This is a genomic window from Lactobacillus taiwanensis, from assembly GCF_017894345.1.
GTDB classification, from domain to species: Bacteria; Bacillota; Bacilli; order Lactobacillales; family Lactobacillaceae; genus Lactobacillus; species Lactobacillus taiwanensis.
Genome location: NZ_CP059276.1, coordinates 865,070 through 921,019, shown reverse-complemented (window position 1 = coordinate 921,019; position 55,950 = coordinate 865,070). Strand labels below are relative to the sequence as shown.

66 protein-coding genes and 6 pseudogenes (2 of these 72 only partly in view) are annotated in these 55,950 nt (G+C 33.0%); 17 read left to right on the top strand and 55 right to left on the bottom strand.

Translation table 11 applies throughout. From position 1 onward, the window contains the following. From H1A07_RS04450 to H1A07_RS04420, 7 genes are all read right to left on the bottom strand, one after another. On the bottom strand, positions 1 to 451 hold the 5' portion of the coding sequence (locus H1A07_RS04450; RefSeq protein ID WP_210145461.1) for a histidine phosphatase family protein. It extends 146 nt beyond the left edge of the window; only the first 451 of its 597 coding nucleotides appear in the window; its start codon is at positions 449 to 451; its stop codon lies beyond the left edge, outside the window. Beyond that, positions 451 to 900 (bottom strand): ASCH domain-containing protein, encoded by a 450-nt coding sequence (locus tag H1A07_RS04445; protein ID WP_094502823.1) that lies wholly within the window; start codon positions 898 to 900, stop codon positions 451 to 453. Before H1A07_RS04445 ends, H1A07_RS04450 begins: the two co-directional genes overlap by 1 nt. Positions 901 to 1,061: 161 nt before the next feature. After that, on the bottom strand, positions 1,062 to 1,826 hold the full coding sequence (locus H1A07_RS04440; RefSeq protein WP_210145460.1) for a nucleoside phosphorylase: 765 nt from the start codon (positions 1,824 to 1,826) through the stop codon (positions 1,062 to 1,064). Between the two features lie 29 nt (positions 1,827 to 1,855). Next, positions 1,856 to 2,617, bottom strand: a complete 762-nt coding sequence (locus H1A07_RS04435) for a nucleoside phosphorylase (protein WP_210145459.1) — start codon at positions 2,615 to 2,617, stop codon at positions 1,856 to 1,858. A 19-nt stretch (positions 2,618 to 2,636) separates the two neighbouring features. Then, positions 2,637 to 3,101 (bottom strand): NUDIX hydrolase, encoded by a 465-nt coding sequence (locus tag H1A07_RS04430; protein WP_210145458.1) that lies wholly within the window; start codon positions 3,099 to 3,101, stop codon positions 2,637 to 2,639. Between the two features lie 2 nt (positions 3,102 to 3,103). Then, positions 3,104 to 3,919 carry a phosphotransferase gene (locus H1A07_RS04425; protein WP_210145457.1) on the bottom strand — a complete coding sequence of 272 codons (816 nt, stop codon included), beginning with the start codon at positions 3,917 to 3,919 and terminating at the stop codon, positions 3,104 to 3,106. Positions 3,920 to 3,921: 2 nt separating this feature from the next. Then, positions 3,922 to 4,422, bottom strand: a complete 501-nt coding sequence (locus H1A07_RS04420; RefSeq protein ID WP_210145456.1) for a kinase — start codon at positions 4,420 to 4,422, stop codon at positions 3,922 to 3,924. An 84-nt stretch (positions 4,423 to 4,506) separates the two neighbouring features. Here H1A07_RS04420 and H1A07_RS04415 point away from each other — a divergent pair, with 84 nt between their 5' ends. After that, positions 4,507 to 4,776 (top strand): RelB, encoded by a 270-nt coding sequence (locus tag H1A07_RS04415; RefSeq protein WP_210145455.1) that lies wholly within the window; start codon positions 4,507 to 4,509, stop codon positions 4,774 to 4,776. Positions 4,777 to 4,846: 70 nt separating this feature from the next. Next, positions 4,847 to 5,119 carry a type II toxin-antitoxin system YafQ family toxin gene (locus H1A07_RS04410; RefSeq protein ID WP_210145495.1) on the top strand — a complete coding sequence of 91 codons (273 nt, stop codon included), beginning with the start codon at positions 4,847 to 4,849 and terminating at the stop codon, positions 5,117 to 5,119. A 46-nt stretch (positions 5,120 to 5,165) separates the two neighbouring features. Here H1A07_RS04410 and H1A07_RS04405 read toward each other — a convergent pair whose 3' ends face one another. The 23 genes from H1A07_RS04405 to H1A07_RS04310 all read right to left on the bottom strand — a co-directional run bounded on the left by H1A07_RS04405 (position 5,166) and on the right by H1A07_RS04310 (position 19,361). Further along, entirely contained in the window at positions 5,166 to 5,879 is a 714-nt protein-coding gene (locus tag H1A07_RS04405) for a coenzyme F420-0:L-glutamate ligase (protein WP_210145454.1), read from the bottom strand. A 2-nt stretch (positions 5,880 to 5,881) separates the two neighbouring features. Further along, entirely contained in the window at positions 5,882 to 6,214 is a 333-nt protein-coding gene (locus H1A07_RS04400; RefSeq protein WP_275952023.1) for a cytidine deaminase family protein, read from the bottom strand. A gap of 52 nt (positions 6,215 to 6,266) precedes the next feature. Beyond that, entirely contained in the window at positions 6,267 to 6,947 is a 681-nt protein-coding gene (locus H1A07_RS04395) for an MFS transporter (protein WP_210145453.1), read from the bottom strand. Between the two features lie 39 nt (positions 6,948 to 6,986). Beyond that, positions 6,987 to 7,379, bottom strand: a complete 393-nt coding sequence (locus H1A07_RS04390) for an MFS transporter (protein WP_244974181.1) — start codon at positions 7,377 to 7,379, stop codon at positions 6,987 to 6,989. Between the two features lie 106 nt (positions 7,380 to 7,485). Then, complete coding sequence (locus H1A07_RS04385) at positions 7,486 to 8,268, bottom strand: alpha/beta hydrolase (RefSeq protein WP_210145452.1); 783 nt, start codon at positions 8,266 to 8,268, stop codon at positions 7,486 to 7,488. A gap of 12 nt (positions 8,269 to 8,280) precedes the next feature. Beyond that, positions 8,281 to 8,901, bottom strand: coding sequence for an NUDIX hydrolase N-terminal domain-containing protein (locus H1A07_RS04380; protein WP_210145494.1), 621 nt, complete (start codon positions 8,899 to 8,901; stop codon positions 8,281 to 8,283). 253 nt (positions 8,902 to 9,154) lie between these two features. Then, positions 9,155 to 9,637, bottom strand: a complete 483-nt coding sequence (locus tag H1A07_RS04375) for a GNAT family N-acetyltransferase (RefSeq protein ID WP_210145451.1) — start codon at positions 9,635 to 9,637, stop codon at positions 9,155 to 9,157. Continuing rightward, positions 9,628 to 10,173 (bottom strand): GNAT family N-acetyltransferase, encoded by a 546-nt coding sequence (locus H1A07_RS04370; RefSeq protein WP_210145493.1) that lies wholly within the window; start codon positions 10,171 to 10,173, stop codon positions 9,628 to 9,630. The genes H1A07_RS04375 and H1A07_RS04370 overlap by 10 nt, the downstream gene beginning before the upstream one ends. Positions 10,174 to 10,321: 148 nt before the next feature. After that, the gene (locus H1A07_RS04365) at positions 10,322 to 12,517 is read right to left on the bottom strand and encodes a phospholipase D family protein (protein WP_094499305.1); all 2,196 of its coding nucleotides are present in this window, start codon (positions 12,515 to 12,517) and stop codon (positions 10,322 to 10,324) included. Between the two features lie 115 nt (positions 12,518 to 12,632). Then, positions 12,633 to 13,751: a hypothetical protein gene (locus H1A07_RS04360; protein WP_210145450.1), complete on the bottom strand. Its 1,119-nt coding sequence runs from the start codon at positions 13,749 to 13,751 to the stop codon at positions 12,633 to 12,635. A 166-nt stretch (positions 13,752 to 13,917) separates the two neighbouring features. Beyond that, positions 13,918 to 14,088 carry a hypothetical protein gene (locus tag H1A07_RS10180; RefSeq protein ID WP_244974180.1) on the bottom strand — a complete coding sequence of 57 codons (171 nt, stop codon included), beginning with the start codon at positions 14,086 to 14,088 and terminating at the stop codon, positions 13,918 to 13,920. Then, positions 14,076 to 14,438, bottom strand: a complete 363-nt coding sequence (locus tag H1A07_RS10175; protein ID WP_244974179.1) for a Fic family protein — start codon at positions 14,436 to 14,438, stop codon at positions 14,076 to 14,078. Before H1A07_RS10175 ends, H1A07_RS10180 begins: the two co-directional genes overlap by 13 nt. Beyond that, positions 14,414 to 14,731, bottom strand: a complete 318-nt coding sequence (locus H1A07_RS10170) for a Fic family protein (protein WP_244974178.1) — start codon at positions 14,729 to 14,731, stop codon at positions 14,414 to 14,416. Before H1A07_RS10170 ends, H1A07_RS10175 begins: the two co-directional genes overlap by 25 nt. A 144-nt stretch (positions 14,732 to 14,875) precedes the next feature. Next, positions 14,876 to 15,664: a tyrosine-protein phosphatase gene (locus tag H1A07_RS04350; RefSeq protein ID WP_210145449.1), complete on the bottom strand. Its 789-nt coding sequence runs from the start codon at positions 15,662 to 15,664 to the stop codon at positions 14,876 to 14,878. A gap of 11 nt (positions 15,665 to 15,675) precedes the next feature. After that, positions 15,676 to 15,882, bottom strand: coding sequence for a DUF3923 family protein (locus tag H1A07_RS04345; RefSeq protein WP_210145448.1), 207 nt, complete (start codon positions 15,880 to 15,882; stop codon positions 15,676 to 15,678). 22 nt (positions 15,883 to 15,904) lie between these two features. After that, complete coding sequence (locus H1A07_RS04340) at positions 15,905 to 16,198, bottom strand: hypothetical protein (protein ID WP_244974177.1); 294 nt, start codon at positions 16,196 to 16,198, stop codon at positions 15,905 to 15,907. A gap of 34 nt (positions 16,199 to 16,232) precedes the next feature. Beyond that, a complete protein-coding gene (locus tag H1A07_RS04335; RefSeq protein ID WP_210145447.1) occupies positions 16,233 to 16,952 on the bottom strand; it encodes a hypothetical protein in 720 nt (239 codons plus the stop codon). Between the two features lie 6 nt (positions 16,953 to 16,958). Then, the gene (locus tag H1A07_RS04330) at positions 16,959 to 17,318 is read right to left on the bottom strand and encodes a DUF6176 family protein (protein WP_210145446.1); all 360 of its coding nucleotides are present in this window, start codon (positions 17,316 to 17,318) and stop codon (positions 16,959 to 16,961) included. Next, positions 17,311 to 17,613 carry a MazG-like family protein gene (locus H1A07_RS04325; RefSeq protein WP_210145445.1) on the bottom strand — a complete coding sequence of 101 codons (303 nt, stop codon included), beginning with the start codon at positions 17,611 to 17,613 and terminating at the stop codon, positions 17,311 to 17,313. Before H1A07_RS04325 ends, H1A07_RS04330 begins: the two co-directional genes overlap by 8 nt. A gap of 11 nt (positions 17,614 to 17,624) precedes the next feature. After that, the gene (locus H1A07_RS04320) at positions 17,625 to 18,161 is read right to left on the bottom strand and encodes a DUF2785 domain-containing protein (RefSeq protein WP_244974176.1); all 537 of its coding nucleotides are present in this window, start codon (positions 18,159 to 18,161) and stop codon (positions 17,625 to 17,627) included. A 99-nt stretch (positions 18,162 to 18,260) separates the two neighbouring features. Then, on the bottom strand, positions 18,261 to 18,434 hold the full coding sequence (locus tag H1A07_RS10165; RefSeq protein WP_244974175.1) for an RNA-binding protein: 174 nt from the start codon (positions 18,432 to 18,434) through the stop codon (positions 18,261 to 18,263). Between the two features lie 17 nt (positions 18,435 to 18,451). Further along, a complete protein-coding gene (locus tag H1A07_RS04315) occupies positions 18,452 to 18,913 on the bottom strand; it encodes an HIT family protein (protein ID WP_210145444.1) in 462 nt (153 codons plus the stop codon). A 52-nt stretch (positions 18,914 to 18,965) separates the two neighbouring features. Then, positions 18,966 to 19,361 (bottom strand): GNAT family N-acetyltransferase, encoded by a 396-nt coding sequence (locus tag H1A07_RS04310; protein ID WP_210145492.1) that lies wholly within the window; start codon positions 19,359 to 19,361, stop codon positions 18,966 to 18,968. Between the two features lie 155 nt (positions 19,362 to 19,516). Between H1A07_RS04310 and H1A07_RS04305 the strand changes: the two genes are divergently transcribed. From H1A07_RS04305 to H1A07_RS10535, 5 genes are all read left to right on the top strand, one after another. Then, entirely contained in the window at positions 19,517 to 19,972 is a 456-nt protein-coding gene (locus H1A07_RS04305; protein WP_210145443.1) for a hypothetical protein, read from the top strand. Further along, positions 19,969 to 20,526, top strand: a complete 558-nt coding sequence (locus tag H1A07_RS04300) for a GNAT family N-acetyltransferase (RefSeq protein ID WP_210145442.1) — start codon at positions 19,969 to 19,971, stop codon at positions 20,524 to 20,526. Before H1A07_RS04305 ends, H1A07_RS04300 begins: the two co-directional genes overlap by 4 nt. Then, on the top strand, positions 20,510 to 21,226 hold the full coding sequence (locus H1A07_RS04295) for a GNAT family acetyltransferase (protein WP_244974174.1): 717 nt from the start codon (positions 20,510 to 20,512) through the stop codon (positions 21,224 to 21,226). Before H1A07_RS04300 ends, H1A07_RS04295 begins: the two co-directional genes overlap by 17 nt. Positions 21,227 to 21,296: 70 nt before the next feature. Beyond that, on the top strand, positions 21,297 to 21,473 hold the full coding sequence (locus H1A07_RS10160; RefSeq protein ID WP_235499896.1) for an RpiB/LacA/LacB family sugar-phosphate isomerase: 177 nt from the start codon (positions 21,297 to 21,299) through the stop codon (positions 21,471 to 21,473). Then, positions 21,436 to 21,654 (top strand): RpiB/LacA/LacB family sugar-phosphate isomerase, encoded by a 219-nt coding sequence (locus H1A07_RS10535; protein ID WP_420889509.1) that lies wholly within the window; start codon positions 21,436 to 21,438, stop codon positions 21,652 to 21,654. The genes H1A07_RS10160 and H1A07_RS10535 overlap by 38 nt, the downstream gene beginning before the upstream one ends. Here H1A07_RS10535 and H1A07_RS10150 read toward each other — a convergent pair. The 6 genes and pseudogenes from H1A07_RS10150 to H1A07_RS04260 all read right to left on the bottom strand — a co-directional run. Then, positions 21,633 to 21,767: a hypothetical protein gene (locus H1A07_RS10150; RefSeq protein WP_420889508.1), complete on the bottom strand. Its 135-nt coding sequence runs from the start codon at positions 21,765 to 21,767 to the stop codon at positions 21,633 to 21,635. The two genes, H1A07_RS10535 and H1A07_RS10150, sit on opposite strands and share 22 nt — an antisense overlap. A gap of 7 nt (positions 21,768 to 21,774) precedes the next feature. Continuing rightward, positions 21,775 to 22,217, bottom strand: a pseudogene (locus H1A07_RS04280) (PTS sugar transporter subunit IIA). Between the two features lie 297 nt (positions 22,218 to 22,514). Continuing rightward, complete coding sequence (locus tag H1A07_RS04275; RefSeq protein WP_244974173.1) at positions 22,515 to 23,066, bottom strand: oxidoreductase; 552 nt, start codon at positions 23,064 to 23,066, stop codon at positions 22,515 to 22,517. A gap of 82 nt (positions 23,067 to 23,148) precedes the next feature. After that, positions 23,149 to 24,279, bottom strand: coding sequence for a glycerate kinase family protein (locus H1A07_RS04270; RefSeq protein ID WP_210145440.1), 1,131 nt, complete (start codon positions 24,277 to 24,279; stop codon positions 23,149 to 23,151). Positions 24,280 to 24,426: 147 nt separating this feature from the next. Continuing rightward, positions 24,427 to 25,071: a nitroreductase family protein gene (locus H1A07_RS04265; RefSeq protein WP_210145439.1), complete on the bottom strand. Its 645-nt coding sequence runs from the start codon at positions 25,069 to 25,071 to the stop codon at positions 24,427 to 24,429. 63 nt (positions 25,072 to 25,134) lie between these two features. Continuing rightward, positions 25,135 to 25,587, bottom strand: a pseudogene (locus H1A07_RS04260) (IS982 family transposase); the annotation flags it as partial. 36 nt (positions 25,588 to 25,623) lie between these two features. Here H1A07_RS04260 and H1A07_RS04255 point away from each other — a divergent pair. Then, positions 25,624 to 26,423, top strand: a pseudogene (locus tag H1A07_RS04255) (ACT domain-containing protein); the annotation flags it as partial. A gap of 59 nt (positions 26,424 to 26,482) precedes the next feature. On the opposite strand, the gene H1A07_RS04250 reads toward H1A07_RS04255, so the two are convergent. The 6 genes and pseudogenes from H1A07_RS04250 to H1A07_RS04225 form a co-directional block, all read right to left on the bottom strand. Next, positions 26,483 to 28,426 carry a M13 family metallopeptidase gene (locus tag H1A07_RS04250; RefSeq protein WP_210145438.1) on the bottom strand — a complete coding sequence of 648 codons (1,944 nt, stop codon included), beginning with the start codon at positions 28,424 to 28,426 and terminating at the stop codon, positions 26,483 to 26,485. Between the two features lie 148 nt (positions 28,427 to 28,574). Continuing rightward, positions 28,575 to 29,003 carry a prenylated flavin chaperone LpdD gene (gene lpdD, locus H1A07_RS04245; RefSeq protein WP_057719143.1) on the bottom strand — a complete coding sequence of 143 codons (429 nt, stop codon included), beginning with the start codon at positions 29,001 to 29,003 and terminating at the stop codon, positions 28,575 to 28,577. 2 nt (positions 29,004 to 29,005) lie between these two features. Further along, positions 29,006 to 29,569, bottom strand: coding sequence for a UbiX family flavin prenyltransferase (locus H1A07_RS04240; protein WP_210145437.1), 564 nt, complete (start codon positions 29,567 to 29,569; stop codon positions 29,006 to 29,008). Positions 29,570 to 29,581: 12 nt separating this feature from the next. Beyond that, positions 29,582 to 31,066: a UbiD family decarboxylase gene (locus tag H1A07_RS04235; protein WP_210145436.1), complete on the bottom strand. Its 1,485-nt coding sequence runs from the start codon at positions 31,064 to 31,066 to the stop codon at positions 29,582 to 29,584. Positions 31,067 to 31,200: 134 nt separating this feature from the next. Beyond that, a pseudogene (locus tag H1A07_RS04230) lies at positions 31,201 to 31,615 on the bottom strand (ABC transporter ATP-binding protein); the annotation flags it as partial. 78 nt (positions 31,616 to 31,693) lie between these two features. Then, positions 31,694 to 32,301, bottom strand: a pseudogene (locus H1A07_RS04225) (DNA alkylation repair protein). A gap of 128 nt (positions 32,302 to 32,429) precedes the next feature. Between H1A07_RS04225 and H1A07_RS04220 the strand changes: the two are divergent. The 3 genes from H1A07_RS04220 (at position 32,430) to H1A07_RS04210 (ending at position 36,931) form a co-directional block, all read left to right on the top strand. After that, positions 32,430 to 33,554: a glycosyltransferase gene (locus tag H1A07_RS04220; protein ID WP_210145435.1), complete on the top strand. Its 1,125-nt coding sequence runs from the start codon at positions 32,430 to 32,432 to the stop codon at positions 33,552 to 33,554. 67 nt (positions 33,555 to 33,621) lie between these two features. Further along, the gene (ppc, locus tag H1A07_RS04215) at positions 33,622 to 36,360 is read left to right on the top strand and encodes a phosphoenolpyruvate carboxylase (protein WP_210145434.1); all 2,739 of its coding nucleotides are present in this window, start codon (positions 33,622 to 33,624) and stop codon (positions 36,358 to 36,360) included. Between the two features lie 22 nt (positions 36,361 to 36,382). Next, on the top strand, positions 36,383 to 36,931 hold the full coding sequence (locus H1A07_RS04210; RefSeq protein WP_210145433.1) for a cysteine hydrolase family protein: 549 nt from the start codon (positions 36,383 to 36,385) through the stop codon (positions 36,929 to 36,931). 105 nt (positions 36,932 to 37,036) lie between these two features. Here H1A07_RS04210 and H1A07_RS04205 read toward each other — a convergent pair. The 7 genes and pseudogenes from H1A07_RS04205 to H1A07_RS04175 form a co-directional block, all read right to left on the bottom strand. Beyond that, positions 37,037 to 37,330: pseudogene (locus tag H1A07_RS04205) on the bottom strand (phosphoribosyltransferase family protein); the annotation flags it as partial. 32 nt (positions 37,331 to 37,362) lie between these two features. Further along, positions 37,363 to 40,551: a carbamoyl-phosphate synthase large subunit gene (carB, locus tag H1A07_RS04200; protein ID WP_210145431.1), complete on the bottom strand. Its 3,189-nt coding sequence runs from the start codon at positions 40,549 to 40,551 to the stop codon at positions 37,363 to 37,365. Beyond that, entirely contained in the window at positions 40,544 to 41,632 is a 1,089-nt protein-coding gene (locus H1A07_RS04195) for a carbamoyl phosphate synthase small subunit (protein WP_210145430.1), read from the bottom strand. Before H1A07_RS04195 ends, carB begins: the two co-directional genes overlap by 8 nt. Continuing rightward, positions 41,629 to 42,906 (bottom strand): dihydroorotase, encoded by a 1,278-nt coding sequence (locus H1A07_RS04190; protein WP_210145429.1) that lies wholly within the window; start codon positions 42,904 to 42,906, stop codon positions 41,629 to 41,631. The genes H1A07_RS04195 and H1A07_RS04190 overlap by 4 nt, the downstream gene beginning before the upstream one ends. Further along, positions 42,906 to 43,862: an aspartate carbamoyltransferase catalytic subunit gene (locus tag H1A07_RS04185; RefSeq protein WP_210145428.1), complete on the bottom strand. Its 957-nt coding sequence runs from the start codon at positions 43,860 to 43,862 to the stop codon at positions 42,906 to 42,908. Before H1A07_RS04185 ends, H1A07_RS04190 begins: the two co-directional genes overlap by 1 nt. A 147-nt stretch (positions 43,863 to 44,009) precedes the next feature. Then, positions 44,010 to 44,552: a bifunctional pyr operon transcriptional regulator/uracil phosphoribosyltransferase PyrR gene (gene pyrR, locus H1A07_RS04180; protein ID WP_210145427.1), complete on the bottom strand. Its 543-nt coding sequence runs from the start codon at positions 44,550 to 44,552 to the stop codon at positions 44,010 to 44,012. 170 nt (positions 44,553 to 44,722) lie between these two features. Then, a complete protein-coding gene (locus H1A07_RS04175) occupies positions 44,723 to 45,646 on the bottom strand; it encodes a dihydroorotate dehydrogenase (RefSeq protein WP_210145426.1) in 924 nt (307 codons plus the stop codon). 250 nt (positions 45,647 to 45,896) lie between these two features. On the opposite strand from H1A07_RS04175, the gene pyrF reads away from it, so the two are divergent. After that, positions 45,897 to 46,604: an orotidine-5'-phosphate decarboxylase gene (pyrF, locus tag H1A07_RS04170; protein WP_210145425.1), complete on the top strand. Its 708-nt coding sequence runs from the start codon at positions 45,897 to 45,899 to the stop codon at positions 46,602 to 46,604. A gap of 1 nt (position 46,605) precedes the next feature. After that, positions 46,606 to 47,244 (top strand): orotate phosphoribosyltransferase, encoded by a 639-nt coding sequence (gene pyrE / locus H1A07_RS04165; protein WP_210145424.1) that lies wholly within the window; start codon positions 46,606 to 46,608, stop codon positions 47,242 to 47,244. Positions 47,245 to 47,501: 257 nt separating this feature from the next. On the opposite strand, the gene H1A07_RS10470 is transcribed toward pyrE, so the two are convergent. Next, positions 47,502 to 47,669: a hypothetical protein gene (locus H1A07_RS10470; RefSeq protein ID WP_210145423.1), complete on the bottom strand. Its 168-nt coding sequence runs from the start codon at positions 47,667 to 47,669 to the stop codon at positions 47,502 to 47,504. Positions 47,670 to 48,524: 855 nt separating this feature from the next. Between H1A07_RS10470 and H1A07_RS04155 the strand changes: the two genes are divergently transcribed. Continuing rightward, the gene (locus H1A07_RS04155) at positions 48,525 to 50,120 is read left to right on the top strand and encodes an Mbeg1-like protein (protein WP_210145422.1); all 1,596 of its coding nucleotides are present in this window, start codon (positions 48,525 to 48,527) and stop codon (positions 50,118 to 50,120) included. A 63-nt stretch (positions 50,121 to 50,183) separates the two neighbouring features. Here H1A07_RS04155 and H1A07_RS04150 read toward each other — a convergent pair whose 3' ends face one another. Continuing rightward, a complete protein-coding gene (locus H1A07_RS04150; protein ID WP_210145421.1) occupies positions 50,184 to 50,996 on the bottom strand; it encodes a Cof-type HAD-IIB family hydrolase in 813 nt (270 codons plus the stop codon). A gap of 122 nt (positions 50,997 to 51,118) precedes the next feature. Here H1A07_RS04150 and H1A07_RS04145 point away from each other — a divergent pair, with 122 nt between their 5' ends. Continuing rightward, positions 51,119 to 51,445 carry a heavy metal-binding domain-containing protein gene (locus H1A07_RS04145; protein WP_057719126.1) on the top strand — a complete coding sequence of 109 codons (327 nt, stop codon included), beginning with the start codon at positions 51,119 to 51,121 and terminating at the stop codon, positions 51,443 to 51,445. A 35-nt stretch (positions 51,446 to 51,480) separates the two neighbouring features. Here the strand turns inward: H1A07_RS04145 and H1A07_RS04140 are convergent, their stop codons facing one another. From H1A07_RS04140 to H1A07_RS04130, 3 genes are read right to left on the bottom strand one after another with little or no spacing between them, the layout of a single operon-like run. Then, on the bottom strand, positions 51,481 to 52,869 hold the full coding sequence (locus H1A07_RS04140) for an RsmB/NOP family class I SAM-dependent RNA methyltransferase (protein WP_210145420.1): 1,389 nt from the start codon (positions 52,867 to 52,869) through the stop codon (positions 51,481 to 51,483). After that, the gene (locus H1A07_RS04135; RefSeq protein ID WP_210145419.1) at positions 52,869 to 53,846 is read right to left on the bottom strand and encodes a hypothetical protein; all 978 of its coding nucleotides are present in this window, start codon (positions 53,844 to 53,846) and stop codon (positions 52,869 to 52,871) included. Before H1A07_RS04135 ends, H1A07_RS04140 begins: the two co-directional genes overlap by 1 nt. Next, complete coding sequence (locus H1A07_RS04130; protein ID WP_094503171.1) at positions 53,846 to 54,574, bottom strand: SAM-dependent methyltransferase; 729 nt, start codon at positions 54,572 to 54,574, stop codon at positions 53,846 to 53,848. Before H1A07_RS04130 ends, H1A07_RS04135 begins: the two co-directional genes overlap by 1 nt. A 90-nt stretch (positions 54,575 to 54,664) precedes the next feature. Here H1A07_RS04130 and lepB point away from each other — a divergent pair, with 90 nt between their 5' ends. Then, a complete protein-coding gene (lepB, locus tag H1A07_RS04125) occupies positions 54,665 to 55,234 on the top strand; it encodes a signal peptidase I (RefSeq protein ID WP_094499273.1) in 570 nt (189 codons plus the stop codon). A 26-nt stretch (positions 55,235 to 55,260) separates the two neighbouring features. Continuing rightward, a complete protein-coding gene (locus tag H1A07_RS04120) occupies positions 55,261 to 55,446 on the top strand; it encodes an LBP_cg2779 family protein (protein WP_003648964.1) in 186 nt (61 codons plus the stop codon). A gap of 225 nt (positions 55,447 to 55,671) precedes the next feature. Here the strand turns inward: H1A07_RS04120 and H1A07_RS04115 are convergent, their stop codons facing one another. After that, on the bottom strand, positions 55,672 to 55,950 hold the final stretch of the coding sequence (locus H1A07_RS04115; protein WP_094498782.1) for an IS110 family RNA-guided transposase. 948 nt of this gene lie beyond the right edge of the window; only the last 279 of its 1,227 coding nucleotides appear in the window; its start codon lies beyond the right edge, outside the window — the gene reads right to left on this strand; it ends in the stop codon at positions 55,672 to 55,674.

Here is a 55,950-nt window from a genome sequence, read left to right as displayed (position 1 = left end):
TAATTGCTCCACCATGCGTAACAATTACGATTGTTTGATCATCAGAATTTTGGCTAAAAATTTCAGATAAAATAGATTCTATTCTCATTCTAAAATTTAATTTACTTTCTTGTCCATAACGTGAAGCATGAATTGGAAGCTCGACTTTCGGATACTTTTTATATGCTTCATCATATGGTAAACCCGCGCGAAGTCCATTATTAAATTCTTTTAGTTTATCTGTTTTTATTGCACTAAGACCAGTCAATTTTTCTAAATATTGTGCAGTTTGACACGCTCTTTTTAAGGAGCTTGTATAAATTTTATCTACATGATAATGTTTTGACACATATCTGCTCATTGCTTCAGCTTGTTTATGTCCACGTGGAGTTAAACTAAAGTCTGCCCATCCTTCACAAACTTTTAAAATATCTGCTTCACTTTCACCATGTCTGATAATTAAAAGCTTCATTATTCTACCTTCTCAAAAACTTCACACACCATTGGTGCTTGCGGATAAAATTCTTTCCCTATTTCCTTATATTCACGCGTAAAAAAATCATCATGAACTCTGCGCCAATATTCATAACTACGATCTCCTTCGCCTTCATGATAAGCATGTTCTTTCGAAATTAAATTATAAGGGATAATCTCTACACAGCACTCTCTAATTACGCAAACTGGCTGCTGGTTTCCATCTAAAATAATGCTCCATTCGCCTGCCTTAGGAACTGCTTCATCTTTACTATACAATTCATATGCTGAAGTAGTAGCCGTCTTAATGCCTTTATCTACCAAAGAAGCTAGTTCATTAGCATCTTTTTGTGTTGCTCCAAAAGCCCAAGCTTCAACAGGAGTTTCATAGTCTAAATTATGTTTTCGACAAAATTCATGCCAATATTGTTTTATTTGTTCACTCATTAAATCTACCAATAACCAATTAAATTTAGCTTTTGTATAGTATACATTATAATTTCCTGCTATATATCTAAATATTAACATGCAATTTGGAGATAACTCCAAATAATGACCAAAAAAAGTAAAAAGGTTTGGAGTTAACTCCAAACCTTTTTAACAAACTACTATTTGATCTTAGTCAGAACCTTAGATCCAATTTCTAAACCAAGGCTATGTGATTCACTGCCCCAATCACGTTCATCATAATTTTCCATATCAGCTAAGGTATCGGCGGTAAATAGGATTTGCGCAAAATCCACTTTTCTAAACTTCGCACATGCTGCCAACCCAGCGCATTCCATTTCAACAGTTGCTGCTCCTAGCCGACGAAATTGTGCTACTTTTTTAGGCGTTTCTCTAAAGAAACCATCAGTTGTCCAAGTAATGATCTCATCATATTTCAAACTTAATTCAGATAATACGCCTTCTACTTGATTCAAAAAATCACGATCTAAGTCAACAAACTGTCCTGGCTCCATGTAATGAAAAGATGTTCCTTCATCCCGGATCGCTCTTTTAACTAAAAGCATCTCATTTTCTGGTAAGTCATTCAAGGCACCGCAAGTACCAAACGTTAAAACTTTTTCTACACCATAAGTAATTAACCACTCAAGCAATTGTACAGCTGCTGGTGCTCCCAAGGGTGCCTGACATAAAGTGAAAAATTCATTGTCAATTTGAACTTCATAGATTTTTGGATTAAAAGAGCATGATTCAAATTCGCCTAAAGTGCGATGAAGATGTTGATCTAAAAACGTATTAATTTCTTTTTCTGGCACAAACGCGTAAAGCAATCTTGGATGAAAATGAAACGGTTCTTGATCGTGATTTGGTTCAAGAACAGCATGCGGATTTTTGTCAAAGTCTAAAATAAATGGTTGTTCGTTCATGGTTTCCTACTCCATCTTTAGTTGAAATATTATAAATTCACTAATACCTGAGATCCAATATTCAAGCCAGCGCTATATGAATCATGACCCCAGTTACGTTTATCATAGTTATCCATATCAGCCAAACTATCGGCAGTAAACAAAATTTGCGCAAAATTTATGTTTCTAAATTCTGCACAAGCAGCTAAAGCTGAGCACTCCATTTCGACAGTTTTTGCACCTAATTCTTTAGCTTGTAAAACTTGCTTGGGTGTTTCTCTAAAAAAGCCATCGGTTGTCCAAGTTATTCCTTCTTCATATTGAAGACCTAAATTTTCTATTTCATTTTCAACGCTTCGCACAAACTTTTCATTTAATGTAATCATTTTACTTGGTTTTTTGTAATAAAAGGATGTACCTTCTCCGCGAATCGCTCTTTGTGGAACAAATATCGTGTTTTCAGGCAGATCAGTCAGTGCCCCTGCATTTCCAACAGATAAAACTTGTTTAACTCCATAATTAATCAACCAATCCAAAAATTTAGTTGAAGCTGATGCTCCCACTGGGGCTTGACATAACGTAATTAGTTGATTATTGATTTCCACTTCATATACCTTAGGCCTAAACGAAACAGTTTTAAATTTGCCCAAAGTCTTATGAGAGTGTTTATCTAAAAAAGATTTAATTTCATCATCTGGAACAAATGCAAAAAGCAATTTTTCATGAAACTTATACTGTAAATTTTCGACTCCAGGTTCTATTACAGCTTGTTTATTTAAATCAATATCTAAAATAAATGGTTGTTCATTCATGTATACCCTCTCCCCCTCCTTAATCAATAAATGGATAGTCGCCATTAAAGTAATGATCAATAAAAAGCTGATGTTGCTTGTTAAAAATCTTGGGTAATTTATCTTTAGAAAAATATTTCAAGTCAAGAGTTTCAGAGCTGACTTTTTTTGATGTTTTTTCTACTAGTTCAACACTAAATTCAATAGTTACTGCCTGTGCTACATCTTGATTTGGATAATATTGGATAAAATTAGTTGAAAGGCCTAATAATGATTTAGTTCTTACTTTTAAGCCAGTTTCTTCTAAAAATTCTCGAATGCATGCTTCTTGGGCTGATTCTCCAAATTCTAAAGCACCACCAGGTAAGCCCCATGCATTAAAATCTGATCTTTTTTGAAGTAAGATTTCATTCTGATTATTAGTCAAAATTCCACCGGAAAAATTTAAAATAATTGGTTCATGACCAACTTTTTTGCGTAAAGTTTTAATGTAGTCTTGAGTCATTGCTAGTCCTCTATACTGGCGAGCATTCGCTCACCAACTTTTTTAAAAGCCAAATCTTCAATTTTCTCAGTATAATTAAATATTCCAATTGCTGTTGTGAAAATTAGATATTGTTTAGTCAAACTCAATAATTGATAGTCCAAGTTTTTAGTAGAATATCCTTTTAAAAATGAGTCAATTAAATCTGGATTCAATGAGAAATCTTGATAAAACAATTTGATAAAGTCTTGATATACGGGACCAAGACGTGCTTTTTCAAAATCAATTAAAGTCAACTTCCCACCGATATACTTATAATTTCTGATTCCTACATCCCCGTGTAAAACAAAACGTGAATTATTTTTCAGATCTTTTTGAATTTCATTTTTATGCGTCATAAATTTTTTTGCTACTTTATTTAACTGACTTCTATAGAAAGAATCTTGAAAAGTATCTATCTCTGACAGATAGTCATCAAATTGATTTCGTACAATCTTAATTTTAGGAAATGGTTTAATTTGCATATGAAACTTACCTAAAACTTGTCCCATTTTGAAAGCTAAATTTTGATCAATAATGGAGGAAATGTCTCTAGGTTCCACGTCTTTTAATACTAAAATATATTTATTATCAATTGAAAAAGTCGTTATCATTCGATCATTCATTTGTTTTGTAACTATTTCTTCTGTATAACATCCTTGCTCTTTAGTAAATTGTTTTACAAAAACCGATTCATGATACAAATTACTATACCCAATAAAAGTTTTATTAAGAGATTCATGATCGATTGACTTCAGATTACTTTGTAATTTTTGATTTAATTTTTCAATCAAAATCATTCTCAGTCTCCTGCTTGAATGTCATTCATTATAATTGAGATCTCATCAGCTAAATGTATCTGACTAGTAAAAGCATACTCTGGAATAAAGCTAATATAATCTTTTTCATTCCACCAGGAACGCATTTTTTCTTCACCAAAAGAATATTCATGCCGTGTTTGATGGCGTTTCATTGTTTCTTCAAATGGAATATCGAAATAATAAGCATAGATTTGATCGCCAAAAAGTTGTTGGGCTTTTTTGAATAAATCAGCATACCATTTTGCATTTAGGATTCCTTCTAAGATAGTGTAAGAGCAGTGATGATAACCATATTCAAGCAAATTTTCTAATAATGGCAAAGCAAATGTCTTTTCTCCGTCTTTAACATTCAGCATTTCTCTTCTAACTGTATCTTGCGGAATCAATAGTGTATTGTGTGGCAATCGATGGTGAATTTCTTTAGACAATGTAGTTTTGCCCCTGCCAGAGTTTCCACGAATTATAATTAGTTTTGATATCATTAGAATTTCCTTCACAATAATTAAATAATTTTGATATATTTAATAAATGTAATACAATGGTATTACAAATAAGGAGATGATTTTATGGATAATATGATAGTAAGAAACAGTAGTGCATCTACTCGCGTATCAAAATCTGTTAAAGATAAGGCCATAAAGAATTTAGCTAAACGAGGAATAACACTTTCAGAATTTCTAAGATTCGCAGTTGGAAAAGCTGCTGATGATGATATTGAGTTACTTAATTTTCTCGATACACCAGAAGCTTTACAAGGAAAATCTGAAGTAGAAAATGGCAATATTGAAAAAATAGGTTCTTTAGACGCTCTAGATAAATGGATGGATAACTTATGAAACAAGTAGAAGTCTATTTTTCTCCAACTTATAAAAAGAATTAGAAAAATTAAAAAAGAAAAACCATCCAATTAAATTAATTACCCAGTGTTTAAAAGCAATAATTGCTCAAGATAATAAAATTCTAAAGAAAATTAAGCACCATTCTCTGCAAGGAAATTGGAAGGGATTTAACGAATTTCATCCTGGACGTTTAAGTTCTAATAGTAATCTTAATTATGATCAATGGATTGTAATTTATACTTTTTCAAAAAACAAATTAATACTTACCTTAGTTTCTACAGGCAATCATGAGATTCTTACTAAACATAAGCCAAAGACACTATTAAATAATAAACTTTGAAGATCAATTTCAATTAGAAGTTGATCTTTTTATATATGATAAAAAATTAGTTCACTGCATCCCTAATTGTTGCAGTCTTGTCAAACATATAATCCATACCGTGAATTTTAACAATAGGCAGCCTTTTCCCTCTTTGCCTCATCAATAAGCCTGCAGAACCCGCTAACATATCACAGATAGTTTCAACATTAGTTTTATCTTCATACCGACTTTTTCTTAAGCCAGAAATACCATACACTCCAACTGCTACTTGAGTAGCACCTTTTTTATCAATTCTCCCATCACTATCGGTAATTATAATAGCTACTCTAACTTTTAATTGATCGAAAATATTATCACTAATTTTCTTTGCAATTTCATCACAATTTTTAGGCAAAATTATCGCAGTATCAGCATCTATCTTATCTACTCCTGCACCGGTTAAAAACAAACCATTCGGCAGCCATCCACCAATAAAGTTCTTAGATATCTGTAGTTTCTTACCATTCTTATCTTCGGTTTGATCAATTATAACCTGAATTAGTCTTGGATCTTTTCTGGGTATTTGCTGATGCAAACGTAAGGCTAATTGACTTGGATTAATAGATTTTAAATCAATAAACAGACCTGCAGATTTAGAAATCAACTTAGAAGCAATACATAAAACATCATTATTATGAAGAATAAAATTTTCATTTTTGATTGTTTTAATTATTTCTGTACCTAAATTGCAATTTTTCTCTATTTTAGGGAAATTATGCAATGCTTCAATTGTAATCATGACTATAACCACCAATCAGGTGTTAACTTCCCCAGAGTAGTAATTTCTTTCCTGTCGTAATCCATCAATACTTCAATATTTTTATAGTCTTTTTCCATAAGCTGCACCATAAATTCACGGCAAGCTCCACACGGTGCACCATTCTTTCCATTAGACATGATGGCTAATACTCTCTTGAAATGATTTTCACCACAAGTGATCATGCTGAATAAAGCATTGCGTTCTGCACACACTCCTAAAGTACAAGCGGTATCAATACAAACCCCTGTATAAATTTTTCCTGTATTACTCAAAACAGCAGCTGCTACTCCGCCTGCTTCTAGATGATCAGATATTTGTCTAAATCCCTGTACACTTTTAGCTTCTTCCTACATCTTTTGCCAAGTTTTATCTAACATTTTGTTTCTCCTTTATTAAAGGTATTGTTAGCAAAACAACACCAAAATACACTGCGGAGACAAAAAACATTACTTTTAAATCTCCAAATACTTTCATAATGCTATTGCTTATAAATAATGAAACACTAACTAAGATCTCTGCAATAAATGAAACAGTTGAAAGCATAGTCGACTTATTGCTTTCTCCATAAATAGCTTCATTACTAGTAGCTGAAATTTGTCCTGACAACATTCCCATTAATAATTCAATTAATAGAAAAAGGCAAAGCAGTAAATATTTATTTTTTAGAGTCCCACTTAATATAAATGCTCCAATCATACTTCCAGTATTTAACAAAGTAATTCCTTTTGAATTAAGGAAAGTAGAAATTCTACTAAATAAAACCGAACCTAGAATTAGTGCACACATAAATAACGTATAAACCAGTGAAAGATTAAAGCCTAACTTTTCAACATAAATAATTGACCAATAGATAAGGATAAATTGCGTTCCACAATCATAGCCTACATTCAGCAACAATAATATCCAAAAGTTTCTTTTTCTAAAAAAGCCAACAATATTTTTAATATTATATTTATCTTTCTTTTTACTAAAAGCTCTATTATCTGAAAAAGATAAGAAACTTGCCATAAGCCAAATAAAGGCTGGATATAACACAAGTCCAAGCATTGCAAACCATATCGGTGCAGTATCTTTAATTCCAAATAGTCAAGTACCAATATTTCCACCAATTAAAGTAGTTAAATTCAAAACGATTACTTGCATCCCCATTAGTTTGCTACTAGGAGCAATTTCATTTTGTTCCTGTAAATCAGTTACATAAGCAAGCAAAGTACCTGAATTAAATGCCAAGCCAATACCATATAAAAGCTCTGCCATTGAAAAGAAAAAGAAGTTTCTAAATAGAATTAGAATGAAAAAACTCGTGGCAATAACTAAAGATGATAAAGCTAAAACTTTCAATCTTCCAACTTTATCTGCTAAATATCCGGCTGGAAGGAGTCCAAACATAATACCGATGTTTTGAAAAGATTTTATTGAACTAATATTTGCATTTGGGATTCCATTTTTAGCATAAAATAATGAAAAAATTCCTGACATTGATGATCGGAAAAGTGTAAAAACTGCTGTAAAAACTAAAAATAAAACTACAATTTTAAAGCTTACACTCTTTAACCTCATAATCATCAACTCCTATTATTTTTTCTTAAAAATCTATAACCTCTTCAACTATTTCTGCAATTTCCTTTGGATATTCAAAATGAATATAATGCGAATTACCCAATGTTATGACTTTTGATTTCGAATTATTTGAAGCATACTCTGACCGCTTATATTCATTTTCTCGATACTTCTCTGTAATAAGAACACTTGGTGTTTTATCACTTATCCTAGTAGTATCTTTCCAAAACGAATCATTTTCATAAGCTGCTTGTGCATTAAAATTATCTTTTTCATCAAATTTCTTCGCATTTTGTTCTGTAGTATTCCAAAACACTTTATTTTCTTCTGGAGTAAAAATTTCTTTAAGATCAGCTTCAATTTTTTCTTGAAGTTTTGTCATATCTTTATTTTTCTCATCATAAGCTGGTTCTTTTGGAGGATTTAAAATGATTTCTCTAGTAGTTGGCTCAATTCCTACGAAAGCCTTCACATTATTAATTTTATCTTTCATTTGCATAGCATATACACCACCGATGCTATGAGCCAAAATAATAACTTTTTCTGCTTTAAAATCATTAATAATTCTTGCTAATTCAGTAGCTTCATCTGTTACCGTATAGTCCTTTAAGGACTTACCACTGAAGCCACTATTCAAATAATCCGGTGCAAAATAACCATACTCATTTGGCAAAGATTCAATTACTTTTAAAAAGGATTGACCTGTATCAAAGCTACCAAAGCCATTCAAGAAAACAACTAATGGGGCTCCTTTTCGATATGCAAAATTAATTTTTCCTAATTCAGTTTCAATTTCTCTTCTCTGCATAATGTTCCTTTCCTATTCGAATTCCGCTTGCCAGTTAGGATTATGATATGCCTTAAAGCACATCTCTACTTGTTCTTTTGATCCCTTGTCTTCACTTAATTCAGGCAAATTATCTAATGCAAAATATCCACTAGCAATTGTTTCATCATTTTCTGTGAAACTACCGCCTGTTGGTTTACATAAGAAAAATACCGTTGTAATTCCATAAGGATACATTCCCTTATAATGCTTATTACTATCATGGATCGCAATTAATCTTTCAACAGCAATATCAATTCCAGCTTCTTCCTTGATTTCTTTGATTACATTTTCCTTAACAGAAAGATTCACTTCACACCACCCACCTGGAATTGACCAAGTACCATCATTTTCCTGAACGAGCAGAATTTTATTATCTTTAAAAATAGCTGCCCGAGTTCCAAGCTTAGGTGTTTGATATCCCACTTCGTTGCAGAAAAGTTCTTTTACCTTTTCAATTGGCAAACCAGATTTTTCTGCCATCATTTCAGCTGAAATATCGCGAATTTCTTGATATCGCTCTAAGTCAAAATTATCTTTTCCATACGTTAAGCCAGCTTGCGCCAAACTTTGAAGTCTCTTTGCCCAATCAATAAGTTGATCCTGCTTCATAATTTGCTTCTTCTCTTGTTTATCCAAAATGTTATTCCTCCATAAAAAAGAGTAAAAAGTAATAAACTAATATAAAAATTAGGTGTAATGCTGTTCATTGTTACAGTTCTTCCTTTTGATACGTCAATTATTAATTGTACGCCGAAAATATTTGAGATTTGAAGAATATTAAAATTATGTCACAAAATAGAGCATTAATAGGACAAACCATATTCCTATTCCTTTAATCATTAATTTAGATAAAACTTTCATAAACTTATTTCTCCAAATCTAAAACTAAAACAACTTCTTCTTCAATTCTCTCACCATTAGGTACAAAACCAGCAGCCTTATATAACTGTTGAGCGGCAACATTTGAAGGAACGTAAGAAAGATACACTTTATTTCCATTTCCTAAAGGCATCGTTTTCATATATTTAATAAGTGTAGCTAGCGCATCTACTCCTAATCCCTGATCTTGATATTTTTGATCAATCATAAAACGCCACAAGCAATAATTATTACGAGCAACTTTTGGTGCACCTTCCCAGTTGCATACATTAAAGTTAATCATTGCAAAGCCAACTAAATTATCTTTTTCATAAATAGCAAAGGTTTCAACCTTTTCACCTTCATTTTTAGTTGCATATGCTTCTAGTAAACTAGTTGCATTATCTGCAACATATTCTTTTTGATCTGACTTAACTTTAAGATTTACAACATCCCAAAGATTTTGATTAGTTACTTTTTTTAGTTCCATGTTTCTGTTCTCCTAACATTATTTTTTAAGATAAACTTTTTATGACCATTATTATCAATTTTTTGATATTCAAATCCACTTCGCTTAGCCACATTCTGACTTGCAAAATTTTGAGGATGAGTTCTTAAAATTAAATATTTGAGCCCTAATTGTTCAAATGCATACTTTTTAAGAAATTCGACAGATTCAGTCATAATTCCTAAGTGCTGAAAATCATTCGACAGCCAATATCCAACTTCACCTGACTCTGAATTTAAGTCATGTAAGTCAATCATGCCAGCTGGAATTTCATCAACTAAAATTACCAAATTAAATGCTGTACCATCGACCATTTTCTGTTGAAATTGCTTAATTGAATCTACTTCTTTTTGAATAGAATCAATTTTGTCAGCCCAAACTAACCATTTAGAGAATTCGAAAAGATTTTTCTGAAGCTGATCAAATAAATCTTTTGCTTGCCAAGTTTCAGGTAAAACTAACTCAACATCATGTTTACCAGTTACAAATTTATGTAAAACAAACGAATAATTATGCAATCGTCCCACCCCGTTTTCATCTTTTACTTTTTAGTTAAATTAAATATTACTTAATTATAATTAATTTTTCAATAGATTACTTATATTTTTTTCAGTTATCAAAAAAAGCAGAGATATTTTTACAATCTCTGCTTAATAACTTACTTTGCTAATGTTTAAATAAACGAGAAAAAAGTCCTTTTCTATTCCTCTCTTCTTGTTGCTTAGTTATCTTTTCCATAGTTTCTTGCATTACCTGTGTTTGTTTAGCCTGTATTTTAAGAAATTCTTTCATATCATCTTGCTGTCTTTCATCTTTGTGCAATTTCTTATAGTGATTTCTAATTAAAGGCTCGCCAACGAATTTGTCAAACTTGTCAATGTCAAGACGCATCCCATTGCCATACTGTTCGATTGCAATTCCAGCTTCACGAGGAAACATATTAAAATAATTATCTAAAGTTTGATTAATATTTTCATACCCATTAGCTTTAAAATCATTAAAAATTGCTTTTGAAACATGGAAATATTTATCATCACCATCTGTAAAGGCAATGTGTTCATAGTGATCATCTAAAATTAACATCTTCCAAGTAATTCGATTACAATCAATCTTATAATCATAATTACTGCCTAAAATATCTTTTAATCTATCATAATAACCATATTTCCGTAATAAGTTAGATAAAATATTTTTAGTTAAACTTAAATAATCATCGATTAAATTAGCCTCTTCTTCGCCAGTAAGATTTACAAGTCGCTTATTCAATTCAGAAACAACGTAGCGATAAATATGGTCATTGTTATCGTTAATTAACATATTATAGTTAATTTGCTGCTGACTTGATGGAAGCCATGGAGCTTCAAAAGATAAATAATAAACACGTTTTGTAATTTCTTCCAGATTATTGATTTCTCTACTTCCAGCATTATGATTCATCGCAAAAATATTAATATTATGAATTCCTTGAATAGTGTTGGACCATTGTTTAATTGCATTAAGTGCAACCTTACTGTGTAAGAAATTACTGTTTAACTCATCAACAATCATTGGAGAAATAAAACGAGCAGAGTGCAAATAATTATCTAAGAATTTCACTGCCTTATCAGTTCTAGAAGCATTTCCGTCATTAATTTCGGTATATTGTAAACTATGCGAATTGTCCCCGGTAAATTTCTTAAAATAATCACGAACTAATAAAGTTTTTCCAGTTGTCCCACGTCCGATTAATACCATAGAAAGCGGAATTTGATCAGCACTTTTTGAAAAATTAGACTTACGATATATTTCTCTAATTTTCCAAATCATTGGAGCAGTCATTAAATAGATAAACGCCGAGAGTGCTTGGTGACTTTCATTTTTTACTTTGTTAAAGCGAAAACTTTCGATTATTCTTACAAAAGTCCGCACATCATCTTCAGTTACAAGATTTTCATCTACTTTAAGCGGATGGAATAATTTATTTTCATCTTCAACAATAATCTTATCCTCTTGATGTGCCCAAATAGGCTTGGGATATAGTTCACTTGCTTTTATTACTCTATTTTCTGAAGAATCACTAAAGTCTTGAAAAACAATTTTCTTAACTTCTTCTCTTGCCTTTTCTTCGTTTCGACGCTTATTTCCTTTTTCAGTAAAAAGCTCCTTAGCTACTTTTTGGACAGTTTCAGGATGAAGTTCATAAGTTTGTTCCTTTTGCTGAGCATCGTTGGTTATCTTAACAACGTCTGCTGGATTTACTTCAACGATATTCTGCTGAATCTTATCTACAACTTCATCAGCGATAATTGCCGTGATTTGTTTTCTCGTCTTGCCGTAAAGATTATTAATAATCTTTCTATCTAGATAATCAACACTATCTTTTTCGAAATTATGCTTAAAAAGCTTTTGATGCTCTTCATAAATTTTTAAATCTTGTAAATCATTCTTTTTACCATGATACATCCAAAGCATTTCATGATTATGCTTTAAAGCTTTTTGAGTAAGGTTCATTGATCCATTAAAGATAATAAAATCAGTTTTGTTTTCAACAATAAAGTATTTACTATGAAATAATTCATCTTTAGTAAATTTTAATTGCAAAGTTTGATTCTCAATTCGATCCAAAAAGTCAGCACTTACAGAAAGAAGTTCTTTAACTTTATTTGATACATTAAAAAGCTGATCTAAATTTTTACCAGTTTTTTGGTCTTCCATTCCTAAAATTAGATCAATTTGCTTAAAGCGTGGCATTAACTCTTTTTCAATTATCTTAAAACTACCAACAAAACTAACACCCTTAAAAGAGTCAAAGCCTTCAACCAGATTAAAAAAATCAGGTTGATTTAGCATTACCTTGTTCTTTAAATCATAAATAGTTAACATTTGTCCCTCCAATCGCACTATCGTACATATGTTCGTAATATTTTGATAAAATTATATCATAAACAAATTAAAAAAATAAGCTACAGAAAAATTTTTCTTAGCTTATTAATGCTATTTAAATTAAATGATTTTCTTTATACCATCGAATAAAATCTGAAAAGAAAGGTAGCGTAAAACTTACATATCCACGCTCTGGAGCATAGATTAATTGATCATCTAATAAACGTGCTCGATATACAGAAATATAATTTTTACTTTTCTTTAGCTCATCAACAATATAAGAAATTGGCACTATTGAACTCGGATATTGCGCCATTATATCTAGAAACTTTCGATCAGTACTTGAAATCTCAGTATATAATTTTTCATATGCATTTTGATACAAATCGGATTTAGATAAATCAATTACTTCGTTAGCAACTTGATTATTAATATCATCTTTACTTTCCTCCCAAGCATAATAACCTATTGTCTGAAATGCATAAGCATATCCTTTTACACCCTCAATTAGTCTTTTCATAACTAACGGAGAAATTGTCTTGTTTCCCCTCTTAAATGCCATTGTAAAATTATCTTCAACTGACATTTTATCAAGTGGCTTTAAATATATACGATTACTTCTCAGTAAAAAAGTTAATGTCTTTTCATGCTGTAAATCGGAAATTCTACTGGGAAGACCAGTCATAATTAATGAAATATCTAAATCATCCCCAATTAAAGTTTGATAAACTGAGGCAAAAGCTCTAACATCATCGCTTACTTCAATTTCGTCAATACCAACTAAAATAGAAATTTCTCTTTTTTTCAGCTTTACTAAAATATGTTTTAGAACGTCGCTATAATTTATTATTCCAATGTCTTCAACGGATTTAAAACTCATTCCATTACCAAATAAATTTATCCCTTGAATTGATTTTAAAACTTCTTTCCAATCAATACCTGAAATTTGTTGCAAACTGCTCAATAATTGAAAAAGCAGATTTCCTTGACCCAAGTTTAACCGAACAAAATAATGATTTTTCTCTTTTTCATAATTTCTTTGGACATTTAAAAGAAAAACTGTCTTTCCACTACCTCTAACTCCATAAACTAATGATGTCTGATACTTTGCATCACCTAGATTTAAATGAAAAATATAATTATTCATAATCGTCTGTTGATCTAAGACCATTGGCGGAATTCTTCCAAAACTTGGCATAAATGGATTTTTTAAAACTTCATTTTCTTGAACCATCAATCTCACCTCAGTCAATTAATAAGTATAAAATACAGATTTTATACTTATTTTATACTTACTTTATACTTAAGCAAGTGATTTTATACTTTTTTTATACTAGTTTTATACTTCACGGCAAATAAAAAAAGCAGGTTCATACAAGAATCTGCTTTAGTCTTACTAATTACTTATCAAACTTATCCAATCTAGTTTGACTTTGTGCGAATTTTCTTTCTTTTTCAATCCTAGTTAATAAATCTATTCGCTGATCTAATTCATCTTGCTCATAATCAGCCACTAATTCAATAAATGTCTCATAATTATCCTCAATTTGTGCTTGTTTTAAAGCTTCCATATAAGCATTCGACTAATCTTATCTGGTTGAATATTAATTATCAAATAACCATGCTTTACTAATTCAAAATTCATTAAAAGTCGTGCAGTTCGACCATTTCCATCTCTAAAGGGATGAATAGTAACAAACTTTAAATGAAGCATAGCAGCTACTTTCACTGGGTGCTCTTTTCCTTCTACTTCTTGATACCACTGAATTAGCTTTTGCATGTCATTAGGAATATCACTTGGATCCGCATAATGTACTTCTGGTGCGCCATTAGGCCATACCTTAATTTGACGATACTGACCAGCCTCTGCTCGTTTAGTAGGATTATCAGAATAAGTTACAAGGCGATTAATATCACGCATAGTAATTCGTCAAGAGGCAATTTTTCAATCGCTAATTCTTGAACATAATCGTAAGCTCTACTCAAATCAAGTGCTGCCAAATGATCTGCAAGCGGTTTTCCATGTGCTGTTAAACCAGTTTCTAATAAAGCAGCAGTTTCATACTTGGATAAAGAACTTCCTTCAATAGCATTTGATGACCAAATATGATCATATTTTTTATCTTTTTCAATACTTTCTGCTTCTTCTTTGGATAAGGGACGAAAGGTATTCATTTTATCACGAAGATCAGTTAATTTAGTATAAATTTGCATTCTATCACCTTAACTCTAAATTAATTGATAATATCTAACATAATTAATAATAAAACAAAACCTAGAAAAAATGATGATACATTATCCTTTTTCAGTAAATAAAATCATCAATTATTCTTGCCTAAAACTTTTGATTCTATAGCATCATCTTTCCAAATAAAGTTCGCGTAATTTATTTTCTAATTCAGGATTCACATTTAGAACATCCCTTAAATAAGTTTCGAGATCTCCATATTCTTTTTCAATAGTTAAAAGAATTGTATCAAAAAGTGAATCAGATGCTGAACTTAAAATTCTCATGTTAGCTCTAAAAGTTAAACTTTTACCAGCTTCTTGAAATTTCTTATCTCTGACTGCGCGATATTCAGTCAAAATCTCATTTGACGCCAGATAATCCTGTCGTATTAATTCTAAGTCAACGCCTAAAATATATAAAACAAATAAGGCAACAAAACCGGTCCTATCTTTGCCTTCAGTACAATGAAAAATAACCGCTCCTTCATCAGTTTCAGACAATATTTTCAACACTTGACGAACAGTTTCTTGATCATACGCTTCAATAACATGATTTCCATAATGATCACACATCATTTTAAATGCAGCATATGGATTTTCATTATATAGCTTTGCTTCTTGACTTAAATTACTTTCTCCACCTAATGTCCCTTCTTCGCTGGAAAGTGGTATAGAAATATTTTGAATGCCATCAATTTGAGGATCAGGACGAGAAACGCTTTCTGATTTTGAACGCAGATCAATAATTTTAACAACGCCGTAATTCTTTAGAAATTGCGTATCTTCTGGCGACATTTTACTAAGATCACCAGTTCTAAGTAGACGATGCATCTGTATTTTACGATTATTAAAACCAGTTAAGCCACCTAGTTCACGCGGATTAATAGCTGTTGCGATTGGTAATAGATTTGAGTACATATTGTTCCCCACTATTTGTTATGCTTTAAAACTGTCAGCCAAATTAAATAGCCTATTAAAACGATTAATCCAAATACTCCCCAGATAATTAAAGTAATGTTTCTCATTTCTAGTGTCTGTACTACACCTGCGCCGTCAACTTTTCTAACGCAAAGAAATACACTAATCACTATAAATAAGATCAATACAATACTGCGACTAATTTTCCATGCTTTCATTTCACATTGCTCTTCAGAAATTCTAACAAAATATCAAAATTGCCATTAATAATCCAGATAATAAAAATATACCTAAGGTAATAGGCATACTTAATTTCTTTGAAAAATTATGATAAGCCAATATTAATAGTAATGATTCTAAAATAAGTCGAATTATATTAGCATGTATTTTCAAAGGAAAAAATATAACTAAAATTGGAATAATAATTGCTGCGAATAAATACCATTCTTTTGGAATTTTCTTAAACCAATCTTGAAATAAAAAATATACAACAGCCGCTAAATAAGGGAAAAATGCATTTACATCCACTTCCATAAAAATTTGCTCCTTAAAAATAAACTTATATAATCTACATGTGTTTCTTAAAAGACTCAAAAGCCTGCAAGGCCAACTTCAATCGTGGAATATACCCCAGCCAGTCATAATCATTTCTACCCTTGTTATATTGAAAATTAAATGGCAGAAATGAAACTTCATCATAATTAATCATTATTTGGCTGTCTTTACAAATTAATGGCCATTCTGTATCTGTTAATATTTCCGTAGAATTTTCAGCGATTACTTTTCCAACGTTACTATCAAACGCGCAGCAACCAGCCAATAAATCAACATTATCAATTTTGAAAATTGTTGCAGCAACTTTATTAGTAATTCTTTCTGTTTCAATCCAAGTATCAGGATATGATTCAATATCTTGACTATTTCTTCCTATAATTCGATATTCATTCTTTAAATTTAATGTTGAAATAAAATTTTTAAATTCAGAATTTCGATTTAATAGTGCAACAATTACTTTATCAAAATCACAATAAAAATAATTATCTTTTTCACTAACGTTTTTTAATGCAAATTTCAAAACTTTTCTTCTAGCATCTGCTGCTCCATTTGGGAAAATTGTAAGATAATGAAAAGACTTCTTACTAAGGCTACCTTGGATTTTGGATGATGTTACATTACTTATTGTTAAGTAAACCTCATCAAAAATTGTTTGCACTTTATCACAAACATATTCTAAATTTTTTAAAGACACATCAGGATGGTGAACTGTTGATAATAAAATCTTTTTCATTTAGCATTACGCATCACTTTCAATTACCTTCTCAATATTCGGTGCAATTAAACTCTCTTCTAGTTTCATATCAACTGGCTTATACTCCATATCGATACATTCGTCCCAATATTCAATATGTTTCTTATCAATATAGCTTTCTGATTCTTCAACAGCATTTCCGCCTTCACCTTGAACTGAATACCAGTAAAAATATGTATATCCATCTGGATTTTTTTCTTTGAACACACTCTCAATATACATCTTTTCACCAGCCATTGTGGCTACAGTATCAGCATGATGTTCATTCAAAAAGTCCATCCACTCTTGAGCTTTAGCTTCTTTCCCTTTTTTAATTCTAAAACGAGTAAGTTCTATCTTAGTCATCAGTACTTATCTTCTTTCCATGCACATATTTTCGTTTTGCATTAATCGCCATTTTCTTAATAATATCTTCGCCAAGATCACTACCAAGTATTTCAGAAATTCCTAATAGAAAAATGGCCACATCAGCAAGCTCTTCATTGATATTTTCTTGGTCCTTTTTAAGCCACGCTTGAAACAGTTCATTCACTTCGCCATACAACAAAAGAAGTTCAAATTTAATATCAGTCGTATTGAAATTATGTTTTTTCTTGTTCTCAATAACTGCTTTTTGTAATTGTTTAGTATCAATAATCATAATTTCAATCCTCAGTATTCACTATTAAATTTTTTCTCTACTATTTCTTTTACACTAGGATCAAGCAATGAAATAGAATTTAACTTTACATATATATCCTGCAATAATGATTTCAGATTATTAAATCGATAATATTCTAAAAGTTCATCTGAATAAGAGTCAAAAGTAAAAGTTTCAATCCAATTAACAAAACTATCAGAATTGATCTTATTTGCTTTAAATCCATTTACAAAAACATCGGCTAAACGATATTCTTCCCCGTCAATAAAACGTCTATCCACCTTATCCAACATTTCCTTAACAGCTAATAAAAAATCAGCTACCATTTTTTGATCAAAATTATCACAAAGTATACTGTCTGATAATGCATCTGAGTAATGTGCTACTGCATGCACCCAACCATATTTTGGAGAGAAACCAGTAAAATCATGTTCATTTTCCAAATACTTGATTAAATCTTCAAATAATTGTCGCTCTTCATTCTTATTTAAAACCTGATAGTAACGAGATTTTCTATCATTATTTGTTCGAATAATTAAATCCCACAATAAACACGTAAAAGATCTAGTTAGCGTTGCTTCTTTGCCTTCATTAATTCGATAAAATAAAAGATCTTTGTTCTCTAGTTGAGCTATTAAAAATCTGGCTTACTCCAAAGAAAATTTTTCTTTAAAAAATCCATAACCAAAACTATTGCATATCAGATCATCCCGAATTGAACCATCTGAATCTCCAATATGATCAAATAACCATTTAATTTCTTCATCAGTATAAGTGGCTTTATCATCGACTAATTTTCTTTTTAATTCTTCGCTCTTCACCAATACCACATTAACCTTTATAAAAATATTTTATCTAACTCTAGTCTTAATTTTTGTTTTAACTCTTCAAGTTCGGCATTTCCTAACTCATTGTTAGCACTATACATTTTTTCACGGGGATACCACCAGACAGGTCCTTTTCCATGATACCCATAATTCTCTAAATCACCTGAAACTCTTGGAAATAAATGCCAATGCAAATGTGAATCACCATTCCCCAATAATTCGTAATTCATTTTTTCGCATCTAACTGTCTTTGATACAGCTTCTCCGACTAATGACATTTCCTCTAAAAATTCAATTTTTTCATTTCCATCTAACTTATATAATTCACCTACATGATTTTTATAAAGAAACAAAGTGTAGCCTTTAAAATGTTGATTGTCTCCTAAGACCACATAACCAGTTCTAAGTTCTTTTACGAAAAACTTATTTTGGTGTTTTTCGATCATCTCAATGCGATCACAAATCAAGCACATATTTTCCTCCAGAGTGTTAATTATTTAAATATCAAAGTCTTTTTTAAGGCATTCATCTCAATTCCATCGTATCTTGTGAAAAAATAACTGGAAATTTATCCGACCATTTTTCAGTAACCGTCTTTACTGTTTTAAAGCCAAATTTCTCATATAGCGCCTTAGCTCGTTTATTGTTAGTAAATACATCTAATCGAATCGGTCGCTCTAATTCATCCAGTGCTTTTTGAATTAATGTAGTAGCTATACCTTTTCCTTGCCGTGAAGGATCAACATATACGAAGCTTAGATCTCCAGGACGAAATCCAACAAATCCAGCTAGTACGTCATCTTCAAATGCTAAATAGATCTTACATGATAGAAAACAATCTAAGTATGGCGCATCCTTTAATGGTAGAAAAACTTCTTCTAAATTTTCACTTTTAAGTTCTTGTCTTCGTGCACGATCCATCACCGAAGACAAATAGTCAAAATATTTTTGCTCATAAGATTTAATCTCTAGATTTATTTTTTTCACCTAACTTCTATTTACACTCATTTTGTTTTTATTTATTATTAATCTATCATAATTTTATATTTTTACAATAATGACTTGGAGATGATTGAATGAAAAATAGAGTTAAATATGTCCTTGCATTCGTTTTTTCAGTTTTTTGCATTGGTCTATTGATCTTTGCAGGATATTTACAAATTAGTGAACATAGATACAAAGGTCTCGGTTGGTATGCTTTAGCTATCATAGTCTTACTTATTAGTGCTTTTCTTTACTTGAGCAATGCCATTAAAAATACTAGTATTGCTCACTTAGATAATGAAGAAGACAATGATCCTGATCTAAAGCTGCTAGAAACAAAAGCAAAAGCAAAAGCCTTTGATATTATCAGTAACACCAGTTTTTGGTGTGGTCTTGTATTAATGATTGCCGCTTCAAGTCAATTGCAAGACACTCCACAATTTTCATATATTCTTTTCGCCATTTCTGGTACAACAACAGTAATTTGGCTAATCACAATATTAGTTCAACTCTTTTATGTTTTTAAATTTGGAAAAAGGATTAGATGACACCAAAAAATAAATCATTAACTTTAAAACCATTTAGCTTACATCACTTAAATGATATTTGGCAAGACGGCTTCTCAACCGATCAACCTGCATGGACCAAATTTAATGCACCGTACTTTAATGATTATCAAAAATTTACAGATTTTAAATCATTCAAAGAAAGTCCTATCGCTAAATTTTTATTAAGCGAAGAATGTCGCTGTATTACAGTAAACAATCAACCAATTGGTATGGTTTCAAAAGATTGGATTGATAAACAAACACGCTGGCTTGAAATCGGAATTGTGATCTATGACTCAAGCAAATGGAGTGGCGGATATGGCACAACTGCACTACAAATTTGGATTAATCACATTTTTCAAAATACTAATAAATTGGAACATATCGGATTAACAACCTGGTCTGGTAATCCTTCGATTATGCACGTTGCAGAAAAGCTTGGCTTTCAAAAGGAAGCTCAAATTAGAAAAGTACGATATTACAATGGAAAATATTATGATTCCATGAAATATGGAATATTAAGGGATGAGTGGAAAAATGTCTGTAAAAATTAAAAAGATTAAAAATAATCAATACATTGTTCGTTGCGATGAACAAGACATAGGCACTATTACTACCTACCATAACGAATTTCATAATAAGTATCTTTACCTAAAATTTAACCTGACTAAATATCCTACTTACTTTCCGTTTAATGAAATTAAACAAGCCGAAGGTCAATCCCTTCAAGTAATGACTGATTCGACTAATGCAGATTTAGTCAATTTATTGCTTAGAAATGACTTTAAATGTAAACGTCATTGTTATACTCCAAAAGTAACTAAAAACGATTTGAGGATAAAACTAAACTCTAACTATTCTCTTTATCCTTTTGATATTAACAATAAAAACTATGGAAAACTTTGTCATTTACTATATAAATATTATCAAGCAACGCATCAAGCCGTCTCTCCGTTAACTGTTTCTGAGGATACTTTTGTTAAAGAAATTCCTACCAAAACTGGCTACTATAGTAGAAATGAAGAAGGTACAATTGAAAATTTCGTTTTTACTGAGAAAAACGAAATAGCTTATATCTGTTCGTTTAATGAAAAATTCTGTGATCCATTCATTCAAGCTAGTTTAAGCAAATTGTTCAATAAGTATTCCTCCATTTTCTTTGAAGCAGACGATACAGATTGGGTAGCAAGTAGACTACTTAATTGTTTTAACGTTGATAAAGAAATTAGTTTTAATACTTATATTTGTGAATAACTAACTAGACTAGAGTTTTAGACTTATAATAAAAATAATATAACTTAGAAACTTTTGGAAAGAATTAAATATGAAACTCGGTCTTATTCAAGCTAGTTCTCAAAAAGAAAAGAACAAAACTTTAGAACATTATTTAAATGAAGCAATTAATTCAAACGATGAATTAATTAATTTCGGCATTTATCCAAATAGCAAGATTGAGTTATCCTATGTTTCAAGTTTCACTAGCAATTGCTTTATTAATTAACAGTCGTTCTTTAGACTTCGTCGTTACTGGCTGTATATCATGTCAAGGAATGATGGTAGACTGCAATCCTTTCCCTAATATCCAATGTGGCTATCTTCCTACCCCGCAAGATGCTTTTCTGTTTAGCCATATTAACAATGGCGATGTCACTTCTTTTCCCTACTGCATGGCCTTAAAATAATCTGGTTTCTTGCCAATCAATTCTAAAAATCGATGATATTGAGCGTCAATTTCAGCTACTACTTCATCTAAGTTAGTAAAATCTGGTTTGCCTTTAGTAATATCAGTATGCATCCCGAAATCAATAATTGATGAGCAAATCCTTATCATAACCCTTAACCAGAATCACCATTACCGTATCATCAAGTTTATTCTGCTTAAGCACATTATCGTCAACTGAAATCAATTTTTCTCCTTGATGAACATAATCACCTTGATTTATACAAGAAGTAAACCTTTTCCTTTTAAGTCAACAGTATCAATCCCAATATGAATTAAAATTTCCTGTCCTTCCCTATTTCTCAATCCTATGGCATGTTTGGTAGTAAGCAATGACATGACTTTTGCATCAGCTGGTGCATAAACATCAAAAGTTGAGCTTTGCACATTTGGTACAAATACCAACCCATCACCCATCATTTTTTTAGCAAAAACTGGGTCTTTTACTTTCTCTAATTCAATTAACTTTCCAGAAATCGGAGCAACAACATTTATCTTCTCTTTTTTCTTAAACAAACTAAACATTTTTAACCTTTCTAGTTTGCTCAGCCACAAAAAAACTCCTTGAAGCATCACAAACAAACCTAGAAATATCTCTATTTCTATTTATCGTTTGCAGTAATGCCTCAAAGAGTTACAATCCACGTTACAATTTGATATACAATTTGCATTTTTATAATAAAATAATTTTTTCTTTTGTAAAGTGGTTTCAGTAAAAATATTCTCCCACTTTAATAGCTTTACTATAATCCACTTCTTTTAACTTCTTCCCCCAATTAGGTCGATTCGTATTCATATCCATTACTTCGCGTAATCCCGGTGTTAATACTTGACTTTCTTCTTCCTGAGCCGACATCTTTTTATAATCTTATCGTCTTCGCCAGCCACTACTTTTGCTGAGAAGCTAGCATCAATTATCTGAGCTTTTCCAGCAGTAACTAAATCAGTATAGTTCAATGCATCTTCTGCATCGGCTTGATTCATTACATTCCCTACAATAATTAATTTGGTATCTTGTCCCATTACTGGTCTAACTAATTGGGCAAATGTTTTATTCGAATCTTTTGGTTTAGACTTATAATCTGGCAATGATAAATGAATATAATCAAAATCAAATTTATTTGTTAACTCATCAATTAACTTAGTAGCCTCATGCCAAGTATAACCAACGTTATCTGGATTAATTTCTTCTGGACTAATTCGATAGCCAATAATGAAATTATCAAATGCATACTTTTTAACTACCCCAAATACTGCGTTAGCAACTGCCATTGGAAAGGCATTTGCCTCTCCCCACTTATCTTTATGTTGAACCATACGGTTACTAATTACAGCACCATGTTTAAAAGTCACTTTACCTGATAATTTCTTCATTTTCTTATTCTTTCTTACTTTTTGTTAGTTCATAAGCTAATTATAGTTCATCTTTTCACTAACGTAAAATAAGAAAATTTAATTAAAACTTAAGTAAGCGAACTATGTTTTCCATTGTGCGACTTACATTAACAGGACCATCTTCCAAGGCCTCTCCAAGGCTGCAAGCACTGGGAAGAATACCGAATATTGCAGTAAAACCTTCACTATATAAACTATCAATTCCTTTACCAAGATAGCCAGCTAAAGAAATTACTGGTTTATGATATTTTTTACCTAATTTTGCTACACCATATGGAGTTTTTCCAAATTTTGTTTGAAAATCAGTCGCGCCTTCTCCGGTAAAAACATAATCTGCAGTTTTAATCTTCGCATCTAATTGCGTTACTTGAATTGCAATCTCAACGCCTTGATGCATTTCACAAGTAGTAAAAGCCATTAATCCTGCACCCAAACCGCCAGCGGCACCTGCTCCTGTCTTTTGTGCAATATCTTTGTCTAAATCTCTTTTAATTATTTGTGCATACTTATTTAAATTACTTTCAAGTTGTTTAACCATTTCTGGACTAGCGCCCTTTTGCGGTCCAAAGACATTTGAAGCTCCTTCTGGACCGATCAATGGGTTAGTTACATCACTCGCTATAATAATTTTTACATTCTTTAAACGCGGATCTAAGTTAGAAACATCAATTTTTACTAACTTATCTAGATTTCCTCCGCCCCAAGGAATTTCTTGATTATTTTGATTTAATAAATGTGCACCAAGAGCCTGCGCCATGCCACTTCCACCATCATTAGTACTACTGCCGCCTAAACCAATGATAATTTCTTTAACTTGATTATCAAGTGCATCTTTAATTAATTCACCAGTTCCATAAGTGGTAGTAATTAATGGATTACGCTTGTCTGTAGGCACGATTTCTAAACCACTAGTTTTAGCCATTTCGATGACCGCAGTTTTTCCATCTCCTAATAAACCATAATAAGCCTCTATCTTATTTCCTAATGGTCCAGTAACTTCTACGACAATCTTTTTTCCATTAGTTGCATCTACTAAGGAATCGACTGTTCCTTCACCGCCATCAGCCATTGGTACCTTAATTATTTCTGCATCTTCTTCTACTTTTCTAATTCCAATTTCCATGGCATCACATACTTCTTTAGCAGTCATACTTTCTTTAAACGAATCCGGAGCTAATACATACTTAGTCATTTCTATTTCTTACCTAGTTTCAAAATAAATCCACATAAGATAGTTGCGACAATTGTCATTGTTAATCCTACAAGGAGAAAGTTAAAAAGTAAATATCATAACAAAAGCATTCTAAAATTCAATCAATAATTTCAGAATGCTTTTTACCTATTCAAAATTTAAAACATCATCAACGGGATATCGAACTGATTTCAATTCTTCTACACTAGTGTCTGGCTTGCCAATTGCAATTCCCATCACCGGAACATATTGTTCTGGATCAAGTCCCATCACACTAGCAGCTTTTTTAGCATCGTAACCTGCCATGGCATTGGTTTCATAGCCATGTGCTCTAGCAACTAGCATCAATTGCATTGCAGCAAGTGAAGAATCAACCATTGCATCAGCAGTAAGCATTGTCTTATCAGCATGTTCATACAATGGTAAGAAAGTATTGTAAACTTCATCTAATTCTTCCTTAGAAATTCTCTTTTCTTCATACATATGGTCCCATAATGCACGATACTTTTTAAATGCTAAAGTATTGCCAAAAATTTGAATAATTGCACTTGAAGTATCAATTTGAGGATTATTGAATGGCATGTAAAATTCATGCAATTTCTTCTTTCCCTCATCAGTATCAACTACTACAAATTGCCAAGCTTGTAAATTACATGCAGATGGCGCAGTAATTGTTTCTTTAATCATTTCTCTAAGTTCTTCGCGAGAAATTTTTATATCTTTATCAAAGTGTCGAACTGAGTGGCGATTAAGCAATACATCCCCAAAATTATTATTTTCAAATTGAGTCATCAAATTTATTTCCTATATATTAGCGCTTACATATATTATCATAGACTAAAACTACGCGTGGTGCTAGTTAAATCTCTCTAGACAATGAGCTAAATTATATGCAAGTATGGCAATTTCTAGGCGAACTTAAAATCCTGTTAGACTACAAGCTCGATTATTTTCAGCATTATAATATGTTAAAAGTGAAAAATCACTTTCAACTGTTCTACGAATAGCCATTAATAGACGATTATTATGCTTCTTGGTCTCTGCCATATTCTTACGATAAGGCGTCCAAAGTATGTAGCCCATTTCTTTTAGCTGATTATGTAATCTTTTTATCTAAGTAGCCTTCATCTGCAAGGAGATAACGATTGCCTGGATGGGCGTCCTCATTAACTCAACTGTTTCTTTAGCATCATGCACGGAAGCTTTAGTAACTACATAATCAAGAATGTAACCATCGTCACTGACAATTGCGTGTACTTTGAAGCCATAATAGTAAATCTTCTTAGTAGCTTTATACCCAATTGAACTTTTTATAACTAAAACGATTTAACTAGCACTATGCGTACTAAAGTTACTGATCTCCTCATAAAATATGCAAACTTTGCCCTTCGCAAACAAAACTGTGAAGAAATTCAAGAACAAATCTACAGCCGTTGTGCTAAAATTGGAGAATATTTCAGCTTAAGTATGCAAGGGCTTAATGAAATCAGAGCTTTAATTAAGGAAATTCCAAGTTATAATTTTCTTAATCATGATTATTTGATGGCAACTTTTAAAGCTTATAGAGAATTTCTTAATGCTAAGCTTTTAACGCGATGATTATGAAAAAACAGGGTCTTAAAGTACGACTTCTTACGCCAAGACAAGCTGGATTAATTGTTACTGGTAGTCCAAACGATGCCATTGTTAATCCTGAAACCTACATTAACCTGCACAATCTTCAACTTGATCCGGATGAAAAAATTATCTTTCCTAGCTTTTATGAAATTGCTCCATCTGGAAACGTGGCTACTTTTTTGCGTGGTAGATCAGATATTACAGGGGCGATTTTAGCACGAGACTTCAATGCCGAATTGTACGAAAATTTTATCGATGTAGATGCTATCTTTTCAGCTAATCCAGCAATAGTTTCTAATCCAGATCAAATGCAGTGGATTGCTGATTATGCCATTACAATGGTAGTTGGTGAAGGAATGCGGGATAAGCTAACTCTTTGTGCAAGCATTCTTTACCCACTAGGTCAAAAGAACATTTCAATTCAAATGATTAACCAAGGTGCATTCCAGATTTCGATCATGATTGGAACTAAAAGACAAGATGCTGAAGAAGTAATTCGAACTATTTATCAAACATTTTTTAATTAAACTATAGTATCAAAAAAGAACGATGATTCACTTCATCGCTCTTTTCATTAGGTCTCTTATTACCAAATAGTAATTCTGTCTTCTGGATCAAGCCACATACCATCTTCTGGAGTTACATTATAAGCTGCATAAAATTCATCTTGATTCTGTGCTGGAATATTAACTCTAGTTGGTTGCGGTGCATGTACATCGGATTGTACCTCAGCCTTAATTGATTCCAGACGTTGCTTCTGCATCCAGCTCTTAGCATAAGTTTCAAAGAGATCTTTCATCTCTCCGCCTTCTGCCTTATTAGCAGCAATTGCACAAGAAAGTCCACTTAAGTCAGCAATATTTTCAGAAACAACCTGCTTACCATTCAACTTAACTGGACCATATTGTAAGCCATCGAAGATATTAGCAACTGCCTTAGTACGCTTGTTAAATTCCGCAAAGTCTTTCTTCGTCCACCAATTTTTCATGTTACCTTTTTCATCGAATTGAGCACCGTTATTGTCAAAAGCATGAGAAACTTCATGACCAATTGTTGCACCAATTCCACCATAGTTAGCTGCCCGAGATTGTTTTGCATCATAAAATGGAGCTTGCAAGATTCCTGCTGGGAAGGTTAAGTCATTCTTATAAGGATCGTAGCAAGCGTTGTTCAAGTTGCCTGGCATTTCCCAAATACTTTTATCAGGCTTTTTGTTTAATCTTTGAAGAATATCTTTAATTCTTTCTTGATTAATCAAAACATGGTTTTCATATAAACTCTTATTTGGATCGACAACTAGATTATCAAATAGAGCTCTGTTCTTTTCAGGATAGCCAACCTTTAACTTTAAAGCTTTTAATTTGATAATAGCTTGTTTCTTAGTATCTTCTGAAAGCCAAGAATTATTTTGAATTCTTTGTTCATAAACTTTAAGCATCTTTTTAATCATACTAATTACGTCAGCCTTGGCTTCTTCACCGAGATAGGTCTTACCATAGTAAATACCAATTACTTCATCAAAAGCCGCATTAGCTAGCCGATATGCATGCTTATCTTGAGATGGTAATTCTGGGACACCATAAACTGCTTGTCTAAACGGAAAGGCAGCTTCTCTAAAATCTTGAGATAAGTAGGTTGCACTTTTATTTATAAATTTAATAATCATCCAGCTCTTAAATTCATCAAATTCGCTCTCACTCAAGAAATCATTAATATGATTAAAGTAACGTGGTTCTGCAACAATTACCTTTTCTGGCATTTCAGGTAAAATTTGCTTTAAGAATGAATTGATGTCAAACTTATCAAATTTTGCTTCAAAGTCAGGCAAGCTAGCTGGATTATAAATCGCCACTTCATCAGCCCATTCTTCTGTTGACTTCAAAATCCTAGAAAGTTTTTTATCAAATTCAATACCATTCTTAGCCCAAGTTTTAGCTTGTTCTTCACTTATTCCAGCCATAGTAAGCAAGTTTATAGTTTGTTTTTCTAAGACAGAAAGTAACTTTTCAGCATCAGAGCTTTGATAAGCGGTAGTATCTGGCAAGAAAAGCTGTGGACCAGTTGCATATAAGGCATTATGATCTGTATCTTTCATATCCTCAGATACGTAGATATCAAATGGTAATTCGTAACCGCTTGATATTAATTGAGCTGCTTTTTGATTAAATTCTTCAAAATCTTTCAAAGAAGTTAGTCTGTTTAGATCTTTCTTAATAGGCTCAGCTTGATCCTTATTTCTCTTATCAAAATCAGCTGCCAACTTGTAATAATTGATCGCTTTATCAAAGTTTGTTACATCAGGAAGAGACTTTTTGCCACTAGCAAGATCTTCAAAGTCCTTCATAAGCTTGTTTTCAATTCGCATGTCTAGGATCAAATTGATTCCAGTTGAAGTTCTATCTGCTGGAATTTTTGCTTTTGAAAGCCATTCTGAATTAACTGCTAAATATAAATTATCTTGCGGTCTTGTATTAACATCTGGCTTAGTTAAATCACCTGCACCACCGCGAACGCTGAAGTATCTTCTCATAATTATTTACCCCATTTCTTTAATTAGGTAAATGATATCATTATTAAAGATATTAAGCTAATTTTTATTTTCTTGCTTCTAAGAGTTTTAAATCAAAAAAGTAACAAGAAAGAATCTTGCTACCGTTTATTTGTTTATAACTCATTTATTAAATTAACTTACCACTAACATCTCGTTTAAGGTGGGTAGTATATGTAGGATCTTTAAAATTAGCAGTTTCTTCTTGTACCCAAACTAAAATTTTTTTGGCAATCTCATCAGTCATTACAAAAGAGTCATCAATTTGTTCTTTAGAAATTCCATCAATATGAACTCCTGCGTTAATTACTAAGTTACCTGGCAATTTCTTCTCAATCTTTTCAGCTAAACGTTGAGCTAAAAAGATATCTTTATGTAATCTACCATCATGAGAAGCAAATTTAACCACGGTCTCTTCTTTCGTTTTTTGATCAAAGGTAACGACTCCACCAATATGAGGAATATTGCCACCAGTCAAATTTACTAATAAATCTTGATTGTTCAATAAGCAATCTGCCTTTAGCTGAAAACTCTTAGCGACTGTAAGCGTCTTTTTCAAGTCTATTCACCATCCCAACGTTTGGCAAAATCAGCTTTAATATCTAAACTATCCAAAACTTTCATCGTCTGATGATCAATGATGTCTTGAATAGTTTTTGGATGATCATAAAAAGAAGGAATTGGTGGAATAATGTGAACGCCCAATTTAGCTAGCTTAGTAAGATTTTCCAGATGAATTGGGGATAGCGGCGTTTCTCTTGGAACTAAAATTAATTTACGCTGCTCCTTAAGCATGACACTTGCAGCACGCATAATTAAATCTTCATCAAAACCAATGCTAATTCCAGCTACAGTCTTCATACTAGCTGGTGCAATAACCATTCCGTCAACTCTAAAAGATCCACTAGCAATTGCAGCACCTAAATTTTGATTGTCATATACAAAATCTGCTAAATTTTCTACTTCAGCTACAGAATAATCAGTTTCAAGTTTAATATTTTCTTTGGCCCAATTACTCATTACTAAATGCGTTTCAATGTTAGTTACCTTACTTAATTTTTCTAGTAAATCAATCCCGTAAATACTACCTGAAGCACCTGAAATTCCAACTATTATCTTTTTCAAAACTAATCAACCCTATTTCAAATACTTTTCCCAATCAGGGATTTCTTTAAACTTGGCACGGATAAATTGATCCTTCATATCAAACGGTACTGTTCCATCAACAATAGTCTTTGAACTCATTCCCTTAACACGAATTGATTTTGGATCATATTGTGGACGCTCACTTGGATCAAGCGGATGATTACGCATGCCTGGAATGCAGACAAAATCTTGATCTGCTTGAAAGCGTGTATTCATAGTCCAAACCACATCATTCATATCAAAGATATCAACGTCTTCATCAACTAACCAAACTGTCTTCAATTCCTTAAATGCACCAAAGGCCAAAATTGCAGCTTGTCTTTGAATTCCTTCATCTGCTGGATTATCCTTATAAATTTGCATAATAGTCATTAACTTACCACCACCTGCTGGAGGATTATAAACATTCACGACTTTACCGGGAATAGCCTTATCAACTAATTCTAAAATTGAAGCTTCTGTCGGAATACCAGCCATTGAAACATGTTCTTCACTAGGTCCAATAACAGATTGCATGATTGGATTATCTTTTCGATGAGTAACTGCAGTAATTTTTACTACATTTACAGCAGGATTAGCTGGACCATTATAGCCAGGAAATTCTGGCATCGCAAAACCAGAATCAGTATTAATATCTTCCTTGATTGTTTCATTAGGCATAATGTAGCCTTCAAGAACATATTCACTTCTAGCTAAAGCTGATTCATCAACTGAAACACCATCAACTAATTGAACTGGTTCTTGTCTTAAAGCTCCAGCAACGTCTAACTCATCATAACCTAATGGAGTTGTAGGTGGTTCAAAAGTTGCTCCAATTGTAACTGCTGGATCAAGACCAATGCTAATTGTAATTGGCATAGGCTTATTCAATTTTTCAAATTCTTTTTGAAAATGTCCGATATGACGACCGCCTGGCATTATATACATTCCAAGTGTATCTTTATCTTCTAATACCATCCGGTGAATAGTCACATCAGTCATCGTCTTATCAGGATTAGATCCCTTAACTAAACCACAAGTAATGTATGGACCAGCATCGTATTCGGTATTAGTTGGAGCTGGAACTAATTTTCTAATATCAAAATCAGGATCACTAGCTAAATGAACAACTTCTTGAGCAGGAGCATCTTTTTTATCAACTTTAATCGGATGAACTGGGTTTTCAACTGCATCTTTTAAAAAACGCCCCAGTGTCTTATAGTCATGATGTAAAATTCGACCATCACGCTTTCGGCTTGCCATCAATCCAATTAATACTCGAGTATTAGGGAAGCCCTTTAAATTATTAAACATCATCGCTGGACCTTCTTTAGTCGGTCTTTCGACAGTACCACCTGCTCCAATGTAGCGATAAACTCCAGAGATTTCTGCATCTGGATCAATTTCAATATCTGTTTCATGATAATCTGCTGGATTATCTTTAATCTCACGCAATACTTTTCTTAAATCCCAAGGATCTTTAGGTAAATCAGTCATATTAAATTCTCCTATTTATATAGTCTTTTCTTACATCATACGAGCTAAATAAAGAAGTTATCAATTCAATCTTTTAAATCAATTATTCCGATTTGGCATCTCAAACTGCTTTGAATAATTCCAAAAGTCATTTTCAATTTTAGTGGGAAGTTATTGATCCGGTTTTCAAGCCCAACTTCTTTTAAGACAACTTCCGCATCAAGCGGATTAGCTACAAGCTCATTTGCCAGCTCCACATTTTCTTTAGCTGTTAGGTTGGGTACCAAGTTATAGAATTGAAAAACAAAACCAATTTCGTTTCTCCGATATTTGGTTAATTTCTTGGCAGAAGATGTAGCAATATTATTGCCATTAACAACGACTTTCCCATCTGTTGTACTTTCCATCCCTCCTAAAATATTCAATAAAGTAGGCTTATCTGCTCCAGATGAACCTAAGATAATTACTAATTCACCCTGCTCAATATCGAAGCTAAGGTTTTTATTTGCCCAGACCTTAGTTGCACCTGTTCCATATTTTTTAGCAATTTCTCAATTCAATAAAAGCCAATTTATTCATCCCCTATTTCTAGTATTTCCTATAACTATATTGTATGAAAAATTGACTAATTATATGTACAAAAAGTACTTATATACTAAAAAACCACTTTGAACACGCAAAGTAGTTTTTCTGTAAATATTTACTTCCCTCTTTAATCGAAAGAGTTGCCATTTCAGTATGATGAGCTTCAATAAAGTCTCGAACCCAGTTTGGATTTATTTTGGAATAATCACGTAATGCCCAACTAATTACCTTATTGATAAAAAATTCTGAACTGCCTAAATTATTTTTTAAAATCTTATCTAATAATTCAACATTCATTTTATCTTTACGCAAAAGTTGATGCTCGATCGCTATCCTTCTAACCGTATTAAATTGTCTATCCGATCATCTCTTAAACCAAGTTTTCCAATCGGTTTAATTAAACTATCAATTGTATCCCACCATTACTTAGATTTTACATAATAAAAAATATGGTCAATGTATTCAAAAGTAAGATATTTTTCAAGTGCAATTAAATAATCACAAACAAAATATTGAGCTTCACGATGTTCATCTTTCCATGCTTGATTAAGCAAGTCCCAATCAATCTTTTTATTATTCTTTTCTCGTTTAATGAAATCATGATAACTTTGCCTGCGTTCTGGTGTTTTTAAGCCATAAAACTTAAACTTATTTCTTATATAGCTTTCCATTTGCTTAGCTATCTCTGGATCACTTTGTCTTATTAATTCCTGTTTTAACTCTTAATATTTATGTATTTCTTTCACTTCAGTTCCCTTACTTGTTAAAATAATTCTAGTAACTAGAGAGTGTGATAACCATGAAAATTTTAATTGTCATCGATGATTATTTCAATAAAAGTAACGGTATGTCAATTTCTACTCAACGCTTTGTTAAACAATTTTCAAAAATGGGACAAGACGTACGTGTGCTTGCCTCTATTGCTGGTGGAGAACCAGACTACCCCCTTTCAGTAATGACTATTCCGATCTTTAAAGACATAATTGCTAAAGAAGGATTTCATTTTGCAAAACCGGAAAAAGCAATAATTAAAAAAGCTGTTAAATGGGCAGATTTAGTTCACTTGGAAGATCCCTTTCCTGTCTGCTCATACGCAGGCAAAATTGCTAAAGAGCTGAAAAAGCCAATTACTGGAACTTTTCATCTTTATCCCGAGAACTTAACCGCCTCTGTACCTATCTTAGATCATCATAGTATCAATTCTACTTTCATGAAGATTTTTCGTGATACAACTTTTAACTACTGCAATTATTTACAATGTCCAACCACCAAGGTTAAACAAAGGCTACAAAAATATAGTTTTAGGTCTAAGTTAGTTGTTATTTCAAACGGAATTAGCAATTATTACTTAGAGGATAATCAAAGAAATCTTAAGTCGAATTCCTTTACGATTCTTTCAGTTGGGCGTTTTTCTAATGAAAAAGATCAAAAGACTCTAATTAAAGCTATTTCACTTAGTAAATATAAAGATAAAATTCATCTTATTTTAGCCGGTAAAGGTCCACTCAAGTCTGAATATATCGACCTCTGTCATAAACTAAACGTCAACGCTCATCTTGCTTTTTATAATAGAGATGAACTAAAACATACAATGAATCAATCAAGTATTGTTGTTCATTGTGCAAATGTCGAAGTTGAAGGGATGGCTTGCATGGAAGCTTTCGCTACTGGTTGTGTACCAGTAATTGCGGAAAGTCCGCTTTCTTCAACTAGCGCTTATGCTTTAAGTCCAAAAAATCGTTTTCCAGCTGGCAATAGCCAAATTTTAGCAAAGAGAATTGATTACTGGATTACTCATCCTCAAGGCTTAAAGACAATGAGTGCGAACTATCAAAACTATGCCAAATCTCTTTCGATTGAAAACTCAGCTAGAAAGATTTTAACAATGTTTGAAAAAGCTCAAAAAAATTATGTTTCAAACTAATATTCAAACATAAAAATCTGTGATATCCTTATGTTAAATCTTTCACAAAAAAGGAGGAATCATTTTAATGTCCATCAAGAAGTTAGAAAATAGCAGTGATCATGCAATGGTTGCTGAAGAAGTTAAAATTTTGACCAACCTACTTAACGAAAGTACGCGTCAATTAAGTGGGGATGTAATTTTTAATAAAATTCAAGACTTAATCAAAATTTCTGCTCAAAAAGATTACGATACCCTTGAAAAGCGAATTGCTAACTTAACAAATCAAGAAATGATTGTTGTTGCTCGTTATTTTGCAACTTTACCTTTATTAGTAAATATTTCTGAAGATGTAGAATTAGCTAGCCAGGTTAACTTACTCAATAATACTGATCAGGATTATCTTGGTAAGCTTGAAGATACTATCGACTTAGTTGCTCAAAAAGAAAATGCTAGTGAAATACTGAAACATGTTAATGTTGTTCCAGTTTTAACCGCGCACCCTACTCAAGTGCAAAGAAAGACTGTTCTTGAACTAACTGATCAAATCCACAACTTATTGCGTAGCTACCGTGAAGTTAAGAATGGAACAATCAATCAAGCTGAATGGACTGAAAAACTCCGGGCTTACATTGAAATTTTAATGCAGACAGATATTATTCGTAGTCACAAACTACAAGTATCTAACGAAATTACCAATGTTTTAGCCTACTATCCCAAAGCTTTGATTCCTGCAATTACTAAGTTTACTGCCCGCTATCAAGAATTATCTGAGAAACATAACTTAGATCTCAAAGGTGCAACTCCAATCACTATGGGGATGTGGATCGGCGGTGACCGTGACGGTAATCCTTATGTAACAGCTGATACCTTAAAATTAAGTGCAAGTTTACAAAGCCAGGTAATTTTTGAATATTATATTAAAAAGCTCAATAAACTTTACCGTACTATTTCAATGTCCACATCTTACATGAAGACTTCCCCGGCTGTTGAAAGACTTTCAGAGCTTTCAAATGATGACTCACCATTTAGAACAAATGAACCTTATCGCCGTGCCTTCTACTATATTGAAAGTAGATTACTTCACACTGAATATCAACTTTTGGGTACAGCTGATAAGAATAGCTTCGTTAAAAAGCGCGACTTAGAGAATTTAAATAAGATCCCTGTTTATAATGATCCTCAAGATTTTAAAGCAGATTTAATTACGATTAAAGAATCACTTGAACAAGACCATGACCAAGCAGTTATTAGAAGCTTCTTCACTGAGCTTTTAGAAGCAATTGATATTTTTGGCTTCCATTTGGCAACAATTGACATGCGTCAAGATTCTAGTGTAAATGAAGCATGTGTTGCCGAATTACTCAAGAGTGCTGGAATTTGTGACAATTATAGTGAATTGCCAGAAAAAGACAAGATTAGGGTTTTACTTAACGAACTAAATAATGATCCACGTAATTTGCACGCTAATAATAAGCCTAAATCTGAATTACTTCAAAAAGAATTGAAGATCTACAAGACTGCACGTCAACTTAAAGATCGTATTGGTGAAGATGTTATTAAGCAGCATATTATTTCTCATACTGAAAGTGTATCTGATCTCTTAGAGCAAGCAATTATGCTCAAAGAATACGATCTCTTAGATAATCAAGGAGCTCGTATTCAAGTAGTTCCATTATTTGAAACAGTTGAAGACTTAGAGAACTCTCGTGAAATCATGAAAGAGTTTTTAAACTTAGATATTGTTAAAAAGTGGCTTGCTTCTCAAAATAATTACCAAGAAATCATGCTTGGCTACTCCGACTCTAACAAAGATGGCGGCTACTTAGCTTCCTGCTGGAACCTTTACAAGGCACAAAAAGATTTAACAGCAATGGGCAAAAAACTAGGCGTTAACATTACCTTCATGCACGGACGTGGTGGAACTGTTGGCCGAGGCGGTGGTCCTTCATATGAAGCTATTACTGCCCAACCTTTCGGCTCAATCAATGACCGAATTCGAATGACTGAACAAGGCGAAATCATTCAAAATAAATATGGTAATCAAGACACTGCCTACTACAACTTAGAAATGCTTGCTTCAGCAACAATTGATCGAATTGTTTCTAAACAAATCGTAAGCGAAGACGACATTGGCGGATTCCGTGATTCAATGGATAAGATTGTACTTGATAGCAATAAAGTTTACCGTAAATTAGTTTTTAGAACGCCTGCCTTTCTTGACTACTTCTTGCAAGCTACCCCAATTAAGCAAATTTCCAACTTAAATATTGGTTCTCGTCCAGCTGCAAGAAAGAAAATCACTGACTTCTCTGGTTTAAGAGCTATTCCTTGGGTATTCTCCTGGTCACAAAGTAGAATTATGTTCCCAGGTTGGTATGGAGTTGGATCTGCCTTTAAGCACTTTATCGATGCAGATTCTCATAATTTAGAAACTTTGCAAAAGATGTATCAAGGCTGGCCATTCTTCCACTCCCTACTTTCTAACGTTGATATGGTTTTATCAAAATCTAATATGGATATTGCTAAACAATATGCGGACTTATGTGAGGACGAAGATACTAAGAAGGTCTTTGACACTATTTACCAAGAATGGAAACTCACTAAAGAAGTAATTCTTCAAATTGAAGGTAACAAAGAATTACTAGCTGATAATCCAAGTCTAAAGATGAGCTTAAATTACCGGATGCCATACTTTAACATTCTTAACTACATTCAAGTTGAAATGATCAAACGTGATCGGGTCGACGATATTGCTGGCGTTTACGAAAGCATTTTACCAATTACCATTAATGGTGTAACTTCTGGTTTACGTAATTCGGGATAATTTTAATTTTTAAGGACAAAATATGAAAAAAGCACTATTAATTATTGACTACACCAATGACTTTATTGCAGATAATGGTTCTCTTACCTGTGGAAAACCGGCTCAAGCTTTGGAAGATTATTTAATCAAATTAGCAAATAAATTTTATGATAATGGAGACTATGTAATTTTTCCAACTGATGGACATACCGGTGATACATTTAGTCCGGAATATAAGCTCTTCCCACCACATAATATTGTTGGTACACCAGGACAAGAGTTATACGGTAAGTTAAAAGATTGGTATGAAGCTCACAAGTCTAGTGACCGAGTATATAAATTTAACAAAAATCGCTATTCTTCTTTCCAAAATACTAATCTCGATAATTACTTACGTGAACGTAAAATTAACGATTTATGGCTAACTGGGGTATGTACAGACATTTGTGTTCTTCATACGGCTATGACTGCCTATAATTTAAACTATGATTTAACTATTCCAAGTAAAGGTGTTACTACCTTTACTGAACATGGTCAGGAATGGGCCTTGGATCATTTTAAAAATTCCTTAGGCGCAAAAGTAATAGAATAATAGAGCAAAAAAACTGTATCATCTGATTTTTCAGAATGATACAGTTTTTTTCTACTTTAATTTAATTAGCTCGATACTATCAATACCATCGATTTCTTTAACATTAACCGCTTTATTAGTAATATTTAAATTTTCTGGTTCTAAGTTTGAAATCTTTTCTTGATCAATATCAACTCTACGATCATCTCGATAAGAGGTTATATCTAGTTCACCTACTGGCACAATCTTCTTCTCAATTTTTTCAAGTCGGTCCTCAATTCTACGTGCTAGATAAATCCCACGAGTTTTGATTCCAACTAAAACCAGATCCTCTACTCCCTTGTATCTCTCAATAATTTCATATGTAATCCTCACAATAGCTCGTTGCATTGCAGGCTTATCCCAAATTTCTTTTACCATTGTCTCTTTTCCTCAATCAGGGATTATTTCTACTATTTTAAAGCGTCTGTTGCAAATGATCTATTTTCAAGAGATGTTAAGAGTGCATCAGCTGTATCAAGAGCTGTTAGTAATGGAACATTCTGTTGAATAGCCATTTGTCTGATAATAAAACCATCAGAATTCTTTTCAATATCATGACCCATGGTATTAATCACTAAGTCAATTCTTCCCTCTCTTAATTCATTTAAAATATTGTCATCTGCGTTTTCGTTTTCATGAACTTTAGTTACAAGATCAACATGTAACTCATTATTCTTTAAGAAGTCCGCTGTCCCTTTTGTTGCAAAAATTCGATAGCCAATTCTAGCAAAACGCTTAGCGATTGGAAGAATCTTTTCTTTATCCTTGTCTTCAATTGTTAACAAAACATTTCCATTTTCAGGTAGTTGCATCTTAGCTCCGGCAAATGCCTTATACAGAGCCTTAGCAAAAGTATGATCGCTTCCCATTACTTCACCAGTTGACTTCATTTCTGGCCCAAGATATGAGTCTACATCAGCCAACTTGCTAAAACTAAAGACTGGCGCCTTAACACTAATCATTTCTGGTTCAGGTGCAAGTCCATCACTATAGCCCTGCTGAGCTAGACTTTCTCCCATAATTACTTTAGTTGCAACTTGCGCCATTTCAATTCCAGTTATTTTACTCAAAAATGGTACTGTTCTACTTGCACGAGGGTTTACTTCAATTACATAAACTTCGCCATTTCTTATAATAAACTGAATATTCATAATTCCAACACAGTTAAGAGTAAGTGCCAATTTTCGAGTAACATCCATAATTTTCTCTTTGACGTCATCAGTAAATGTTTGTGGAGGATATACAGCCATTGAGTCACCTGAGTGAACACCAGCATGCTCAATATGCTCCATAATTCCTGGCAAAAGGACATCTTTGCCATCGCAAATTGCATCAACATCGCATTCACGACCATCTAAATAATCATCAACTAAAATTGGGTGATCAGCCGCAATATCTACATGATCATGCAAATATTCCTCAAGTTCCCTCTTGCTATAAACAATTTCCATTGCCTTTCCGCCAAGCACATAACTTGGACGAACCAAGACTGGATATCCTAATTCTTCGGCTGCCTTTATTACGCCATCATGTGTTGTAGCAGTTAATCCTTTTGGTTGGTTAAGTTGTAGCTTTTTAATAATTTGGTCAAATAATTCACGATCTTCTGCACGGTTAAGATCTTTAACTGTCGTTCCTAAAATTTTAACTCCATGTTTTTCTAAACCAACTGCTAAATTAATAGAAGTTTGTCCTCCAAACTGAACAATTACACCTTCGGGCTTTTCCAAATCACAAACATTCAATACATCTTCTAAGGTTAATGGTTCAAAATATAATTTATCAGAAATTGAAAAGTCCGTTGAAACAGTTTCTGGGTTTGAATTAATAACAATTGCTTCATAGCCCATCTTTTGAAGTGCTTTTACGCAGTGAACAGTTGCATAATCAAACTCGACACCCTGCCCGATTCTAATTGGACCAGAACCAATAACAATTACTGATTTTTTACCAGACTTATGTGATTCATTTTCACCATCATAAGTTGAGTAAAAGTATGGCGTCTTTGATTCAAACTCTGCTGCGCACGTATCAACCATCTTGTAGACTGGAATGATCCCATTATTTTTGCGCATGTCTCTAATCTGATCAATACTTTCATTCCATAAAGTAGCAATGGTTGCATCACTAAAACCATATTTTTTAGCTAAACGTAAAGTTTCAAGATTATCCTTATTTTCTTGGATATTTTTCTCCATCTCTACCATGTGACTAACAATATCTAAAAAATAAAAGTTAATTTTGGTTAATTCATGGACATCTTCAAGACTATAACCTCTGCGAAAGGCTTCTGCTAAATAAAAGAGTCGATCATCTTGCGCTTTAACTAGTTTTTGCTCTATCTCTTCATCACTTGCATGATGAGCAGCTTCAGAATAGAGATCTTTTTCGTCAATTTCAAGAGACCTTACCGCCTTCTGCATTGCCTCTTCAGCTGTTCGACCAATTGCCATTACTTCACCAGTAGCCTTCATTTGGGTACTTAAAGTGCGGTCGGCCTTAGAAAACTTATCAAATGGCCAGCGAGGAATTTTGCAGACAACATAATCTAAAGCTGGTTCAAATTCAGCATACGTTGTTCCAGTTACCGGATTTTTAATCTCATCTAAGGTCATACCAATTGCAATTTTTGCGGCCATTTTTGCAATAGGATAACCGGTTGCTTTTGAAGCCAATGCACTTGATCGTGAAACTCGTGGATTCACCTCAATGACATCATAATCAAAACTATTAGGATCTAAGGCTAGTTGAACATTACAGCCTCCTTCAATCTTAAGAGCTCTAATTAAACGTAAAGAGCAATCACGAAGAATTTGGTATTCTTTATCACTCAAGGTCTGACTAGGTGAAAAAACAATTGAGTCACCAGTGTGAATTCCAACTGGATCAAAATTCTCCATGCAACACACAATCATTGCATTATCATCATGATCACGCATTACTTCAAATTCAATTTCTTTATAGCCTGCAATCGATTTTTCAATTAAACATTCAGTAACAGGTGACAGTTCTAATCCATTCTTGGCAATCTTTGCTAGCTCTTCATGATTATTACAAATACCACCACCAGTTCCGCCCATAGTAAAGGCTGGACGAACGATAATTGGATAGCCAATTCTATCGCCAAACTCTAAAGCTTCTTCAACATTATTAACAGTTGTTGATGGTGGAACAGGCTCACCCAATTCTTTACATAACTCTTTAAACTTCTCTCTATCTTCTGCTTGTTCAATCGAAGAAAGTCTTGTTCCTAATAACTCAATATTTAACTCATCTAAAATTCCTGTTTTAGCTAATGAAAGAGCCATATTTAATCCAACTTGACCACCAAGCGTTGGTAAAATTGCATCCGGATATTCTTGTCTAATGATTCTTGAGATTGATTCTACGGTTAGGGGTTCAATATAAACCTTATCTGCAATAGTAGTGTCAGTCATGATCGTAGCTGGGTTTGAATTAACTAATACTACTTCATAGCCTTCTTCGCGAAGAGCTAAGCAAGCCTGAGTTCCTGAATAATCAAATTCTGCAGCTTGGCCAATAATAATTGGACCAGAACCAATTACCATAATCTTATGAATATCTGTTCTCTTAGGCATGACGCTCTTCTTCCTTTCTTTGGTCAATCATTGACATAAAATCATCAAACAATGAGTCTTCATCATGAGGTCCTGGGGTTGCATCAGGGTGAAATTGGACTGAAAAGGCAGGATATTTTTTATGACGTAATCCTTCAACTGTACCATCATTTACTTCAACATGAGTAATCATCAAATTTTCTTTATTAATAGATTTAGGATCTACCGCATAACCGTGATTCTGCGAAGTAAAACCAATATTGCCAGTAGCAATTTCTCTTACAGGATGATTAAAGCCACGGTGTCCAAACTTCATTTTGTAGGTACTAGCCCCATTTGCGAGTGCAAAGACTTGATGGCCCATACAAATTCCAAATAGCGGAACATGTTTTTCAACTTCTTGGACCATTTTTGCAGCCATAAGCATTTCTTCTGGATTTCCAGGTCCATTTGATAAAAGCACACCATCTGGATTAAGATTTAAAATTTCTTCGGCTGTTGCAGTGTAAGGTAAGACAATACAGTTACAGTCTCTCTCTGCTAATTCTCGTAAAATACTGTGCTTAATACCAAAGTCAACAACAACTATATTTCTTTTTGAGCCAGGTACTGGATAAGAGTTCTTCGTTGAAACACGGCTGATTACACCGTGGGTAATGTTTCTTTGCTTTAATTCTTGAGCAATACCTACTGCATTTTCCTTTGAATCAGTAATTCTTCCTTTTAGGGTGCCGTGAATTCTTAATTTCTTAACCAATTCACGGGTATCAATTCCCTGCAAGCCAGGGATGTTTAATTGTTTTAAAAATTTTGGCAAGGTTGTTTGCATACGCCAATTGTCTGGGTGACGTGCTACTTGGTGGCAAATAACGCCCTTAATTTGTGGCTCAAGTGATTCATAATCTGCTAAAGTAATTCCATAATTTCCAATTAAAGGATTAGTAAAAACCAAAATCTGATCGGCATAACTTTGATCCGTAATTGCTTCTTGATAGCCTGTCATCCCTGTTGTAAAAACAACCTCACCACTACTTTCACAATCAGCGCCAAAACCTTCGCCTTCATAAATACTACTATCTTCTAAAATTAAATAGCGTTTCATTTTGTTCCCCTTTGATATACAACTTTACCATCAACAAACGTCATCACTGTCTCGCCATATACCTTATGACCAGTAAATGGTGTATTTACTCCTTTAGACTTAAACTCTTCTTCTTTAATTTCTTTTTGATGCTCAATATCAAAAATCGCAATATCTGCATTCTCACCAGCTGCAAGAAGACCTGCGCTTTTTATGCCAAATACTGCAGCTGGCTTCTCAGTAAGAAGGGATAGCAATTGTTCAAGCGTGAAAACTTTTTCTTCTTTTACAAATTTAGTATAAAGAGTACTAAATGCTGTCTCACTTCCCGTAATTCCAAAAGCGGCTTCTCGCATACTACCTTCTTTTTCCGCTTTAGCATGGGGAGCATGATCAGTAGCAATTAAATCAATTGTTCCATCTAGCATCCCAACTAAAAGAGCTGCTTGATCTTCTTTACTTCTTAGTGGTGGATTCATCTTAAAGTAAGGATCGTCTTCTGGAATATCGCTATCTGTCAATAAAATATGGTGTGGTGCAACCTCACACGTTACCTTAATCCCTAGTGCTTTTGCTAAACGAACTAATTCTACACTGGTTTTTGTTGAAATATGACAAACATGGTAATGAACCCCTGTTTTTTGTGCTAAAAGGAGATCACGAGCAATTTGCGTAGTCTCAGCAAGTTCTGTAACTGGTGGTAAGTCTAATTTTTCAGCTGCTACTCCTTCATTAACAATTCCTTTATTAAAAAGTGAGTCATCTTGGGCATGTGCTGCAATAATTAAATTGTTTTCTTTCGCCTTTTGCATGGCTAGATACATTGTCTGCGCACTTTGAACTCCATGTCCGTCATTACTTAATGCAAATGCGCCTGCTTTCTTAAGTGCCGCATAGTCAGGAATAATATCAGTTGTTTCATCATTAGTAATAGGGGCATACTGGAGAATATGGACTAATCCCTTTTTTTGATTTTCTCTAACCATCTTCTCCATTAATTCAGCTGTATTAGGAACAGGAGTGACATTAGGCATGGCACCAACTGTTGTAAAACCTCCACGTGCTGCCGCTTGGCTACCAGTTTTGATATCTTCTTTATAGGTTTGACCAGGATCACGATAGTGAACATGAACATCTACTAAGCCTGGACTAACTATCATCCCGCTAGCATCAATTGTTTCTTCCCCTTCTAGGCCAGTTCCAATAGCCTTAATTTTTTGACCATAGATTAAAATATCAGCTTTGATTAGGTGGCCATTTTGATACACAGTTCCGTTTTTAATTACAGTAGTCATTACTTGAGTCCTCCTAATTTTCTTCCTCGTAAGACTGCTTCAATCATTGCCATTCTCATAAATACACCATTTTGCATTTGACGAGTAAACATACACTTGTCACTTTCCACCAAATTTGCACTTAATTCAACATCGTGGTTAATTGGGCCGGGATGCATAATAATTGCATTGGGCTTTAATTCTTGATAGCGCCCCTTATTAATTCCGTATTTTTCATGATATGCTTTTGCATCAAAATTCTTTTCATTAGGATCATCACTGTGTCTTTCATGTTGAACTCTTAAGAGCATCATCACATCCATCTCAGGAATCAGCTTATCTAGTTCTTCATATTTTCCATACTTATCAAATTCCTTCGAGTACCAATATTCAGGTCCTGAAAAGTAAACTTCAGTTCCTAACCGGTGGAGTAATTCCATATTACTTTTAGCAACTCGGGAATTAGTAATATCACCAACAATAGCTACCTTTAGACCCTTAAATTGTTTAAAATGTTCATGAATTGTCATCATGTCTAACAAACACTGACTTGGATGTTGCCCACTACCATCCCCAGCATTAATTATTCCAATATCTAAATGTTGATGGGAGTGCGGATAAATTAAATTTTGATAGTATTCATTTTGTGAATGACGAATCACTTCAATATCCACTCCCACAGCTTCCATAATCAGGGATGTATCATATAATGTCTCTCCCTTATTAACCGAAGAATGAGCAGGATCAAATGGAATTACAGTTAAACCTAATTTTCTTTCAGCCATTTCAAAACTAGTATGTGTTCTACTTGAATCCTCAAAGAACATATTAGTAATATAGATGGGCTCTGTTAGATTAGGTGTAGCCCCACCATTTTTAAAATATTCTGCTCGATTAATTAAAGCTTCAACTTCTTCAACACTCAGATTTTCTACACTAACAAAATTTGGTAAACTAACAAGATTTAAATTTTCCATTTTTTATTCTTTCTAAAGCAAAAAGGCCTGAAGCATTTAATTGCTCCAGGCCTATTTTTCATATTCTTGTATACGAAAAATATAGCAACCCTTCTGGCCCTCTCTGGAGTCAATTAAATGGTTGACCATTAAATTAATATTTCTTAATTATTTTGATAGAGATTTCAGTTCAACCGAATCCTTACCATCTTTTTCTATCATGTTAACAGCAACTTGTTCATTAGCTGCAGTTGGGATATTCTTACCAACAAAGTCAGCTCTAATTGGTAATTCACGGTGACCGCGATCTACCAAAACTGCAACTTTAATTGAACTAGGACGTCCATCATCCATCAAAGCATCCATCGCTGCTCTAATTGTTCGACCAGTATAAATTACATCGTCAATTAAAATTACTTTCTTATCGGTAATATCAACGTCAATTTGGTTAGAATTGACTACTGGATCTTGTTTCAATGAAGCATCATGACGATCATCACGATAAAGAGTAATATCTAGCTCATCGATTGGAACATCAACATTTTCTAATTTTTGAATTCGGTCATGGATTCTCTTAGCTAAATAAACTCCTCTTGTCTTAATTCCAATTAAAACAAGATTATCAGTACCCTTATTTTGCTCAATAATTTCATAAGTAATTCGAGTTAATGCACGCTTCATTGCTAGTGCATCCCAAATTTGCTTTGCCATTTTTAACCTCCTGATTTCACCCATGAAAAAAGCTCCTAGTGTTTTTGAGACTAGGAGCTTATAGTAAAGTCATACTTAATTTAAGCCTGCCTTGCTAGCCTCACGGGACTAATTTTAAAGGACATTCATTGCTTTAAAACTACTGTAAATTATCTTCTTTGTCAAGCAATTTAATTAAATTCAACTTGATTAACAAGGTCATTAATATCTTCAATACCTAGTTTTTCTAACTCGTTTGGCAATTCATCAGCAATATGTTTTGATGCAATACTGTCTTTAAAATGAGCTGTCCCAACAGCAACCGCATTAGCACCAGCAAGCATAAATTTAACTACATCTTGGGCTGAATTAATTCCACCCATCCCAATAATTGGTAAACTTGTACTTTGACGGACTTGGTGAATCATTCTAAGCGCAATTGGTTTAACAGCTTCTCCAGAAAGTCCGCCAACGTTGTGACCTAAAACAGTTTTTCTAGTTTTAATATCAATATCCATTCCTAAAAGAGTGTTAATTAGAGATAAACCATCTGCACCACCCTTTTCAGCGGCTTTAGCAATTTGTGTAATATCAGTAACATTTGGAGTTAGTTTCACATAAATAGGAACATTAGTTACTGCCTTAATTTTCGTAGTTAACGATTCAACGACATCTGGATGAACGCCAAAACTCATTCCGCCTTGGTTTACGTTAGGACAAGAAACATTAATTTCTAAAGCATCAACTAAACCAGAATCAGATAATTTTTTTGCTACTTCAACATAACCTACCTCATCCTCGCCACCAACACTGGCCACGATGGGTAAGTCAGGATACTTCTTACGCAAGGGTATCAATTTATCAGTAATTACCGCATCAACTCCAGGATTTGTTAATCCAACTGAGTTTAAAACTCCAGTATCTAAAACAGCTATTTGCGGTTGAGGATTACCAGCTGTTGCACGAGGAGTCGCGGTCTTAATAACCATTGCTCCTAAATCATTTAAATCAAACTTCTTGACTGCTGGAACATCTCCAAAACCAAAAGTGCCACTTGCTGGCATAACTGGATTTTTTAAATCTAAACCGGGTAATTTTACATGCGTATTAATCATATTTTCCTCCAAAACGAATGCTCACTGACATTCAATTATTTTTCAAAAATTGATTGTACACGCTTTTTTATTTTTTTCAAAGTTAAAAATTTTATTTGTAATTCTTTACTGAAGATGCTAAACTTCATTTTGATTAAACTTTAAACGGTACAGAGAGACCGCAAGTTAGAAATATTGGCTTAAATTATCTGGAAAAGTCTATACCTAGTGTCTCTCTGCGCTTGGTATAGACTTTTTTGATGGAGGAAAAATGACAAGACCAGTTATCGTTGCCTTAGATTTAGACAATGAAAAGAAATTAAATGAACTCTTACCTAAGTTAGGTAAACCAGAAAATGTTTTCATTAAAATTGGAATGGAACTTTTTTTCAATGAAGGTCCTGCAATTGTTAAAGAACTATCTAAACAAGGCTATCGTATTTTTTTAGACCTAAAAATGAACGATATTCCAAATACCGTCTATAATGGCGCTAAAGCATTAGCTCATTTAGGAATTACTTATACTACCGTCCATGCTCTTGGTGGCAGTCAAATGATTACAGCAGCAAAAGAAGGTTTAATTGCTGGCACTCCTATTGGTAAAAATGTCCCTAAGTTACTAGCTGTTACAGAATTAACCTCAATTTCCGATGAAATTCTGCACGAAGAACAAAATTGTAATCTATCAATGGAGCAGCAAGTTTTAAGACTAACTGAAACTGCTAAAAAGGCTGGCGCTGATGGAGTGATTTGTTCATCGCTAGAAGTTAAGAGCTTGCGTCAAAATGTTGGTGACAACTTTTTATATGTAACTCCTGGCATTCGCCCAGCAGGAAATGCCAAAGATGATCAATCTAGAGTAGCTACACCAGCCCAAGCAAAAGAATGGGGTTCAACTGCCATTGTTGTAGGACGTCCCATTACCCGAGCAACTAATCCAAAAGCAGCATATGAAGCAATTAAGAAGGAGTTCAACTAGAATGCATAAAAATCAAATTATCAGCCAATTAATTCAAAAAAAAATTATTACTATTTCACCTGATAAGCCATTTACATACGCAAGCGGTATGCTTTCACCAATTTATACCGATTTGCGCTTAACTGTTTCCTATCCCGAATTACGTGATATGATCGCTAGTGACTTAGCAAATTTAATTGCTAAAGAATTTCCTGAAGCAACAATTATTGGCGGTGTTGCAACTGCAGGAATTCCACATGCTGCTTTAGTTGCTGAAAAATTGCATCTACCAATGATTTACGTTAGACCAAAACCCAAAGATCATGGAAAAGGTCGTCAAATTGAAGGACGTTTTTCAGAAAATGATAAAATCGTTTTAATCGATGACTTAATTACTACCGGTGGATCAGTCCTTAATGCAGTTAAGGCCACAGAAAAAGACGGTGGACATGTTGCTGGTGTTTCTTCAATTTTCACATATTACTTACCAGACGCTAAAGAAAACTTCAAGAAAGCTAATGTAAAATATGCTCCACTTCTTTCTTATTCAGAATTACTGAAAAAAGAGAATGAATCCGGTCACATTTCCAGTGAACAATACAATATTTTAAAGACCTGGCATGAAGATCCATGGGCTTGGAGTAAGAAATTCAATAATTAATTAACGATAAAGTAAACAGACATGATTGTTGTATTTAAAACAATTATGTCTGTTTTTGGTTAATTATTAATATTTTTTACAAATTCACTAGCCTGCCTTCTCACCAGCAATTCTTCCTGAATTCCAAGCAAATGCGTTGCTCAAACCTTCAATAGTCGGATATAAAGAATCAAATAAGTCCGAAGCATTGTTCCCTATTACATAAATCCTAGGAATAATATCTCTATTATTAGTTAAAGCTTCAAAGTTCTCGGTAACTAAGCTCCTAAAGTTGTTGAATTAGCTCTAATTGCATAAAATGGCTCATTTTGCACTTTTATACTCATAAATTTAGGTTTCTTATAAAAATCCGTATCTTTACCTTTTTCAACTAATTTATTATATCGAGCTACCTCACTATTTAAAGTCTCAGGATTAACTTTCATTTTTACGACAAGTTCTTTTTAAGGTTATTACCTTATTATAGAAAAGTTCTGAAAGTTGACTTTTTATATTGTATAAACACAGAGTTAAGTCTAGACTTAACTCTGAAAGGGCTTAAAATCATGTATACTCAAGAATTAAATACATTCATTACAGTGGCTGAATTGGGAAGTTTTTCTGCAGCCGCCCGAAAATTATATATTTAAAAATCAGCTATTCCTCAACAAATAAACATATTAGAAAAAACAGACTGTATTCTTTTTATGAGAAACTCGCACGGCGTAGATTTAACCGAAGTTAGTAAAATTTTTTATTCAAGCTAAGAAAATACAGGATCTCTTTTCTGAAACCAATCAAATTATGAGAAATTATAATAACACAATAACAATAATTGTTATTTAAAAAAGTCGCAACTTCTCCACTTTTAATGGTTTTTCCAGCAAAACACCTAAAATCGAGCATTATCTTCAAGATCACTGTAAAAATATCAATATTCAAACCTATACCATCTATAATCGGGCCACAGTTAATGAAACATTATTGAATAATAAACTTCTTTTAGTTCCTCAACCTCTTGCTGATCTCTGTAAACCATTTATTCTAAAAAAGTAAATTGGGATTTTACTATAGACGTTGGTTTCCTTTATCGAATTAATGCCAACAAACTTACCTATGATTTTATAAATTCAATTCATTCTTAAAAAGTTGCGCCACTAAAGTTAATTCATCGTTTTATTCAGCATGTGTTAGACTTAAGAAGAACACGAGAGTTTTCTTTTTTATTAACATTTTGTTAACAAAAAATACAACTTTTATTTCTATAATAAAAATAATTAAGCAGAAAGGATGGATGAAATATGGATACAAATAATATTTTGTCTTATATAAAATGGCGTGGCGATATTTCCCTTTCTGCACGACCATTTGACGAAGTAGATGCACTAGTGATGGCCACATTTTCATATATTCATCTTGACGATATTGTTCCTGATTCTAATAAAGAAATATCACTTAAAGAAGCAGCTAAGAAATATTTTAATTCATCTAATCCAAACTTAGATCATTATAAATATCAGAATCTTCTGAAACTAATGGCTGATTCAGTTCGGTTCAGGGATGCTAAACTTTCTTATTTTACAGATATTTTAACTGATCGAATTCAATTTTCTGCCATTAAAATTAGTCTTGATAACGGCACTAATTTTATTTCTTTTCGCGGAACTGATGACTCATTAGTGGGCTGGAAAGAAGACTTCGAAATTAGTTTCAGGACTACAGGCGCACAAGAATATGCCTTAAAGTATCTAACTAATATTTTAAAAACAACTAAGAAAGTTTACAGCTTAGCTGGCCATTCCAAAGGCGGGAATCTTGCCGAATATGCAGCTGTTAATTTACCTGATAATTTAAAAAAACAAATTAAAACCATCTATACTTTTGACAGCCCAGGTCTAAGTACGCAGGTTGATGGAGTAACCGACAAACTAAAACGTTATGTTCCAGAATTTAGTATTGTAGGCAGACTTTTTGAACCAGAAAATATTGCTCCAACCATACTAGTTAGTGATCGGCCTAAGCTCGCACAGCACGATCCTATGAGTTGGGAAGTATCAGGTTCTCACTTTATCACTCGTACGCACCAAAATCCTACTTCAAAAATCTATAATCAAATCATCAATCAATGGATAGGTGAAGCAAATTTACAAGAGCGAGAAGCTCTTACTAACGATTTATTTAATGCTTTTGCAGCCAGCGGTGCAACCAAAATTACTGAACTTAATAAAAATGGATTCGGAGGATTTGGAGCAATTCTTTTTTCACTCACCGATTCATCTAGAAGAACTAAATTTGTTCTAGGAAGCTTATGGGAAACAATTTGGCACAGCATTAAAGCAACTCATTTAGAAAAACTCTTTATAACTCCTAATTCTATTATTGGATGGGTTTTAATTATTCTGGGAATTGTGGATCTAATGATTCCCGATTATGCTTACCGCGCTTTTGGTGTACTAGTCGCTATCTTCTGTGTCGGCTGGAGCGGATACCATATTGTTGAAGCGGCTAATTCTAATTTGCAAGCTAAGCCTAAGCGCTTTTTCATTATTACGTATCTAATAGTATTTGGTTTAGCTATTGCGATTATTTCCAACAATCGTTTGCTTACTTTCTTAGCTCACTATGTTTTAGGAATCTTTTTAATTGGCTTTGCTTATGTACGATTACGTAGTGTAATAGTTAAAAATAAGAAAAATGGTATTTTCAGAAATATCGTTGATACCATTGAAAGTTTAATTGCTTTTGCCGCTGGAATTATTGTAATTGTAAACCCAGATTATTTTAGTCGACAAACAGTTATTATTTTAGGTATTTTATTGATTGTCTATGGGCTCTTCCAATTAATAATGGAACTGTTTAAACAGAGAAAACTAAAGATGCCACCGAAGCATCGCTAATAATATAAAAAAACAGGATTGATCAGATTTAAGATTAATCCCGTTTTTTTATATTTGTATTATCTAAATATACTTTTCGATTATCTTTGCTACTCCATCATGATCACAATCTTCTGTTATGACTTGAGCAACTTGTTTTACAGCTGGAACAGCGTTTCCCATTGCTACGCCAACTCCAGCATATTTAATCATGCTTAAATCATTCTCTTCATTCCCTATAGCCATTAAGTTTTCACTAGTTAAATTTAATTTCTGACAAAGAAATCTTAACGCACTTCCTTTAGAAACTCCCTTAGGATTAGCTTCATAATAGAATGGTGCTGTTTTCGTAAAAGCAATTCGATTATCTAAATGTGCAAACGGCGTGTGATCAGCAATCTTATGATCTAACAATTCTTGTTCATCAACATACATACATTTTACTATTTTTATTTTCTTCATTTCAGCTGGTATACGATAAGAAATACCCAGGTTGACCAAATTTGCTTCATATAAAGTATAATCGCCAATATCTCGATTAGCAGTATAAATTCTATCAGGAGTAGAAGCATGAAAATGTAACCCTAACTTAAGAGAAATTACTTCTAAATCTACATAGTCATCATAAGTTAAAATCTTTTCAAGTAAAATATTTTCAGAAGTGGTTTCTACTACTCCACCACCAAAGCAAATTACATATTGATCCTTTTGGTTGGCTAACTTTAATTCATTTAAAAGCGGCTTTATACCACTTAAAGGACGTCCTGTAGCAATTACAACTTTTATTCCTGCACTTTGCGCTCTTAAAATGGTATCCTTTACTTTTTTAGTCAATTCCTTTTTAGAATTCAGTAAAGTTCCATCAACATCAATTGCAATCATTTTTATTTTACACATGTCTTTAGCCTCAATAATGTCAATCATCAAAATTTTTCTTTAATCTTTTTCATTATACAAAATTATTGCCCTAGGACTACCACTTAAGTATAATTAAGAAAATCTTTCTAGGAGGAATAAAAATGGCAGATCAACTTTTAGTAACTACTACAGAAAATATCCCTAATCAAAAATATGAAATCATCGGTGAAGTATTCGGTGTTACCACTCAATCAAAAAATGCAATTCGTAATTTTGGAGCTGGTTTAAAAAGCATTGTTGGTGGAGAAATCAAAGCTTATACTTCAATGTTAACTGAATCAAGAGATAAAGCTATTAACCGCCTTCGTCAAAACGCAAAAGAAATGGGAGCTGACGCTGTAGTCATGATGCGCTTTGACTCAGGATCAATTGCAGGTGACATGCAGTCAGTAGTAGCATATGGAACTGCAGTAAAATTTATCGACTAATTTAAAAGAACTGGTCATACTTGACCGGTCCTCTTTTACTTTCTTAAGCCTTTTGGATAAAAATTCTTCAAAATTTGATCATTTCCAATTTTTCCAAAGCTAAAAATATGATTTCGATAAGCTACTAAAACAAAGCCACGTAGTTTACTGTCTACCTTAATGGTTTCACCATGTAAATACCGTTCATAATTTGCCTTATCCTCAAAGTTAATTAGTTGTCCCTGTTCTTTTTGTCCCAAAACCTCTGCTAATTGATGACTTGGCTCAAAACGTTTCTTTTTAAGTAAGCCTAATTCCACTCCATTATTTAAAATATGTAAGTCATTTAAAATTTCTGGATCAAGCGCTGGAACAAAAACATGGCCATTACTTTGTAAAACTTCTTTTTGCCAATTTTCTAAACCAGTTGGTAAAACAAAATTAGTTATTACCTTTTCTACAGTCGCAATTTCTTCTTTATTTAAACGTGTAACTGTAGTCTTTTTTTGCCGCTTTTTCTTCCTTTTCTCATTTTTAGACTCATTATTACCATTTTCCTCAGTGTTTCTTAAACGTGCTACAAATTGTCCTTCACCAACTCCATTTTGAAACCATAAGCGTACAGTTTCTTTTAGATCAGGTAGATTAGCACCAGTCCAGTCTGGTCTTCCCGAAGACATCCCTTTAAATAATTTAAGTGGTTCAACCTTTAAATTATAATTTTCTACCAGCCAAGCAACAATTTCTTCATCTTCTTCAGGAGAATAAGTACAAGTAGAATAAACTATTTCACCACCTGGCTTTAACATCTTCATTGCTTCAGCTAAAATTTCTTTTTGTCGAGTTTGACAAGTTATAACATACTCTTGAGACCAATATTGCATTGCGTCTGGATCTTTTCTAAACATCCCTTCACCAGAACATGGCGCATCAATTAAAATCTTATCAAAAAAAGTTGGCATTTTTTTAGCTAAACGATCAGGACTTTCATTTGTAACAACTACATTAGTTGCACCCCAACGTTCAAGATTTTCTCTTAAATCTTTTGCCCTACTTCTAGAAATTTCATTAGCTACTAAAACTCCTTCATTTCTAAGTGCACTTGCTAGAGCAGTTGATTTTCCACCTGGAGCCGCACATAAATCAAGCACTATATCGCCAGGTTTTACATCAAGGGCAACTGCAGGATACATTGCAGACGGATCCTGAGAATAAACATAACCGCCCGTCCATTCACTATCCCGTCCTGAAACTCCGCCATAGTAACCATCACTGGTAAACTCAATTGGTTCTTTAAGGCTATATTGAACATCTTGATAATTATATTTTAAAGGATTTAGACGAAAGCCCTTCTTACTTTGCTTATCAATTGCTTCAAAAAAATTATTACTTTCTTCCCCTAATAACTTTTGATATTTTTCAATAAATTCAGCTGGTAGTGTCATTATTTTCCCTTCTTAATTTTTATTAAAAATAGCATTAATACATAAGTCAAAATCTGCATTACAAAAATAATTGAAAATAAGATATAAAGCTGGCTGTGATTTGAATAAAATTTCCAAGTTTGTAAGCCTAGCGTAGTCACAAAAACTATTAGACCATCTGCTAAAAAGAAACGTAATCCGGAATCTGCTAATAAATGCGTCCAAATCTTACCTGGCACAAACTTTAAATTTACCGGGTTTTCAGCTAATACCGCCGCTAGTGCAGCAACTATAAGGGCAACTACTGCACAAAAAATAGCCCCAATTAACTTTTTAGTTGGACTAATACCATGTTGCTTATTATACGTCTTGCTAAAATCAACAACCTGCATCTTACCACCTAAATAATGGTGCAAGGAATTAGCTTCATTTCTATTTAGTCCATCAACTACTACTTTATAGTTAAGAATAGATTCTTTAGCAGTAGGTTGATTAATTCCCGTTGATAAATAATAGACTGCTTGTCCATTTTGACTCTCATTATTCTTTTTTAACTCACCGATGATAGTGACGTAATCATTATTTTCTTTGAGATAATGATTATTTTGGAGAATTACTACTCGACTTTTCGTATCAGCAGAAATAACAGCAAACGGAATTGAACCAGTAAAATCACTTTTAGTAAAGTAGCGTGAACTACCCTTGGCTAAAGGTTGACTTTTCAAATTATAGTTAGCCCAAATTAATACTCGATCAGGAATATAATCAGATTCAAAATGGATTTGCACCTTATCACGGAAATACTTTTCATTAACATGGATCAATAGCTGTTTAATATTGTGTTTCTTTTTAGGGTTAAAAACATAATAAGTACTTGACAAACCGTTATTGTTTAAAACTTGATCAGCCCTTTGAGATTGATGACGTGACAAAATCAAGCCTAATCCCAAAAAAGTTAAAAAAGAAATTATTAAAAGAATAATCCGTTTTATTTTCATTATTTTACCTTAAACACCGTTTCATTTATGAAATCAAAACTACGAAAGCTACGATTAATTTTTGGATTTGTAGTAATTTCTGCCTCTTGCCAAAAGGATGCAGAGTTAGTTACTCCGTCTTTTTCACCAATAAAAAGTAATGCAGGCTTTGTATTTAAATTGCGATAAAAATTCAAAACAGCTAGATCATCATCACCAAAATTTGGTGCCCACGAGCATAAAATCAAATCTACTTCAGGATGCGCCTTAATTGCTTCTAGAGCATCCAAATTTTTTGTTTTAAAGATTGGATTCTCTCCTGTAGTTGAACTTTTAGCCCAAGTAAACGAATCACTTGCTGTTGCTTTTACTCCAACTTCACTTAAGGCCTTTGACCAATACGCATTTCCAGCCATAATTTCTAAGCTTGACTTAATGTTATATTCCTCTTTAATGAGCCTTGCAGTTTCTAAATTGGGCAAAGACCATATTCCATACTCTCTTGAAAGAAAGCTACGAAAATTATTAAGCAAATTATTGGCTTCCTGTGCTTTCACATTGTCACCAACGTTCTCTATCATTATATCTAAGCTATCAGGTAAAAAGCCAAGTTCATCTGGAGATTTTGATAAAATTTTTCCCCTTTCTACACTAGCAATTATCTGATTAATTGTGGTAACTTGTCTATGAAGAGGTAAATAATTTAATTCTTTATCTAATTTATTAAGTTTAGTTTGATAATTTTTCATTTTATATTTTCCTTATGAAATGATTTTACCATGCAAAGCTAATAAAAACAGGTATAATAAAAGTAATGCAGAATTAAGGAAGCAATAATTATGTCAAAACATAAAACTGAAAAACCTGAGTCCTTCGGGCATTGGCTCCTGCAAGTATTTATTTTAGCAATTATTATTTTCGGATTATACCTTATAGTATTTCGATTTTTTCTTGCTAATGAAACAATCAGTGGTCCGTCAATGCAGCCAACCTTTGAAAACAACGATCGAGTCATCGCGGTAAGGCATACAAAGTTATCACGTGGTGATATTGTAATTTTCAAGGCTCCCGATGAACCAGGTGCTCTTTACATTAAAAGAATTATTGGGGTGCCTGGTGACAGCATTAAATCAAAAAATGATGTAATGTATATTAATGGGAAGCCAATCAGGGAACCTTATCTAACTCAATATAAGAAAAAGCTCTCTAAAGGTCAGCTTTACACAAATAATTTTAGCCTTGAACAACTTTATCATGTGAAAAAAGTTCCTAAAGATTGCTACTTTGTAATGGGAGATCACCGGAATGTCTCTAAAGATTCTAGAATGATTGGTTTTATCAATAAAAAAGATATTATTGGCGAAGTTAAATTACGTTACTTCCCGTTTAATCAAGTAAACTGGTTTTAATTAGTATTTTAGAAAGTGTGAAATAAATGAGTCCTGAAGAATTATCTGATGCAATTATTGAATTTGAAGTAAAGAATAATGTTAATGACACTGCTCTAGCCTTTTCAAGTCACTTATCAGTTGAAAAACTCCACGCTATGAAAACTGGTGAAGCTAAATACACTATGGAAGAAGCGGAACAAGTTTTAGATTATATTCAAGCTAACTCATAATTATAAAATTAAATAAAAAGAATAAGACTTTGAAATTTTAAAATATTCAAAGCCTTATTCTTTTTCTACGTAAAGTCAAGCATAATAAGGTGTTTAGCTTTATTTTTTAATCATATTTTTAAGCGTTTAATACATACAGGCGAATTATTTCTAAAAGAAAGTATGACAAATAAGCCTATAAGCATATCGTTTTTATAGGCTTAGGTCTATAATGAAATTGATCAATTAATTACGACTAAAGTCTTTTTGGTTATGTGTGGCTACGTTGTAATTATATAGTTGATCATTGATAATCAGAGCATAAATAGTCCTGATTAGCTTATGAATTGAAGCAATAGCGATCTTTTTAAACCCCTTGGTTTGAAGAGATCGCTTTTTGCTTTCATAATAATCTGCTATATGACAAGGATTGGTTTTAGCTGCATTGTCTATTTGACCAATAGCTCGATAAAGCAATTTACGTGCGATGGCATTCCCATGTTTGGTAATGCTTAAACTAGAATC

Excerpts from the sequence above, each read along its gene's own strand:
- H1A07_RS04390 (WP_244974181.1), bottom strand. The coding sequence starts at position 7,379 with ATGTCAGGAATTTTTTCATTATTTTATGCTAAAAATGGAATCCCAAAT.
- H1A07_RS04265 (WP_210145439.1), bottom strand. The coding sequence starts at position 25,071 with ATGACTCAATTTGAAAATAATAATTTTGGGGATGTATTGCTTAATCGC.
- H1A07_RS04195 (WP_210145430.1), bottom strand. The coding sequence starts at position 41,632 with ATGAAACGCTATTTAATTTTAGAAGATAGTAGTATTTATGAAGGCGAA.
- H1A07_RS04350 (WP_210145449.1), bottom strand. The coding sequence starts at position 15,664 with ATGTACTCAAATCTATTACCAATCGCAACAGCTATTAATCCGCGTGAA.
- H1A07_RS04135 (WP_210145419.1), bottom strand. The coding sequence starts at position 53,846 with ATGAAAATAAAACGGATTATTCTTTTAATAATTTCTTTTTTAACTTTT.
- pyrF (WP_210145425.1), top strand. The coding sequence starts at position 45,897 with ATGACAAGACCAGTTATCGTTGCCTTAGATTTAGACAATGAAAAGAAA.
- lepB (WP_094499273.1), top strand. The coding sequence starts at position 54,665 with ATGTCAAAACATAAAACTGAAAAACCTGAGTCCTTCGGGCATTGGCTC.
- H1A07_RS04295 (WP_244974174.1), top strand. The coding sequence starts at position 20,510 with ATGTCTGTAAAAATTAAAAAGATTAAAAATAATCAATACATTGTTCGT.
- H1A07_RS04435 (WP_210145459.1), bottom strand. The coding sequence starts at position 2,617 with ATGAATGAACAACCATTTATTTTAGATATTGATTTAAATAAACAAGCT.
- H1A07_RS04330 (WP_210145446.1), bottom strand. The coding sequence starts at position 17,318 with ATGACTAAGATAGAACTTACTCGTTTTAGAATTAAAAAAGGGAAAGAA.
- ppc (WP_210145434.1), top strand. The coding sequence starts at position 33,622 with ATGTCCATCAAGAAGTTAGAAAATAGCAGTGATCATGCAATGGTTGCT.
- H1A07_RS10175 (WP_244974179.1), bottom strand. The coding sequence starts at position 14,438 with ATGCGTGATATTAATCGCCTTGTAACTTATTCTGATAATCCTACTAAA.
- H1A07_RS04385 (WP_210145452.1), bottom strand. The coding sequence starts at position 8,268 with ATGCAGAGAAGAGAAATTGAAACTGAATTAGGAAAAATTAATTTTGCA.
- H1A07_RS04150 (WP_210145421.1), bottom strand. The coding sequence starts at position 50,996 with ATGTGTAAAATAAAAATGATTGCAATTGATGTTGATGGAACTTTACTG.
- H1A07_RS04360 (WP_210145450.1), bottom strand. The coding sequence starts at position 13,751 with ATGGTTCAAGAAAATGAAGTTTTAAAAAATCCATTTATGCCAAGTTTT.
- H1A07_RS04415 (WP_210145455.1), top strand. The coding sequence starts at position 4,507 with ATGGATAATATGATAGTAAGAAACAGTAGTGCATCTACTCGCGTATCA.
- H1A07_RS10535 (WP_420889509.1), top strand. The coding sequence starts at position 21,436 with ATGTTTCAAGTTTCACTAGCAATTGCTTTATTAATTAACAGTCGTTCT.
- H1A07_RS04120 (WP_003648964.1), top strand. The coding sequence starts at position 55,261 with ATGAGTCCTGAAGAATTATCTGATGCAATTATTGAATTTGAAGTAAAG.
- pyrE (WP_210145424.1), top strand. The coding sequence starts at position 46,606 with ATGCATAAAAATCAAATTATCAGCCAATTAATTCAAAAAAAAATTATT.
- H1A07_RS04425 (WP_210145457.1), bottom strand. The coding sequence starts at position 3,919 with ATGATTTTGATTGAAAAATTAAATCAAAAATTACAAAGTAATCTGAAG.
- H1A07_RS04365 (WP_094499305.1), bottom strand. The coding sequence starts at position 12,517 with ATGTTAACTATTTATGATTTAAAGAACAAGGTAATGCTAAATCAACCT.
- H1A07_RS04340 (WP_244974177.1), bottom strand. The coding sequence starts at position 16,198 with ATGGAAGTGGATGTAAATGCATTTTTCCCTTATTTAGCGGCTGTTGTA.
- H1A07_RS04430 (WP_210145458.1), bottom strand. The coding sequence starts at position 3,101 with ATGACTCAAGACTACATTAAAACTTTACGCAAAAAAGTTGGTCATGAA.
- H1A07_RS04445 (WP_094502823.1), bottom strand. The coding sequence starts at position 900 with ATGAGTGAACAAATAAAACAATATTGGCATGAATTTTGTCGAAAACAT.
- H1A07_RS04130 (WP_094503171.1), bottom strand. The coding sequence starts at position 54,574 with ATGAAAAATTATCAAACTAAACTTAATAAATTAGATAAAGAATTAAAT.
- H1A07_RS04375 (WP_210145451.1), bottom strand. The coding sequence starts at position 9,637 with ATGGAACTAAAAAAAGTAACTAATCAAAATCTTTGGGATGTTGTAAAT.
- H1A07_RS04210 (WP_210145433.1), top strand. The coding sequence starts at position 36,383 with ATGAAAAAAGCACTATTAATTATTGACTACACCAATGACTTTATTGCA.
- H1A07_RS04185 (WP_210145428.1), bottom strand. The coding sequence starts at position 43,862 with ATGGAAAATTTAAATCTTGTTAGTTTACCAAATTTTGTTAGTGTAGAA.
- H1A07_RS04405 (WP_210145454.1), bottom strand. The coding sequence starts at position 5,879 with ATGATTACAATTGAAGCATTGCATAATTTCCCTAAAATAGAGAAAAAT.
- H1A07_RS04420 (WP_210145456.1), bottom strand. The coding sequence starts at position 4,422 with ATGATATCAAAACTAATTATAATTCGTGGAAACTCTGGCAGGGGCAAA.
- H1A07_RS04270 (WP_210145440.1), bottom strand. The coding sequence starts at position 24,279 with ATGACTAAGTATGTATTAGCTCCGGATTCGTTTAAAGAAAGTATGACT.
- H1A07_RS10150 (WP_420889508.1), bottom strand. The coding sequence starts at position 21,767 with ATGCATACTGATATTACTAAAGGCAAACCAGATTTTACTAACTTAGAT.
- H1A07_RS04300 (WP_210145442.1), top strand. The coding sequence starts at position 19,969 with ATGACACCAAAAAATAAATCATTAACTTTAAAACCATTTAGCTTACAT.
- H1A07_RS04335 (WP_210145447.1), bottom strand. The coding sequence starts at position 16,952 with ATGAAAAAGATTTTATTATCAACAGTTCACCATCCTGATGTGTCTTTA.
- H1A07_RS04440 (WP_210145460.1), bottom strand. The coding sequence starts at position 1,826 with ATGAACGAACAACCATTTATTTTAGACTTTGACAAAAATCCGCATGCT.
- H1A07_RS04275 (WP_244974173.1), bottom strand. The coding sequence starts at position 23,066 with ATGAAGAAATTATCAGGTAAAGTGACTTTTAAACATGGTGCTGTAATT.
- carB (WP_210145431.1), bottom strand. The coding sequence starts at position 40,551 with ATGCCTAAGAGAACAGATATTCATAAGATTATGGTAATTGGTTCTGGT.
- H1A07_RS04190 (WP_210145429.1), bottom strand. The coding sequence starts at position 42,906 with ATGACTACTGTAATTAAAAACGGAACTGTGTATCAAAATGGCCACCTA.
- H1A07_RS04305 (WP_210145443.1), top strand. The coding sequence starts at position 19,517 with ATGAAAAATAGAGTTAAATATGTCCTTGCATTCGTTTTTTCAGTTTTT.
- H1A07_RS10160 (WP_235499896.1), top strand. The coding sequence starts at position 21,297 with ATGAAACTCGGTCTTATTCAAGCTAGTTCTCAAAAAGAAAAGAACAAA.
- H1A07_RS10180 (WP_244974180.1), bottom strand. The coding sequence starts at position 14,088 with ATGGAAGCTTTAAAACAAGCACAAATTGAGGATAATTATGAGACATTT.
- H1A07_RS04310 (WP_210145492.1), bottom strand. The coding sequence starts at position 19,361 with ATGGATCGTGCACGAAGACAAGAACTTAAAAGTGAAAATTTAGAAGAA.
- H1A07_RS04175 (WP_210145426.1), bottom strand. The coding sequence starts at position 45,646 with ATGATTAATACGCATGTAAAATTACCCGGTTTAGATTTAAAAAATCCA.
- H1A07_RS04235 (WP_210145436.1), bottom strand. The coding sequence starts at position 31,066 with ATGACTGATTTACCTAAAGATCCTTGGGATTTAAGAAAAGTATTGCGT.
- H1A07_RS04140 (WP_210145420.1), bottom strand. The coding sequence starts at position 52,869 with ATGACACTACCAGCTGAATTTATTGAAAAATATCAAAAGTTATTAGGG.
- H1A07_RS04155 (WP_210145422.1), top strand. The coding sequence starts at position 48,525 with ATGGATACAAATAATATTTTGTCTTATATAAAATGGCGTGGCGATATT.
- H1A07_RS10470 (WP_210145423.1), bottom strand. The coding sequence starts at position 47,669 with ATGAAAGTTAATCCTGAGACTTTAAATAGTGAGGTAGCTCGATATAAT.
- H1A07_RS04325 (WP_210145445.1), bottom strand. The coding sequence starts at position 17,613 with ATGATTATTGATACTAAACAATTACAAAAAGCAGTTATTGAGAACAAG.
- H1A07_RS04315 (WP_210145444.1), bottom strand. The coding sequence starts at position 18,913 with ATGTGCTTGATTTGTGATCGCATTGAGATGATCGAAAAACACCAAAAT.
- H1A07_RS04145 (WP_057719126.1), top strand. The coding sequence starts at position 51,119 with ATGGCAGATCAACTTTTAGTAACTACTACAGAAAATATCCCTAATCAA.
- H1A07_RS10170 (WP_244974178.1), bottom strand. The coding sequence starts at position 14,731 with ATGCAAATTTATACTAAATTAACTGATCTTCGTGATAAAATGAATACC.
- H1A07_RS04250 (WP_210145438.1), bottom strand. The coding sequence starts at position 28,426 with ATGAGAAGATACTTCAGCGTTCGCGGTGGTGCAGGTGATTTAACTAAG.
- H1A07_RS04220 (WP_210145435.1), top strand. The coding sequence starts at position 32,430 with ATGAAAATTTTAATTGTCATCGATGATTATTTCAATAAAAGTAACGGT.
- H1A07_RS04395 (WP_210145453.1), bottom strand. The coding sequence starts at position 6,947 with ATGCTTGGACTTGTGTTATATCCAGCCTTTATTTGGCTTATGGCAAGT.
- pyrR (WP_210145427.1), bottom strand. The coding sequence starts at position 44,552 with ATGGCAAAGCAAATTTGGGATGCACTAGCAATGAAGCGTGCATTAACT.
- H1A07_RS04345 (WP_210145448.1), bottom strand. The coding sequence starts at position 15,882 with ATGAAAGCATGGAAAATTAGTCGCAGTATTGTATTGATCTTATTTATA.